This window comes from Metabacillus sp. KJ11-3, assembly GCF_055808295.1.
In genome coordinates this window covers 2133841-2191511 of sequence record NZ_CM147865.1, presented here as the reverse complement: position 1 = coordinate 2191511, position 57671 = coordinate 2133841, and the positions used below count along the sequence as shown (strand labels likewise).

Here is a 57671-nt window from a genome sequence, read left to right as displayed (position 1 = left end):
AATCCTGATTATCATAATCATTTGCATAGTCTATTGCTGACAAGCCATCTGTATCTTGTAATGTTGGATCAGCACCAGATTCAAGCAGTAATTTTCCTGATTCAATGTCATCCGCAACAACGGCTGACATTAACGGCGTCCATCCGTAATCATCTTGATGATTCGGATCTGCCCCATATTCAAGAAGCATTGGAACAAAATTCAGTTTCTCATTCATAATGGCAATCATTAGTGCACTTTCGCCAAATTCATTAATCGTATTAGGATCTGCCCCATCCTCTAATAATTGTTCAACAGTTTCCTGATCATCATCAACAATAGATTGCATTAAAGGTTCGTCTTCATAATTATATTCATCTTCGTAGCTATATGGATCTGCAATTCCACTTAAGAAATCAAGCTTGGAGATTACGAATGCAGTTCCTACGGTTAACCCTATAAATAACCCTGGCAACAGGAAGAAAACCAGTACAATGATAAAGACAACTTGTTTTGTTTTACTTACTAATGTTACGGTTGGTTGGTTATCATCATTCATAAATGTTTCAATTTCATGTATTCTTTTTGGAATTGGCGGATGAGTTGACAATAATTCTGTTAATGTTGCAAAAAAACCTTTTTTCTCATTATATTGCTCTAAAAATTCATTTAAGTTGACTTTGTTATATAATCGTCTCCCTGCTGCTAATATTAATAATCCATTGATTGCATTTTGAGGTTTTTCTGTATAATAAGCAGCCATTCGATCACAAGTATATTCAGCCATTCGCAGATAACTAGTCCCCAAGAATGGAATCCACATAGCTAACGATACAAAGATACTTTTTGAGATATGATTTCGTTTCAAATGGGCAAGTTCGTGTGCAATAATATAATCAATATCAAAATCCGGGGATTCATCAGCGATATCAACAAAATCAGAATATAAAACAACCATATTTTTTCCCGAGATAGCAAGTACTTTTGTCGCAAACGCATTTAATAATCCACCAGATTCAAGAATATAGACCTCCGGAATATTTCTTAATTCCATTTTCGTTGAAAGGTGTACAACTTTTTCATATAAATCTGGAAACTGTGTTTCACGAAGTCTAACACCATTTAACTGAATATGTGACATTGAAATAATGTGTGAAAAAAGCGAAAGAAGAGCAAATGCTAAAAAAATAAAAACACCAACAATAGATATTAATAAATATAAAGCAGCTAAACATGTTGTGATCACACAGATAATAAAAAGGGTTTCCTCATGCTTATGTACTAATTGATTTTCTTTCATCTAAAAAATGACTCCTTCATAACAATAATTTCTGTGAATTTTCTCTAAAAAAGATACACATAAAAAATGACAGGTCATGTGTATCATAGGGTTTGTTTACTTCTCTGGTCCCTCCCATTTATTTTTAGAGATTAAGTTTTGTAAATCCTTTCTCTTTTCCCATTTTGACGATTCCAAGATGGGTGCCTTTGGATAAACATCTGTATACCCCAATGAAATGAGAGCAACCGGATCGATATGTGGAGGTATTTCTAAAATTTCACGGATATCTGCTTTTTTATAAAAACTAACCCAGCCCATTGCTATGCCTTCTACACATGAAGCTAACCACATATTTTGAATAGCACAAGCTGTTGACATCATATCAGTTTCGGGAATTGAATTTCTCCCAAGCACATGGGCTCCTCCTCTGGTTGGATCACATGTAACACAGACCGTAATAGGAGCTTCCTTAATTCCTTCAATTTTTAATTTAAGAAATGCTGATGCCCTTTCGTCCCCTTCATAGTGAATAGCAAGTGCTCTCCGTTCTTTATCAGCAGCCCAAGCTAGCTTTTCTTTCAATTCGTTGGAATCAATTAAAATAAAATTCCAAGGCTGCATAAATCCTACTGAAGGTGCTTGATGTGCTGCTTTCAATATTCGCTCTACAGCATCGGCAGGTACCGGTTTATTATTAAAACTCCGCACATCTCTTCTTGTTTCAATTACTTTGTATAATGCATCTTTCTCTTCTTGGGAAAACATGTTCATTACACCTCAAATCGATGAATTTAAGACTAACAAGCTAGGTCACTCTTAATCTAGTATACGTGCGTTTATACAAAAGTAGACAAAATGAAAAATGAAAATCCGCCCAGTATAACTGAGCGGGGATTTTTTAAAATTACAGAGAAATTTAACCCAATAGATATCATCATATAAGAATCGATAGGAAATATCAACATAATTTTGGATAATTTTACAAAAAATATATAAAGTTTATTCTTCCCCTTTTTCATCATAAGCAATTAAAACGATGTTCTCATTTGTTTCATTACGAAGTTCAGTTTCAAGTGCAAGGATTTTTTGTAGTTGATCAGAATCTAAATGTGCAACAGGGAATCTTTCAAACGTATCCATCGACCGGTTTCCTCCTTTATAACAGTACGCAATTAATGCCTTTACATATAAGTTTCCCTTTCATAAAAAAGGTTATACGGAGCTCTGAAAGCTCAATGATATTATTTAGCATTTTGGATAAAATAAAATTGAGCATCTGATATCAGTGCTTAAAGTTCCTAAACCATTCAAAGGGGTGTTGTACAATGGCAAGAAATAAATTGGTCGTGCCAGGTGCAGAAAATGCTCTAAATTCCATGAAAGAGGAAATAGCGAATGAATTTGGGGTACAACTTGGAGCTGATACAACCGCTCGTGCAAATGGTTCAGTTGGTGGAGAAATGACAAAGCGTTTAGTCGCTATGGCTGAAAATCAACTTCGAAACCAATAATGTGATGGACCTTTTAAGGGGCCCGGAATTATTTGGGTCCCTTTTTCATTTTATTCAAAAAATAACCAGCATTATTAATAAGTAATATAGTAAAAAACCTGAACCCACTAAATGTGAATTCAGGTTATGGTTGTTTAATTTGACATTTTTAATGTATTTTCCTTATCTCGTTTCCAAAAGATTTGGAGTGCAAGTAATGCAACGAAGGTAATGATTCCGGTTATATCGGAGACACCTTCAGGATAGATTAAAAGCAATCCTGTAATGATCGCGATAATTCGTTCAGCCCAGTGTAACTTTCTAAACCAATATCCGATGATACCTGCACCAATCGCAATCATTCCTGAGAATGCTGTGATAATTACCCATACTAACTCAAACCAAGTTGTGTCGATCATGAGTAACTGTGGAGAAAGGACAAAGATATACGGGATTATGAAAGCAGCTATGGCTAGTTTTGCAGAATTTACTCCCGTACGTAATGGTTCTCCCCCTGCCACACCAGCGGCTGCGAATGCAGCTAATGCAACAGGTGGTGTAATATCTGCAATGATTCCAAAATAAAACACGAATAAGTGAGCTGATAAATCGGGAACACCTAATAAAATAATAGCTGGTGCAGCAATTGTTGATGTAATAACATAGTTTGCTGTAGTCGGTGATCCCATTCCTAATACTAATGCTGCCAACATTGTAAGCATTAATGTTGGAATTAAGTATCCCCCGGCAAGATCAATTAATCCATTCGCCATTTTTAAACCAAGTCCTGTTTTCGTTACAATACCTACGATGATACCTGCTGCGGCTGTTGCTGCAGCAACTCCTAACGCTGAACGGGCACCATCAACAAGTGCTAATACAAATTCTTTAGGTCCCATTCTTGTTTCTTTATTAATTAGTCCAACAATAATCGCAATTAAGATGGAATAAAGTGCTGCATGTGTAACGATCACACCTGACATTAATAAAACAATGACGGCAATAATAGGTAGTAATAAGTAAATTTTCTTAATTACTTCTTTCCGATCGGGCATTTCTTCTTTCGTTAAACCACGTAAGCCAATTCTTTTCGCTTCAAAATGTGTCATGATCCATATACCGGCAAAGTAAAGAACTGCAGGTATTGCAGCAGCTTTGGCAATTTCCCAATACGTGATGCCTCCACCAATAAACTCTACCATCAGGAAAGCGGCAGCACCCATGATTGGCGGCATTAGCTGTCCACCTGTTGAAGCTGCTGCTTCTACTGCTCCGGCGAACTCTTTCTTATATCCAAGTTTCTTCATCATCGGTATTGTAAAAGATCCTGATGTAACAACATTTGCGACAGAGCTTCCACTAATTGTACCTTGAAGTGCACTGGAGAAAATAGCTACTTTTGCAGGTCCCCCAATTCTTCGACCCGCAATCGAAACAGCTAAATCATTAAAATATTGACCTACTCCTGTTTTAACAAGGAATGCACCAAATAAAAGGAATAAGAAAATGAAAGTTGAAGAGACAGCAAGTGGTGTACCTAAAATACCCTCAGTTGTAAAGAACATCGTTTGAACTAGTCGCTCTAAGGATAATCCTCTATGCGCCAGGAACCCCGGCATAAACTGACCGTACAATCCATATAACAAAAATAGAACGGCAATAATCGTAATAGGAAGACCGACTGCTCTTCTTGTTGCTTCAAGAACCAACAATATTGCAATAATCCCAACAACAAAATCCATTGTTGATAAACGCCCAACACTCATAACCAAGTCATTAAAAAATAATGGCCAGTAAGCACCAACTGCAACACTTAGTAAAGCAAGTATCCCGTCGTACCATGCAATCTGAAGTTTCCCCTTCTGACGTTTCTTCCGATTAGCAGGAAATAGTAAAAAGATTAAGGATAAGGCAAAGCCTAAGTGAACAGTTCTTTGTATTTGTGCTGTAAACACACCAAAAATGGCCGTATACAATTGGAATAGGGAGAATGCTAATAAACCTAAAAATGCTATCCAACCAATAATTCCAGTAAGCTTTCTTGTTCCAGCCTCAGGATCATATTTCTCTAAAAGTGCCTGTTGCTCTTCTTCGGTTAAAGTCTTTATTTCTTCTTTATTGCTCACTGATGTTCACTCCTTTCAATTGCTCCCAATATGAAATTTTTTGTGGTGATATTCTTATCCAGGTTCCTGGTGTTATAAAATTAGATAATGTATATGTGTGGTCCTTATAAATCATTCGATGATCCGCTCTCACTTGTCCGAGTCTTAAATCAATATATGGAAAATGACGATTCATATTTGTAATATAGTATGTACCATTTTTTACCTCAAATACCTCGTCACCTTCAGCATTAGAAGGCATTCCAACCGCAAAATCCTTGTAAGAAAGCTCTTTTAGCGTAATCTCTTTTTCAGAGGTGGAATATGTTTCAACAACATCTGAGAGGTGAATGGAATGGGTGTATTTAATTTGAAAGGTATCTTCATTTTTATTTATAGGTAAAAAAGCGAGAATTTCGTCTTTATCTTCATAGGTAAAGGCAATAATTGATTTATAAGGAAAGAAAATTAAAAATGCGATAAGCGATAGTAGAGGTATGATCATTAATACTAATTTTAGTTTCATAATACCCATCCCTTACATACATAAAACATATGAAATCGATAGACCGCTCATGCGATCTATCGACATGTAAAAGCTTTTATTTTGAAATGCCTTTTTCTTCAAAATATTTGGCAGCTCCAGGATGTAGCTCCATTTCACCTAAACCTTCTAGTGCTGTTTCAGCTTTAATAAGCTCTCCTTTTGCATGAGTGATTTGGTCAGTGTTTTCAAACATTGCTTTTGTCATCTCATAAACCAAATTCTCGTCAAGATCTTTAGAAGCGACTAACATTGCTTTAACAGCAACCGTCTTCACTTCAGAATCAATCTTGTATGTCCCACTTGGTACTGTATCTTCTGAGTAATATGGATATTTTTCCACTAATTCAGCAATTTTATCATCTGCTAGCGGAACAATTACAACATCTGCTTGTGCAGATAATGCTTCAACTGCACCTGTTGGAGTTCCGGCTGTAACGAATGCTGCGTCAATATTACCTGATTGGATTCCATCAGTAGACTCATCAAACGATAAGTTTTGAGCTTTAATATCATCAGTTGTTAGACCGTGGATTTCAAGAATTTGCATCGCATTGATGTAAACACCTGATCCAGGAGCACCGATTGATACTGATTTTCCTTTTAAATCCTCAACTGATTTAATGCCGCTATCAGCCGTTGTAACGAGTTGAATCGTTTCAGGGTAAAGAGATGCAATTGCTTGAATGTTATCGATAGCAGCGCCATCAAACATTTCTTTTCCTTCAATAGCATAAGAAGCAATGTCTGTTTGAGAGAAAGCAATTTCTGCTTCACCATTTCTCAAAGTTTCCATGTTCTCTGCAGAAGCACCTGATGTTTGAGGTGTAATATTTGCATCTGTGTTATCAGAAATAATATTTCCGATTTGTCCACCAAGTGGATAATATGTACCACCAGTACCACCAGTTAATAGGCTAAGGTTTTGTTTCCCGCCATCAGTGCCGCCTTCTTCACCAGCACCGCTTGTCCCACCTTCATTACCACCGCCACAAGCAGTAATAATCATTGCAAGTGTAAGAACCATGATGAATAAAAAACTACTACGAAGTTTTTTCAAAGTGTAGCCCCCTTTTTTTGGTAAATTTGTGTATAAAAAGCACATCATTATACTACCATAGGTTATATTAAGCTTGTCAAATGAAATGTTAGATATTTCGACATAGTGTATTTGAATATCACTACTAGAGTGATAGTTATTGAGGTGTTATCCTATCATCTTTACAAACAGGAACACATCCTCAAACCGTGCAAGAGGATGTGTTTGATCATTCTATTTATTCATCAGATTCTTCATTAGAACGATTTGTTTGTGTTGGTAAAGTGTCCCAAAAACTCGTATCTGCGGTATCAATTGAACCATCTGCAATGGCTCTGACAGTAGTATCTAATGTTGAAATTGTTTGTTTAATTAAATATCCATTGCTTTTTTGGCCAAGAGCGTAAGATTCGATATAATGATCTGACATTCCACGCATTTCAAATAATAGTGTAGAGATATCATATCGAACGGCTGCACCATTACGCCCTATATTTTCACCATTTCCCCCATTGTATTTTCCAATATGACCCCATCCGGTATTTTCAAGGGCATGATAGACAACTGACCCTAGTTTTTTTGAACGATCTAGGATTTCAGGTTTTACGTTTGCATTTGTAGGATACAAAATCGAGCCGGATACAAGCTCACCCTCTGTTTCACTTCGAGTACCTTGATGGTGAAGATCGATCATATAGTCGATGTTGTATTTTGCAAAAACATTTTCATGAAGAACTCTTGCCTCTGGTTCCATTTCACTTGGAGCTTTATCATGCTCACGGTTTAAATCAACATTATTGGCATTATAACGAGTTAAGTGACGATCTCCATCAGCTAAGTAATTGTCCAATGAAAAGTTAACATCACCCATTGCTCCATCTGCATTAAGCATCGGAATGATAAGGATATTCACATGATCTAATACACCCTTGGTTTTATTTGTTCCTAAGTGTTTAATAAATTCAAGTGCTCCCTCTGTTGTCAACTGCTCATTTCCATGTTGCTGTGTTAAGAATAATATGGTTGGATTTTGTGGATTTGATATGTATTTCGCCATGTAGATATCTCTGCCTTTGACCGTTTGTCCAATGATTTCAAGATCCATTTTATCCTGCTTGTTTTCCTGCGTTTTTAAATACTCCACTAAACTATCATATGTATGAAGAATGGAAGTTTGGATGGACCCATTACCGGTGTTTGGCCCGTTACCGACTGCATCGACTGGTAAAGAAACAACTGTCATTGCGCCAAAAGCTAATAGACTTGATAGTGACACAGATACTACTTTCCTTTTTAGATTCATTATTACATACCTCCCATATTTTATAGAATGATATTGTTATTGTACTGTTATATTAATTTTGTTTTAATAGCAGAGAAATCCTATCATTTTGACATATTTAGCAGATTGTATTGAATTAAAAGATGGTTCTTTCTATCTTTAATATTATATTTTTATAGTAAGTAAGGATGTGGCAAGAGATGGGAAACAGGTATTTTGACTGAAATACTAGTGTTTTATTTTTATTTTTGGTTCTAAAGTATCTAGTTGATCATGATCCTGTATATTTTTTGTCGAAGGAAAATTGGGGAAGGAGCTTATTTTCGATTTTGCTTGGATATTTTCGATTATGAGTAGATATTCTCTATTCTGAAGGTTTATTTACTATTTTCCATGCTTTATTTTCGATTTGTCAAAAAACGACACAAACCCTCAAAAAAAGAACAACCATTACTGGAAGTTCTTAGACTAAAAATTTATGTTACATTGTTTATACAAGTTACATGAAATTGCTCCACATTATAAGGGTACTGAAAACATATATCAAGGTATCTTTCTTAACACACAGCCTGTAACAAACTGCATCCAGGCATACCCTCCTATCTTAACTGTTTCATTTACGGGCGTGTCTTTACTAGGATCTAGACAAACAAAATCGATATGCTGAACAGCAATATGACTTCCAATTTCGAGTAGGCTATCAAAAAGCTCTTCTGTTGTCATTCCACCTGGAGTTGATGCGGGAACACCTGGAGCGAAGGAGATGTCCAGGACATCAAGGTCTACCGTTACATAAATGCGATCTACTTTTTCGTTTAATGTTTTAAGGGCGTGAAGGACAGTTTGGATAACTCCTGCTTTTCGCGCTGTTTTTAACATGATGATCTTAATATGGTGTTTATTGGCGAAATCTACTAATGGTTTGGCATTATAATAACCATGTGGCCCAATATTAACGATATTTTCTCCCTTTACAATGTTCTCTTCAATTAATTGCCTAATTGGTGTTCCATTTGAAGGTCCCATTATTTTCGGATCTCTTACATCAAGGTGTGTATCAAACTGCAAAATACCAATTGTTTCATTAGGGAATGCCTGTTGAATACCTTTTATTGCACAAGCGGTTGTGGAATGATCTCCACCGATCATACATGTTCGTGAGTATGGATATTTTGAACAAAGATATGCTGTAGATTGTTTGATTCGATCGTGTGACATAGAAATATCAGTCGTATGCATAGAGATATCACCTGCATCTCCGACAAGAAACGAGCTAAGATCTATGTTTTTTTCTATGTTATAAGTAGCAAAACCTTTCCAAATACGACGAAATTCCATCGGGTAAAGAGATGCTCCTGAGACACTGATGGAAGAGCGTGATAATGGTGCACCATAAATGAGCAGTTCAGGTGGGGTGTTCATCGTGTGAATGGATTGTACCCATTCATAAACATAAGTTGGATTATGTTTATTCGGTTGATTCCATGACCATTCTGGTTGTACTAACCAATGCTCTCTCATCGGTTTACCACCTTGATTCCTTTTTTCCAGACTGTTTTCACATGATTGACACCGAATCGATATTGCAGTTCTTGATAATTTTTTACGTTCCACAACACGATATCTGCTTGCTTTCCTATTTCGATGCTTCCAACGGTATGTTCACGTTTTATCGCACAGGCTGCATTGTATGTGGCTGCTGTTAATGCTTCAGCCGGAGTTAATTTCATGGTTAAACATGCTAAGTTCATCACTAAAGGCATAGAAGTAGTTGGTGATGAACCAGGGTTACAGTCTGTAGAGATGGCTACAGCTACTCCTTCATCAATCATTTTTCTTCCGTTAGCTGCTTCTTCTCTTAAGTATAGAGCGGTGGCTGGAAGTAAACATCCAATTGTTCCCTTTAGAGCCAAGGCTTTCATTCCTTGCTCAGTTGTTTTAAGTAAGTGCTCAGCTGATATGGCTCCAACTTCAGCAGCTAATTCTGCACCACCTAAGCAAACAATTTCATCAGCATGAATTTTTGGAATCAGGTTATAAAGCTTCCCTGCATTTAAAATGTTTTTTGATTGCTCAACGGTAAACACATCTTTTTCACAAAATACATCGATGAACTCAGCTAAGTTTTCATTTCCTATTATCGGTAACATTTCGTTAATAATCATATTTACGTAGAGGTCTTCTTTCCCTTTATACTCCACAGGTACAGCGTGTGCACCCATAAAAGTTGGAACAAGGTCGATAGGGTGTAGCTGCTGTAGTTTTTTAATCACATTCAATTGTTTTCGTTCTGTTTCTAAGTTAAGTCCATATCCACTCTTAGCCTCAATCGTTGTAACACCATGTTCTAAAAAGGAATCGAGCCTTTTTATTGTTTGCTCTATCAAATCTTCCTCTGTTGCTTCTCTTGTCATATTTGTAGTGGCATGAATTCCACCACCTGCATTCATGATGTCCATATAAGAAGCTCCATTTAATCTTAATTCGAATTCTTTCTCACGGCTTCCACCGTACACAACATGTGTATGTGGATCGACAAGGCCGGGTGTGACTAAATGGTCTGTTGCATCAATAATATCGGCATTGTGAAGATTGTTTCGGCAGAGTTGTTCTAAGTGATCTGTTGTTCCAACTGCTTGGATGAGACCGTCTTCGATCCATATACTTCCATCCATAATAATTCCTAAATCTGACATTGAAGCTTTTGTTCGAGGACCAAGTGGGCTTGATTTTAAAGTGGCCAATTGATTTATGTGTTTAATCCATAATGACTTTTTCATCATTCATCTCCTCCTTGGTTTAACATTGGCATGTTTAATCCATGCTGTTTGGCTGTTTCAATGGCAAGGGCATATCCTGCATCTGCGTGACGGACAACTCCCATTCCGGGATCAGTTGTTAACACACGTTCAATTCTTCGTTCAGCTTCTTTTGTGCCATCAGCAACAATCACCATCCCGGCATGCAGTGAGTAGCCCATACCTACACCTCCTCCATGATGAACAGACACCCATGTTGCTCCTCCTACCGCATTAATCATCGCATTTAAGATTGGCCAATCTGCAACAACATCTGATCCATCCTTCATTGCTTCTGTTTCCCGATTAGGAGAAGCAACGGAACCAGCGTCTAAATGGTCACGGCCAATTACTATAGGTGCTTTGAGCTCACCGTTTGCAACCATGTCATTTATCATTTTTCCAAACTGCGCACGTTCACCATATCCTAACCAGCAGATGCGTGATGGAAGGCCTTGAAATTGAATCTTTTCTTGCGCCATTTTAATCCAATTACAAAGTGGCTTGTTTTCACTAAACGTTTTTAAGATTGCTTGATCCGTTTTTAAAATATCTTCCGGATCTCCTGATAATGCCACCCATCGGAATGGTCCTTTGCCAACACAAAATTGAGGACGGATGTAGGCCGGAACAAAACCCGGAAAATCAAATGCTTGATGTATACCCTCATCTTTGGCTATTTGACGGATATTATTACCATAATCAAATGTAATGGCTCCTTTATTTTGGATTGCAAGCATTGTTTCAACATGTTTGGCAATTGAGGCTTTGGCATATTTTATATATAGATTCTTATCAGATGTTCTCAGGTGTTCTGCTTGTTCTAATGTCATATTTGAAGGAATATACCCATTTAAAGGGTCATGTGCTGAAGTTTGATCTGTTAGAATATCAGGAATGAAATGAATCTTCATTAACTCAGGTAATAGATCTGAAGCATTTCCTAATAGACCGATGGATAACGGTTTTCGTGATTTCTTTGCATTTGTGGCCAGCTGAATCGCTTCTTCTAAACTAGTAGTTTTCATATCTAAATACCGAGTTTGTATTCTACGATCAATTTTCTTTTCATCAACCTCAATTGCTATACAAACGCCACCGTTCATTGTTACTGCTAATGGTTGGGCACCACCCATTCCACCAAGTCCTGCTGTTAAAGTAATCGTACCTTTTAATGATGAATTGAAATGTTGTTTTGCTACTTCTGCGAATGTTTCATAAGTACCTTGAACAATGCCTTGTGAACCGATATATATCCAGCTTCCAGCCGTCATTTGTCCATACATCATGAGCCCTTTTTGATCAAGCTCATGAAACGTCTCCCAATTAGCATAGGCAGGCACAATATTTGAATTAGCTAATATAACACGTGGGGCATCTTCATGTGTTTGAAAGACTGCGACCGGCTTTCCGGATTGAATAAGTAATGTTTCATTGTTATTTAATTGTTTAAGAGAATGGACGATCATATCAAAACAATCCCAATTACGTGCTGCTTTTCCAATACCTCCATATACGACTAATTCTGATGGGTTTTCGGCCACTTCAGGATCAAGATTATTCATGAGCATTCGAAGAGCAGCTTCTTGCTGCCATCCTTTTGTATGCAAGGTGTTTCCTCTGTATTTCGATACTTTATTGTTATTCATATAGCTTTCCCTCCAATACAGTTTTAAAGTAAGGTTTCTCTGCTTTTAACCAATTTGTCATTGCTTCGATGTCAGTTGAAAAAATACGGTCATGTGTTATCGATGGAACTATTTTTCTTGCTTCCTTATAAAATGTTCCAGTAATAGATGCCATTTTATGAGAACCTCGAATTTCTGCCGCTTGAATACTGCAAATGGCTTCAATAGCAAGAACTCGTCGGGCATTTGTTATAATTTGATACGCATGCCTCGCTGCAATGGTCCCCATACTTACATGGTCTTCCTGATTTGCTGATGATGGAATGGAATCTACACTTGCCGGATGTGCTAATGTTTTGTTTTCTGATACGAGTGATGCGGCGACATATTGCATGATCATGGCACCAGATTGAAGACCCGGCTCCGGACTTAAAAAAGCAGGTAAATCATTTAACTGAGGATTAACAAGTCGTTCAATTCTTCGCTCGGATATATTGGCAAGCTCTGACAAGGCAATTTTTAAGAAATCCATCGCAAACGCAATGGGCTGACCGTGAAAATTCCCACCTGAAATGATTTTTGATCCATTATGAAAGATAAGGGGGTTATCTGTTGCTGCATTCATTTCGATCTCAAGCTTTTCTTTTGTGTAGTCCAATGTTTGCCATATCGCTCCGTGTACTTGGGGAATACATCTTATTGAGTAAGCATCTTGTACTCGTCGTTCGCCTTGTTTTGTAACTAGTAAACTATCTTTTAAATAGTCTCGAATTCTTGTTGCAACATCTATTTGTTGCTTAAACCCTCTTGCTACATGTATTTCATGATTAAAGGCATCAACAATTCCTTCCAACGCTTCAATCGTAACACCAGCAATTAACTCACTTTGAAATACTAGTTTTTCTGCTTCCAAATAGGTTATAGCACCCATAGCAGTCATCGCTTGTGTCCCATTAATTAAGGCCAATCCTTCTTTTGCGGTAAGCGTAACCGGTAAAATGGACTCTTTTGATAATGCATCGATTGAAGGCATTCGTTTTCCTTTATAAAAAACCTCTCCCTCCCCTAGTAAGCAAAGAGCTAAATGTGACAACGGGGCTAAATCACCACTAGCACCAAGAGAGCCTTGTTGTGGGATTACAGGATGTATTTCTGCATTAACTAAGTCAAGTAATCTTTCAATAATAACTGGTCGAACACCGGAAAATCCCTTTAGTAAGGCATTTGCTCTTAGTAGTATCATTGCTCGTGATACTTCTTCCGGAAAAGGGTCACCAACTCCGCACGCATGTGATCGAATTAAATTGAGTTGAAGGTTCTCAACATTATCATTATCTATAAAAACATCACTGAACTTTCCAAAACCAGTTGTAATTCCATATACAATGTTTCCCTTAGAAACAATATGTTCGACAGCTTTTCTACTTTCTTTCACTTTTTTCATGCTTCCTTCTGTATAACTAACCTTCTCTCGATCAAAAATTATTTTTTGCAAAGATTGAAACGTTAGGTTTTGTCCATTTAACATAATCACCTATTACTTCCTCCTTCTTACAAATAGAAAAGGGGACTATATCTATGAAATCAATGGATTCCAAGATATAGCCCCCTACTCACTATTTTCACTTTGGGCTTTTTTCATATGTGGTTAATTCCAAGACCTATGGTTTCATGTTCTGATCCTTTGACAGGTGCGCCTATTGTTCCATAAAGAGAGACAGCAATCCAGTCACCCTCTTGTTCTTGATCATAAGGATTTCCTCGCAGAACAGCAAATGACAGTCCAACCGTTCTAAGAACTGATCCTAATTGAACCTGGCCACGGGTAACGCCGTGTAAGGCTTCCATTATTGCATGATATAAGGCGTGTGATTCACGGTAGATAGTAGATTCAATAATACCGTTCTTTTTAGCCGCTGTTTCGATCGCTGCCACTACTTTATGTGCATCCATTGAACCGACTTTACCAATACAGCCCTTCCAATTGTTTTCTTTGAGTTGATTTAACTGCACGTCGGGGTCTTCTGATAATAATAGGAGTATAGCTTTCCTCCCAATAAGGCGATCTTTACTTAATGCCATACAAACAACTCTTTCATCTGGATTCTTACCTGATAACTAATGTCTAACACCATTGTATGCCGTGAAAAAATGAATGATCACAATTATTTCGCTAAATGTTTAAGGGATGCTGCATATTGTCAATACTGTTTGCATGATTCTTAAAAAATGATTCAAGAGGTGGATAAAGATGGCGATGCAACGAACGTTTATTATGGTGAAACCAGATGGTGTCAAACGCGGGTTAATTGGGGAAATTGTGAAACGCTTTGAGCAAAAAGGATTTGTCTTACTTAATGCCGAGTTAATGACAATTGATCAATCAAAGGCAGAATATCATTATGAAGAGCACAAGGAAAAGCCATTCTTCGGAGAATTGGTTGATTTCATTACATCTTCCCCAGTCTTTGCTATGGTATGGGAAGGTGAAAATATAATTGATGTTTCCCGTACGATGATAGGTAAAACCAGTCCAACTGAAGCCCAACCTGGTACCATTCGCGGTGATTTTGCATTCAAAAAAGAGGAAAATGTGATTCATGGCTCGGATTCAATAGAAAGTGCAGAAAGAGAGATTGCAAACTTCTTTGATCCATTGCAACTTCGTTCTTCTGACCAAATGTTTAAAAATCGAAAATCAAGTTAATTAGAAATGTCTTTTGACTGCATGGACATGATTCCAGCAGCGAAAGACATTTTTACATTGAAGGTGATAATAAATGCTATGTCGGACAAGTGATGAATTACAACGGTATGTAGAAACATCAAAGGAATGGACAAAAAAAGGAAAAGTTGCAGATTATATTCCTGCGCTAGGTAAAGAAGATCCGGATGATCTATCTATAGCGATTCACTATCCAAGCGGAGAATGTGTGTCAGCGGGAGATATCAAAAAGAAATTCACTCTTCAAAGTATTTCAAAGGTGATAAGCCTTGCTTTTGTGTTAATGGACAAAGGAAAAGATTTTGTGTTTGATCGAGTAGGAATGGAACCGACAGGAGATCCATTTAATTCCATTGCGAAATTAGAAACGATGGCACCTGCAAAACCATTAAATCCGATGATAAATGCCGGTGCACTTGTTGTGACACATATGATCAATGGAGATTCTATTGAAGAAAGATTACAACGATTATTGTCATTTGTTCAGGATCTGACAAATGATCAATCGGTTACTTATAATAAAGAAGTGGCTCAATCAGAGTATGAAACAGCTGATTTAAATCGCTCCTTAATTTATTTCCTAAAGCAACATGGGATGATAGACGAAGATGTTGAACAATTAATTGACTTGTATTCCAAACAGTGTTCGATTGAAATGAATTGCTTGGACTTAGCGAGGATTGGGGCTGTTTTTGCTATGGATGGAGCTGATCCGCAGACGGGTAAGCAACTCATTCCCTCTGATGTTTCAAGAATATGTAAAACCTTCATGGTCACATGTGGAATGTACAATGCTTCAGGAGAATTTGCTATAAAAATTGGAATTCCTGCTAAAAGCGGAGTGTCCGGCGGTATCATGGGATCTGTTCCTGGAAGGTTCGGAATTGGAATATTTGGTCCTTCATTAGATGAAAAAGGAAATAGTATTGCGGGTATACGGTTATTGGAATTGTTATCTAAAGATTATCAACTAAGTATGTTTTGACAAAAATAGTGCCCTCCGTTTTCAGGAAGGGCTTTTTCTGCATATTTACATAGAATGACTGGATTTAGTTGAAATAAATGTTGTGGTTAATCCAACGGCAAGTATCGTTATACAGGATAATAGGAACGTTTCTCTTGAGATTAACAAGCCCCCAAGTAATATGACGATGCTATCAATAAAAAATATCAGGATTCCGACATTAATCCCTGTTTTTTCAAATAAAAATTGAGCAAGTAAATCTGTTCCCCCTGTACTTGTACCAATCCGAAGCATTAAACCGATTCCAAGACCTACAAATATCCCTCCAATTAGCGAGCTGATATAAGGAGCTAAATGAATAACACCTGAGAGCGGCTTCAACAAATCGATAAAAAAAGAAGATACAAGCATTCCATGTAAACTATTATAAAAATATTGACGATAATAAATCCATGCGATAAGAAATACAGGAATACTTAGGAAAATGACCATTAAACCTGCTTTTAGTCCTAATAAATAATGCAAAATTAACCCTATCCCTATAATTCCCCCATCTAATACTTTATACGGAGTTAAGAATAAGTTAATCCCTAATGACAGAAGGATACTGCCAAGAATGATCATGATACCGATTCTCACATACTTCATGTCTCTCCTCCGAAAATTGGACATGTTTTAGTTTATGAGATGATTCGGAATATTATTTAACTTGAATAGCAAGGTTTATTCTTTTTTAATTAAGTATCCCCTAAGAAATCAGTTATGTAGATGATCCCATATTTCCTTACTAAATAATTACTAAGGACACCTTGTGTTTGCTTTTCAACTGGAGGGTCTGTTAATGTATACGCTTTTGCATTTAATTTTTTATACTCTTTTTTATCCATTTCATTGTGGTATTTATCATCAACGATATCAGATGTGATAGCTTGAATTGGATAACCAATAAAAAAGACATATGTTCTTAAGGACATATGAGGAGTGGAATGAAGGATATAAATAATTATAATTAGAACGGTTAAGGGTATCCATGTTCTTTGTTTTTTCATGATTTGTTCCTCCTTCTACTTATTAATTATTTTACTAGACTTCCATTATTTAATTTGTGAACTTGTGCGAATCTTGATAATCCGTTGATGAATTTTTGTTTAAATAATTTGATTTATCGTTATCTTGTAAAGGCTCTTTGAATGATTCCTATAATCCCGCTTATAAGAAGAAAAACCCCAAAACATGTAAGAAAAGCAACTGGTGAGAGGATTTTTATAAAGGATAGCCCAATCATACATACACCAACTAGTAGGTAATGGTGAACAGCATGCAATTTGTAAGAAGTTTGTTCAACATGCCATGCACGGAAATATCCTTGTAAAAAACCTAATAGAACCTGAATCATCAGAGCAAAATAAGGGAGAACCTCCATTTGTACGTTTATAAAATAAATAGACACATAAATGATTCCCATCGCAAAATAGATAAATGATATTCCTAATAAGTGAAGATTCTTCTTAGAATGATAGACTCTGTATCCCCATGCAGCTGAAAAAGAGAACCCGGCAAAAAGCCATGCAAATAAAGTATAGGTGTAAGAAACTTCCTTCAACCAAATAATATAATAAGGGAAAATTACAACTTGTCCAACCGTTATAACGAGCGGAAAGTTTTCTGTTATCCTTCTTTTCAATTGAGCTCCCCTCATTTGAGATAGTGCTCATAAAACATATTTTGAAAAACACTATTAGGATCTCTGCGTCTTTTTTCTTCCTGGAAGTTCCTCCAGTTGGGATAGGCTGTCTGAAACTGTTCTTCTGTTTGATAAGGATAGTATGGAAGATAATACGTGCCACCATGTTTTATCGTTAGATCTGTCCATTTACGGATCATTTCTTTCGCCTCTTCTATGTCTTTATTCTCGACTCCATGTTGAATTAAGACAACAAATCCTAACATATCCTTAGTAGCATAGTGTAAACTTGTCACCTCTTCTTGAGCCGCATAACGGACAGTTATATTATGGATCTTAAAGTCTTCCTCGTGATCATCACTTGTAAGTAATGGCTTTAGTTCGGATATATATTCTTCGAAATTTTCCACTGGGATAAAGAACTCTTGAAGGACTTCAACTTGACCAGGCTTGGTAAACTCCATAAATGTTGATTCAGATCTCATAGCATTATTTCGGGTGATTGTATCATGATCAAGAGACTGAATAAACTGTTTTTGCATTTTCCAGAAAAGGTCTTCAAGCCATCCGCCCTGCCGGCCCATGTCTAAGGCTAATTTACTTAATTTTATCCCTGTTTCTTTTTTTAACGGTGTTTTATAATCTGTTTTCCCTGTATTTTTGTAATCAATCACATACATTTCATCTAAAAATGATGTTGGAGCAACACTAATTCTTGCATAATGCATAGCCGTTTCTCTTCCTTTAAGTATTGAGGTAAGATACGATTCATATTTGTCTGTTTTCATTTGTTTCGTATGAATCGTATAAATGTTATTGTCTGTTAATTCTAATGTTACATCAAGAATGATTCCGAATAGTCCATACCCACCGAAGACATATTTCATCCATTGCTCTTCATCACCACGAGATACAGTCTTGATTTCACCCGTAGGAGTAAGTAATGTCATTTCCTTAACGGTATCAGCCATTGACCCGAAGCGAATATCCCTTCCATGCGCATTAACAGACAAAGAGCCGCCGATTGTAAATATAGATTGAGATTGAGTTACTTTTAATGCTAATCCATAACGATTTACGGCTTCCTGAACATCTGCCCAAGTTGCACCTGCTTCAACCTTTACTGTTTTTTTCTTTTCGTTAATGTCCAAAATGGTATTCAGAGACTTCATGTCGATTAAAACACCATCTTTATAGTATGTATGACCACCTTGGGAGTGCTGCAAACCGGCAATTGAAACTTTTTCGCCCGTTACATTTGCTTGTTTAACGATTTTTTGCAGCTCATAACGAGTATCGTGTTTTTCTACTTTTGCTATTTTTTCAGGTAGTAAACCAGTATAGTCAGTAGTTAATAAATGTTGTTCAACACCATATTTTCGTTTCTCTACCGGGATGAACCACAGCATAATGATAATAAATATAATGACAATCATTCCTAGAAACCACGGTTTTTTGGACATTTCTTTAACTTGCGTTCGCATAGACTCTCCCTATAAGATGTGATAAAGAAGTTAAATCTTTTTTAAAAAACATCAGGATGTCTCTAAAGACAGTCATACTTCTTACTCTTTATAATGCAACCAAATACACCTTGAAGCAAGTAGAAATTTTCTGAATAAAAAACGACCTTAATACAATTATTAAGGTCAAAAATAACAAATTCTTTATTAGTAGTAAGGATAATAAGGATAGTATGGATAAGGATATCCATAATAAGGATAGGCTAAAGAACCAGCTAATAAGCCTCCTAATACTCCTCCTAAAAATGGAGCTCCCCAAAATGGTCGATAAAACCCGAAAGGTCTTCCGAAACCAAATCCAAAAGGTCTGCCAAATCCAAATCCGAAAGGTCTTCCGAAACCAAAACCAAATCTTCCAAACGGTCTACCAAAAATTCGTGTGTCATTTGGATCAATGATTTCATACTGATTTACTGTAGGTAGTTGATATTCATTTTGCATAGATGCATTCCTCCCTTATTTCATTATAAACTTATGCAAATTGGGTAGGAAATTCTTGGGTGAATACCTATATTGAAGAAAAAGACCTCGTTATAAAAACTCATTTTATAAATAAAACCATTAATTCATCATCAAAATAAGTGTCTTCTACTTTAAGCGCCCTTTTTTCAACTCCATACGTTACAAATCCTATTGACTGATAAAGCTGTTTGGCCGGAAGATTGCTTGCAGTTACCGTTAAGTAAATCTGTTCTATCCTCAACATTGATTTTGCCTTTTCAATAAGTTCCGTTACTATTTTTTTGCCGATACCAGCATTACGATAATCTTGATGAACATACACTGCAACGATCGTGGCTCGGTGAAGTATTTTCTTTTTGGTTTCAACGACTAAAGTGGCAATCCCAATAAGATCTTCTTCTATAAACGCACCGATTGTATGAGTGTATTCGGTATTTAGCTTTAATTTCGTTTGTTGAATCGGCATTTTTTCCTCTTCTTCATAACTTGAGCTAAAAGCTTCAGGATTATTTTGCAGTGCTTCCAATCTCAAGGATTTATATTTAGCTGAATCTAATCCAGTTAAGTATCTTATTTTCATAAAAGCTTTACCTCCTATGTTTTGGGACAGCTAATGTGATCATTCCTCATAATTTTTAAGAAATTACACATGATAACAATTATAAACCTTGAATAGTTGGTGATTTGATGCACTTCCAGGGTCGATTAAATAAAAGATCTGTTCCCTTTTTGCTTTTGGCATTGTTTCAAACTCTCTTTATATGCTTATTAAAAAAACGTAGATCTTCAAACACATGGATATTATTTTTTTTAAATATTGGAATGGCTTTTATTTTTGAATACATTGTTTTAAATGTGTTCAAAGCGTATACGTATAAACCAACATTGGTAAAAAAGAAGTATTTTGACAATGTTTTTGGAGCTATACTTTCTCAGGGGTTATACATACCGGTATCAGCTACATTTATTACTGTTTTTGGTAAGAAACTTAAATGGAAACTTGGCTTTACATTTTTCTATTATTGTATTGAACGGTTATTTATCTTTTTAAAGATATATAAAATAAACTGGTGGAAACCGATTTACACGGTCATTTTGTTACCTGTCTATTATTTGTTAAGTGACTTTTTTTATAAAGGGCTAGAACAACTAAAAATAATGGCAAAAAAACTTGCTCATTATTTAACAATTATGGTAATTGAAACAATTTTTATGTATGTATTGGCCTATAATGGACAAATACGTTTTGGAATAAAGCATTTATATTCAATACGTTTACACTTTATGATTGCTCCGGTATATTGTATATTTATGTCATTTATATCTACATCACTAGCAAAAGAAAAAGGGTTTTTTTTCCGAATTGTTCATCTTTTCAGTTACAAAGTAATAGATGTGATTTTAATTAAGACGGGTATCATGGCTTTGAATCGTCATTATTTCAAGTGGAGAATATTCTTCCAATCTTTCATGGTAGTTACTGCAAGGATTATTTATCTAAGAATATTTCGAAACGATAATCGATAACATAAACTGATGCCCTAGCAGTTTATTTAGCGATAAAATAACGTATATTGTATGACTTGTTGGAAAGATGGAAACCATTTTTCCATCTTCCGAATCTTGTAGTTCATTTTCTAAAGCTCCAGTCGTAAGATGATCATATCTCTACATTGAATGCCGTTTTCGATAATGATGTCAGAGTACTGTCGAATGAAAAAATCCTGATCGATTTCAATCATTCGAAAACCACATTTTTGATAAAAGGCCAATTGCCCTAGACTAGAGTTACCTGTGCCTACTTCTATTGCCTTGTATCCTTTGTTTCTGGCATGTTCAATTGAGTGAAAAAGAAGTATTTTACCTAAGCCCTGACCTTGAAAATCTTCTTTTATCACAATATTTTTTAATTCAATTGTATCTATCTTCTTTTCACATAACACATAGGATCCTATTACTTGATCTTTCATTTGTGCAATAAAGCACTCACCATTTTGTATATACTCCATAATTAATTGCTCTGATGGATCTGCTTGAAGTAATAAATTTATTGGTATTTGCTCGTCATTTTCTAATCGTCTAATTTTCATCTTTTCTCCCACTTTTATGTAATCTCTTTATTTGTTAAAACTAGATGCTTGGTACAATTAAACAAAGAACAGTTCCATCCAATCGTGTCCCTTTTTAACAAAGTAATGGAAGTATTTAATAAGGATTCTTCAAATGGTTCATTTGGAATAAGTTTTTTAATTATCTTTTTTAAAAAAGAACCGTGACTAACAATTAATATGTTTTCGTTTGGATGCTTTTCACAAATTTCATTAATGAATGCAATACCACGGGAAAGAACGCGATCATCTGATTCAATTTTTAAATCTAACTCTCGCCACCCACTTCCCCACTTTAAGATCCTTTCCTCTTCAGTGGTTCCTTCAATAAGTCCTCCAGCAATCTCACGAAGTCTTGAATCTAAGTGTACGGGTTTCATCATCTTTTCTGCAATGATGTTTGCGGTATGATGTGCCCTAAGAAGATCACTGGAATAGATGATATCCCAGTCTTCTGAAAGTAAGCGTTGTGCCAAACGTTTTGCATCTACAATTCCATCATTATTCAAAGGAATATCACACCAGCCTTGTGCTTTTCCTTCTTTATTCCATGGTGTACTCCCATGCCGTATAAAACCTATTTTCGTCATCTGCTATCAACGCCTTTCTACAAAATTGATCGCTTTCTACCAATATATTTTTCTACCAATATATTACTCACTTAAATGTATAGTTCATTTCTTTATTTAGCTGAAATGTGGAAAATTTCACCTGTTTTTCCAATATTTTTAAAGTATACGTTCGGAAACGTTCAAGTTATGATGTAATAGGTTTTATTACATGTCTTCAGACGATCAGGAGTGTGTTATATTGAAAAAGCAATTCATCATGGCGTTATCCTCCATAGGCATTTTAAGTGTTGGAATCTCAAACCAAGCCTCCGCACATGAACAAACTTATAAAGTTCAAGCTGGTGACTCATTATGGAAAATTTCCTCTTCTCATCATTTAACGGTCGAGCAAATCATACAGTATAATCATTTAACTTCTTCATCTATTTATATAGGACAGGAATTATCGTTGCTTGAACCCCATTCCCACGGTGGAAAACAAACAATAGATTCATATACAGTAAAATCAGGTGATTCATTATCATTAATTGCTAAAATCTACAGTACAACTGTTACAGAACTGAAATCTATTAATCACTTGAATTCTGACACTATTTATATTGGTCAAACATTAAAAGTTCCAAGTTCTTTTAAAATAGATTCAGTAGCTACACCTACTACTACTTCAACTCAAAGTTATACAGTCAGAGCTGGAGATACTTTATGGAAGATAGCTCTTTCGACTGGAGTATCAGTTACGCAATTAAAGGCATTAAATCATTTAACTAGTAATACAATTAAAGTCGGACAAGTTCTCAATTTAACGGAAAAACAAAGTCTACAACCTACTCTGAATGTAGATAAACTCATTACTGAAGCAAAGAAATACATTGGGGTTCCGTATGTATGGGCTGGTAATACTCCAAGCGGTTTTGATTGCTCAGGTTATTTAAAGTATATCTTTAATACACAAGGAGTTACAATTCCTCGTACTGTAGCGACAATTTGGGAAGCAACAACACCTGTTACTTCACCTAAAAAAGGTGATCTTGTGTTCTTCGCAACAACATCGCAAGGTCCAAGCCATGCCGGGATTTATTTAGGAGATTATAAATTTATCCATGCCGGCTCGTCAACAGGTGTTACAATCACAGATATGAATAATACCTATTGGAAACCCCGTTATTTAGGTGCTAGAAAAGTAAATATGTAGATTGCACGTAAAAATCATGAGAAACATTCCTTTCTCATGATTTTTAAATAACATTAATTTTTCAGAATACCCAAATATTCCTGCCATGGACCAACATCTTCTCTATATCTATTCGCCATTACTCTAACAACTTGTGATAAATGGGTTAGGTCGTGAACAGCCCAGGTTGAAATTAGTTCTCTAATCTTTACTTTTCCAAATGCAGGGTGATAACCAGTTTGCTCCAATTGTTTCTCTGTTGTTACTAAGCTCATTAACTTTTTTATGTTTTTATTCCGTATCACAATAAATTCATTTAATAGTTCGTCTATTTGTGGTTTGGTTGAGTTTTTTAAATGGGAATATCGATCAAATACTGGGAACGGTTGTTGTTCACCTTCCTGAAGAATAAATTCCAACCGTGGAATCCAATTGTGTTTTTCTGCTTCGATTAAGTGTTCAATTACTTCCTTTACATTCCATGTTCCTTCTCCTTCATTACATAGAACCCAACCATGTGATAAACCCTTAAGTAAACCAGATAATGTTACAGGTGTTCGTTCGAGAATATCGATCGCTTCATTCATCTTAAAGTTCATGCTATCACTCCTGTCGTCATTATTATTTACCTAGTTTTTTTAAATCTTTGTAAAAGGTGTGCATTGATAACCTGAAGGTATACATAAAGTTTTCACCTATTAAATATTTCTCTTTTTTATAAAATAATCGAAAGGTTAAGAAGGAATGAGCTTGTGAGCCAATTTATGTCCTAACAAAACAATCACTATGGTTATAACACCATAAGGGAAGGCGGCGACGAGCGTTGTTATTTCAACTATCTCCTCATCTAACAACCTATAAAATAAGTAAATGGAATAAGGAAAAGTGATCGTCACAGCTGTCCCGAGTCCAAGTGTATATACACCTAACAGAAATGATTGACCAATATGCATAAACACATGAAGAAGTAGGAAAAGGTTAAAACCAAGGAACAGTATATAATATTGATATTCTACAGCTAAATATGTCGATATGATGTAGAGTAAGAATTGGAATACAACAGGTAGAGTAAATTGTGCTGCAGTGATTTTTGACATATTTTGAAATGTTTTTTTGAAAAATCCCGGTACTTTTTGGGAAGCTTTCCTATAGTTCTTTTTAAACCATAATTCAACAAAAAGTATTTCTTCAAAGTCATGTAGGAGGAACATGATAGGGAATAACCACAAAAGTGTTTCCAGACTTATATGAGTATTTAGCCAGTCATACATTTTTTTGATATCCTTTTCTATAATATAAAATGATGATCATATTAAATTTTAATATGAATGGATTAAATTTACAATATTGATAGAAACTAGTTCTATTTAAATATTGAATTTTTACTAGAACTTGCTTAAAGTATAGGTGGTTATATTTGTCAAAAAGAACCAAGTGAGGAGAATGTCGGTGAGAAATGTTCTATGGGGCTTTTTATTATGGATAGCAGCGATTTTTCGGTTTTTTAGACATCACTTTTTGATACAGGGGCATAAACAAAGAGGAGCCTTTCTATTTAAAAGGCCCTCCTTTTGATCAAAATTTAGTAATAGGAAGAACAATCACGGTTCGGGTCACTTTTTTCTGCACAAGTAAAGCAATAAACTACTGAATTTTTTACAACTCCATTTAAAAAACCGTTTGTGCAGTAAATAATTTTTTTACATGTTAAACATTCACCGACTTTTTCAACCATAGACAGGCCTCCCTATTTTTGGTTAAACACTTCGTAATGGACGATGTCTTCTTTCGGAATTACCTTCTTTTTCGCGGGCTGATCACCTATATAACCTAGGCCTAAAATAGCAACGATTTTTCGATCACTAGGAATGGATAGAGCATTTTTTACGTAATCTTCTCTTTGTAAAGTCTCAGTTTCATCTTCGATATTAAAAACAGCACCGAATGCACATCCTAAGCCTTCATTAACAGCAGCTAACCATATATAGCTACTGGCGATTGAAGCATCCTGAAGCCAATACTTACTTATGTTAGGACATCCTGTGATAACAATGGCACCTTGAGCTTCCTTTAACCATTTCATATACGGAGTAGTTTCAGATAAGTAGTCTAATGTTTTCCGGTTTTTAACGATAATAAATTCTCTCGAAGGTAAATTATTTCCTGTTGGAGATAAAGAAACTTGTTGGATGATTTCCTCGATTGTTTTCACAGGAATAGCTTTGTTTGTAAACTTTGTAATTTCCCGTCTGTTTTTGACCACGTCTTTAAAATCCATAAAAACTCCTTTCTTGAAACTAAACATATATTTCATCTATATCTTTAGTTTACAGGTAAGAGGTCTAATTGTTAAAGGTTTTTCGCTACTAATTTATTAACTACAGCTTATAAAGGCAGTTTCACATCAATGACTGTCCCTTTATTAACTTCACTTGATATCTCAACTGTTCCCTGGTGATTCTCGATAATCCTTTTGCTTACCATAAATCCTAATCCAGTTCCTTTTTCTTTTGTTGTGTAAAAAGGCTGCCCTAATTTAGATAATAAATGATTAGGTATTCCAGAACCCTCATCAATGAAACGAATCAGTAATTCATTATCATTAGTTATGAGTTTAATGATTAGATTTCCACCATTTGGCATAGCTTCAAGGGCATTTTTAATAAAATTAATAAAGACTTGTTTTAGTTGGTTTTCTTCACACATGACGCTTACATCTTCATGTACAAAATCAGTACTAATTTGGACATTATTCATGATAGCTTGTGGATTTAACAGAGTAATCATATCTTTTACAAGTGCCTTAATATCCTTTTGAGCAAAATGAACAGCCTGCGGTTTTGCAAGCATAAGAAGTTCACTGAGTATGAGCTCAATTCTCTCAATTTCAGACTTCATAATATCGTAATAAGTTTGTTTTTCGTATCCATTTGCTTGTAACAGCTGAAGAAATCCCTTGATTGTGGTAATTGGATTCCGTATTTCATGAGCAATTCCGGCAGCAAGTTCTCCGGCTATAGATAATTTTTCAGATTTGATTAATAGTTCTTGTGCTTCTTTTTTCTCGGTTATATCTTTATAAATCACGGCCCATCCATTTAGAGTGGAATCTTCATTTAATAACGGGAAGCTGGATAATATTATGAATAGGGTTCTGCCGTCTTTCGTTTTTCTAATGGTTTCATACCCTTTTATTTTTTCTCCTAAGATTGCATAGCTTTTGCTTAAATTTGCTTCAAAGATTCTTTCAACTGGTATGATAGGTAGTTCAGTCACATTTAATCCGATTACTTCATTTGAAGTGAAGCCAAATGTTGACACAAATGCATCATTAATTGAAATTACTCGATCATGAAGATCATAAATAACAATCGGGTCTGAATTTTCTTTAATAAACGATCTTAATTGATGTTTTGTAGCTTGTAATTGACCTTTCAATTTAGAGTGTTTCTTTTGTTCATATATAGAAGGGAAAATAACCGATCTTTTGTCATATAAGCTTGACTTGACTAATTCTCTATCTGTCATAAAGTATTCATGACTTTTCAACATACTATTTTGAAGAGCAGCAGAAATTTTATGACCGTTATAAGCACAAACTGAAATCAGATTTGAAGATTGTACACTATGATCGGCTAATTTTTCGAAGGTTGTGAGCTTTGAAATTAAATGATCTTGATCTTTCCAATCTACATTAGCCCAGGTTCTAACAATTGGGCTTTTATCCTTAAGTTGCTCGATAATTTTTGAAAAATGCTGAACAATTAAATCATAATTAAAATCACCATATAGACGATAGAAATCATAGTTATCAAAAAAGTGAACATTCCTTAATTGATCAAGTGATAAAGTCTCCTGAAACTTGAGACTAATCCTATCAAAGATTTCTTTATTTTCAATGATTAGTATATGATGACCTTGTTCAATGCCGGTAAAAATATATGAATATGCGTTTTCAATATAGTCTTCTATCGATTCATAAATGTATAATATATGTCCATGGTTGGTCATGTTCATCATTTGGGATAATTGCACAATGTTTTCTTTCATCGCTACCTCTTCAATTACCTAAGTAAAATTTTTATGAATATTATATCTTATTGTATAGGAAATCGTCATATAATTAAAAAATAAAATAAAAACCGCACTATAATAAGTGCGGAATAACTAAAGAAACTTTATTAAGAATTTTCATCTTTGTCATTTTCAACTAGATGTCTTAGCATAGATAGTTTATTATCCCAAAATTGTTCGTAAAATGAAAGCCAATCTTTTAATTCGATAAGTGGCTCAGGATGAAGTTGATAGATTTTTTCCCTTCCAACTTTCTTCCCACTCACTAATTCTGCCTCTGAAAGAATAGTGAGATGTTTGGTGATTGCTGTCCGGCTTATTGGAAAATGAGCCGTTATTTCTGTAATAGGTAAATCTCTTTTTGCTAGTAAACGAAGAACCTCTCTTCTGGTCGGGTCAGCAATAGCTTGAAACACATCATGCTTTGCTTGTGCCACTTATCCTTCAACAGCCTTTCGAAGTTTTTCATTTACAATATTCTCCCAACCACCATTCATTCTATCGCGAACAACAGAAGCTTTTTCATTTGCTTTTTGTTGAATTTCATCAGCGTCTTTCCAGCCGCTATGAATTAATGTGAACTCTGTTTTATCCCCTAAATCTTTCAAAAGAAAAGAGACAATCCAGCCGTCAGTGTCCCAGGAGAAAACAATTTTTCTTGGTTCTTCAATTTCTAAAACTTTACAAGGTGAAGGACCAAATGGAGATTGAATGTGAAATTCGTGTCCAACCTTTGCTACGAAATCATTTGGCATAAACCATTCTGAAATTCCTTCTGAAGTTGAGACTACCTTCCATACTTTGTTGATGGGTGCTTGAAAGATAGTGGTTTTTTTTATGTCCTGTATTGTTGGCATATAATTCACTCCTATGAATATAATCAAAAATGAAACCAATTGGTTTCATTTTTGATTATAACACCTTTTGGTGTCATGTCTATACTTTATTTTTACCAACTTATATTATTCTTTTATTTTTTGGAAAAGATAAAGGTAAATAATACAAAATGTGGTGCTATGATTGGAAATGATCTTAGATTTATTACCCTTTCAATATTTACATTCGATATCATTAGAACAACTTCTTAAAGAGGAAAAGTTATTTTACCAAACACTTCACTCTTACTGGCAAGATCATAATTATTTGACTATAAAATGGTGGGTTTTGGTTTCATTAAGTATTATGTCTCCATTTGTATGGTTTATTTTCGTTGATAAAAAAAGAATTACAGAAATAACAGCCTTTGGAATGTTTTTTGGTATTATCGCTATTTTCTTAGATTCCATTGGAAGCAATGCTATGGTTTGGACATATCCCGTTCGTTTAACACCCTATTTATATCCTCAAATGTACCCATATGATGTTGGAATTATTATTATTCCTTTTATGCTTGTTTACCAAAGAACAGGAAAGAAATTTAAAACGTTCTTTTTTTCGACAGGTGTACTAGCGTTGCTTATTGCATTTGTAGCAGAAACAACAATGGAGCGGTTGGATATGTATATGGAAATAACATGGGAAAATATATATTCCTTTCCGATTTATTGGTTAATTGGATTAATTTGCTGGAGCATTTTAAATTTATTTAAAAGAATAGAAAGAAAACATAACAAACCTTAAAGCTCAAAAAAGCCTGTGAAGATACTTTTATCAAGTAAGTTTTATGAAGATGTAACAAAAAAGGCCGTATAATACGGCCTCATTAATAAATGTTATATCCATTGTTTTGGGTATTGTCTATTTTTAAATAAATTATTATAAAGTAATGAGATCAAAATAAGGAGAACAGATGATAAGACGATAGATAATAAAAAGCCCCATCCTGCTTCTGTGTTGATGGCCACCATTGCGCTTGCAGCTGCAGGTGGGTGAATAAATTTTAGTGTAATCATAAGAAATAGCACAATGGCAAGTGTAAGACCAATGGATAGATGGGATTTTCCAAATACATTCCAGATTGATAAAGCTGTAAAGGTTGAAATGAGATGACCACCAACTATTTGCCTTGGTTGTGAAAAAGGTAAAGAATGAGCAGCAAATACTAATAAACAACTTGCACCCATCGGACCTAAAATCATAGGATACCCTAACAATACTGCAACAAAGCTAATGAGTGTAATAGCAATCAATCCGCCGCTCGCAGATATAATTGTGTCTCCAAGCTTCACATTCGTTTGTATTTTCTGGTTTCCTCTCATTTTCCTCAAGTAAGAATAAAAAAATATATTAATGTTTTGATCATTTTTTTGAAGTGTTTTCTCAACATTCATAAAACGTTCCCCTTACAGTGAGTTTTTCAAGAAGTATGTAAGATAATCTTCCGTAAAATTTATTGTAAAGGAAATGTCAAAAAATTTAAAGATATTTTTGATAGTTTATTATTGTAAACCCTTTCAAAGTGTGTTATGAGATTTAAAAAGTTTGACTGAAAATGTCGGAGGATTAGTAGTGCAAACGTTGTTAATTTGTTGTTAAAATAATAAATGTGTCGAGTTGAGTTGGCTAGGAAATGCAATGAAAGTTGATATAGAACGTTATTATAATAGTTTGTTAATGATAGGGATCCTGCTTGTCTAGCTAACCGTCATTTATCTTAAAGCATGCTTTTCATTTGCATGGTTAAGTTTTGACGGTTTTTCATTTTTTATCAAGATGAATAACCTAAAAAAATAATATGAATTTTATTCAAATAGAGGAGGAGTTTTTATGTCTAACGAAACGAGTACAATTGGTCAGCAAATAGTGGTTTATAAAGGCATAAAGTGTGAAGTCATCTATAATTATGGAAATGGTAATTATGAAATTGTTTTCGGAGAGCAAATTTTATTAGTACAGGAATCAGAAATACAACTCTTAAATTAACGAGTTTTTAAACATCATTCGTTATAAGTTACGAATTTCTTCAAAAGATGTAGGCATCGGTCCATGTTTTATTCTATTTCTAATGAGATTCGCACATTCCTCGGAGGATAAAATAGATGTATTTACTTCAAGATCATATATACCAGGCTCATGGACGAGCTTTTGCCATAGCTGTACCGGCTTTGGAATATTGCCTTCAGGTGTGTAACCAATATTCCATGTAGTAAGTCTTCTTTTCATAATTACTTCAATGGGACAGTATACACCTATAAAGTAAGCTGGGTAACCTTCTAAGATCATTGCACATTTTTTGAGAATATCTAATGAAGTCGAATAGCCGTCATGGTGGCCTACATCTACTACTACATTTATCCCAGCTCGACTAAAAGAAGCAATTGACTCATACATGGCAATATATAAACGCTCAATAACAGGTTCCAGATCAGGTCTCTCACCTCCAGGACGCAATCCAATGCCTGGTTGATACGCGTCCGGAGTCATTTTCATCAAATGATCAACACCTAGATTCATCCATACACCTTCAAAGTTGTCTTGAATGAATTTGGCAATACTTGATTTTCCGGATCTTGGAGTACCGTTTAAGATGATAATAATCCCTGTTTTCTCCATTTTTCCCCTCCAGGTTTGGTGTCAATTGTACCTTTATTTAAACGCCTGCATTAAAGTCCGGGAGACATTTTAATACAGGTCACTTACACTAATTCATTACGGTTACGAAAAATACGATATAGAACATAACAACATCCAGAACATAATAATGCAAGCAATGCAATGAATCCATATCCTGCCTGTAAGCCAATCAATTCATTTTGCCCGTTACTGAATACATTTGTGACAAAATCAATAATAAATCCGATTAGAAAGTTTCCGATTACACTTGCAATACCCATTAAAGTAACGGTAAACGTGATAGCAGTTCCTGTACCATTTGGATATCTTTTTGCAAGAAGTGCCATAACTGTTGGATAAATTAAAGCAATCCCTGCTCCTGAGACTGCGAATAAAAAGGCTCCTTTCTCTCCAATTATAATAGCTGCAAAGTTGCAAATTCCAGAAAAAGCGGAAAATATCATAATGGATTTTGTGAATCCTACCTTGTCGGTTAAAGGTCCAAGCAATAATCTTGAAAGCATGAAAAATAAAAAAAATAAAGACAACATATGTGAAGCATCTGTTATTTCCCATTGATAAGCTTTGACTAAATAATTAATTAACCATCCTCCAACAGCAAGCTCTGATACGACTCCAAACGATAGAATCGCTACGATTAACCAAGCAATCGGATCTCTAGAAAGAGATTTAAAAGATAGAACAGTACCTTCTTCAATCTTTTCCGTTGGAAAATTTCCTAGTAATGAAGGAATAATTGGTAGTAATGAAAAACAAAGGATGAAAAGATACATCCCCCTCCAACCAAATTCTTCCCCACCTAATCCATTCCAACCCATAATGGAAGCAGCCATTATAGGAGCAACTGTTGAGCTCAGGCCATAAAAAAAGTGTGATAAGTTCATCATCATTCCGGTATTTTTCGTAAAAATCCTGGCAGCCATTATTCCCAGCCCAATTTCCAACATACCATTACCTATGTATAAAAAGAAAAAAGAAGCTGAAAGAGTTGTAAAAGTTGTTGAAAAAAAATGATAAATCCAGCTGCAGTCATCGATAAAAATGCAGTGATCCCTGTCCACTTAATACCAATTTTGTTCGCAAGGATGGAGGTAAATGAACATGCAAGTAAATATCCGAGAGAGTTTAAAGCTAACAAGGCACCGAGATGTGTCTGAGTCAATTGGAAGTCATTTTGAATAACAGGTATAGCAGGTCCTCTAACATTTTCAGATAACCCGAAAATAAGAAATCCTCCAAAAACGATCAAAAGCATTAAAAATATAATTATATTTGGCTTTATTAAAAAACACTTTACGTGAAATTTGCTTGTATTCAAGGTTACTCATTTGCTGTCCTTCTTTCTATTTTGTGACTCTGTTCTCTGTAAATATAACAGTCTGTAATAAATAAATCGCACTTACCTCATCATCAATTTGCACATAAATATCATAGTGACTTTTTCTTGGAGTGGGAGGTTGAACTTTATAGCGGATATTTGCTGATGATAAAATGTCGAGGACCTGAAAAAATTCATCTTTCGTTAAGCTTGAATTAATAAGCTTCCATTTTGCATTTTGATGTGAACGATAAAGTGAATAGATAACAAAAAACAAACAAAGTACAGCAATTAGCACGTACAAAGATCTCACTCCTCATTTGTCATATGTTATTCACTATATTAGCGGACTGTTTCAATCATGTATGCTTCTTAAGTTCCACAAAAAAATGTGAAATCCTTCTGCTTTTACAATGGGTTACAAACTATTTTGTGCAGATAAAAGAAGCTGAACACCCTTAGATGATGGGACCAGCTTCTTTGTTTTTAGATGAGAATTTCAATTTTGATAACTTTTTTAAGGAGAGAGATAAAAACAAGGATCTGCCTAAGGTAAATAAATGAAAAGAAAACCATAATTTATGGGGAGTTATGGTTGAGTTAAATAGCCAAATAGAGACAATAAACAGTATTAATGCATAAAAAATTGAAGTCCGTATAAATTTAGCTTCTGTAGCACCGGAAAACACTCCTTCCAATTGAAGACCCCAAAAAGCTACAATTGGGTAAACGGCCATCCATATAAATAGTTCTACAGCAAGATTCTTCACTTCTTCAATAGAAGTAAAGGCCATTATGATAACATTACCGAATAACACCATTAAAAGGGATAGACAAATGGCAGAACTTAATCCCCATCTAAGCGATAAGGTAAGGGTTCTATTATATAAAGATTGATTATTGCTACCTATTGATCTTCCAACTAAAATACTAGAAGCATTGGCGAAACCGGACAGTAAATATGCCATGATATAGTGTACTTGCAATAAAATTGCATTCGCAGCTAACTCAATTTCGCCCATTCTTGCTCCTATAGTGGTGAAAATGCAAGTCATTAAGAGCAAACACACGGCTCTTAAAAAAAGATCCCGATTCATAATGAGCATCCTGGTTATAGGTTCTTTTTGGAAAATTGAGTATAAATTAAGAGAAAAAGATGTTAATTGTTTTGACTTCACAGCAAAATATAACCCTATTATAACAGTGCTGGTTTCAGCTATTACAGTTGCCAGGGCTACTCCTGCTACCCCCCATCCGAAAACTAGTACAAATAGAAGATCTAAAACAATATTTACTAAATTCATCGAGATTTGAGTGGCAAGTGAGAGTCTAACTTTCCCAATTCCCATGAGCCATCCTATTAATACATAATTTATTAATGCAAAAGGTGCTCCCCATATTCTAATAGAGAAATAGGTTGATGTAAGCTCTTCCAGTGTTTGGCTTGCTCCAAATAAATAAAGAGATCCTTTTAAAATTGGAATTTGTAGCAAAATAAACAAACATCCAATTAATATTGCGACAAATAATGGTCTTATGAAGGAATATACAATCTCTTTTTCGTTATTTGCTCCACTTGCTTGTGATGTTAAACCTGTTGTACCAACTCTTAAAAATCCAAGGAGCCAGTACATGGTATTAAAGATTACTGCACTAACTGATACTGCTCCGATTGCAGTGGGTTCAGGCAATCTCCCCACAACTGCTGTGTCGACTGCACCTAATAATGGGGTAGAAATCCCCGCTATTATAAGAGGGATAGCCAAAAGTAAATAATTCCGATGAGTAATTTCCTTTGTTGATTCTAATTGAACTGATGTTGCTTTACTGTTCATTTCATTCTCCTTCTGTTAAATCCTGAATAATGGAATTTTACTAATTTCTGTGTATTTGTGTGCTGGTGCCTTTGGATTAATGTTTCGCTAATACCTGCATAAAGCAATTAATATAATTAAGGAAGGTTTTACAAAAATATCCCTCCCAAAATAAACTATAAAGCAGAATTATTACGATTTAAAAGATAATAGGATGTATAAAGATTTGAATGGTATAGAAGTAATCGTAACAATCCCGATTTATGGTAAAGTTTTATAGAAAAATTGTCAAGTAGTTATTGAAATTAGAAAAGTGATTTTTTGACTTCATAGTATTATTAAAGACTTTGGAGAGATATTCCTGATTTTGGAACTTTAGTAACGATTCCCTAGATATATTCACAATTTTAAATCATTTATTTTCAAAAAACCGACAAACATTCACAAAAAAGAACTGCTTTATTTAGCAGTCCAAACATTCTCCTATATTAAATAAAAGACAGACAAGTCGCATTAGCCATTCTATTTTAGCTCCTGTCTTTTTAAAATATCAGAAGATTAATCATCATCTTCATCCACTTCTTTCTTTTCAACATGGCCTCTTCCTTTGTCTTCCCTACCCTTGCCCTTCTCTTTTTCCTTCTCTTTATTCTTTTTTCCCTTCCCTTTGTTTTCCTTTTCATCCTCCTCACCTTCGTCCTTTTCCTTTCTTTCTCTTGCTTTCTCAGCCTGTTCTTTTGCTTTTTCTTCCTCTTCTTCTCTAAGTTCAAGTGTTTTTTTTATGTTTCCTGCAATTAGTGATAAATCAAACGAAGTTTCTGTCAGTTCTGTTTTTGATTGGGAGATGATCTCCTTAAATATAAATGTTGCTGTTTGACTGCTAGATGATAATAAATAATGCTGTTCATCTGTTTTGTCATAACCTAACCAAACAGCACCTACTAACTCCGGTGTATAGCCAACAAACCAGTGATCATTTGATCCACCGTTCATTTCAAAAGGTAATTGGGTAGTACCCGTTTTTCCCGCTACATCAATCCCGGAAATCTTAGCATTTTTACCAGTTCCTTTTTCCACCACACCATTTAGTAAATATGTTATTTTCTGAGCAACCTCGGGCTCTGTTACCCGTGTTGCTTTACTCTGCCATTCGGCGATAACTTCTCCATTTGCATCTTCAATTTTTTGAATAGAGTGGGCTTCAACCATCACACCATTATTTGGGAAAGTAGCAAATGCCTGTGCCATTAATAACGGTGAAGTTCCTTTTGACATTCCACCAAGAGCTAGTGGCAGGCTGTGATCTTCTTTCGCTAATGGAATGCCAAAACGTTCAGCAGCTTGAATTCCTTTCTCTAAACCTATTTCATTTAATAACCAAACAGCTGGAATATTGTAAGAGTGAATAACAGCATCAAATAGTGTCGTTTGGCCTCGATATTGATGGTCGGAGTTTTTCGGCTGGTAACCTCCCTCAAAAATTAGAGGCTGATCTAATAAAAGATCAAATGGTTCATAGCCTTGCTCCAGTGCGGGTGTGTATACTGCTAAAGGTTTCATTGTTGATCCCGGCTGCCTTATTAATTGGCTTGCATGATTAAATCCTCGGAATGTATGCTCTCCTCTTCCTCCAACTAAAGCCTGAATTCCACCGGTTGATGGATGAATAAAGACACTGCCACTTTGAATGAGTTGATCTGAACTGTTTTCTGGAAAAAGTGCATCAGAATTGTATACTTCCTCAGCGGCAGTTTGAATGACTTGATTTAATTCTGTATAGATATGAAGTCCACCAGAAAGAATTTCATTTTCAGTAAGATCATATTTCTTAATTGCTTCTTCTATTAAATAATCAATATAATATGGATAATTGCCCTTATATTCATCTTCGGTTTTTCGTCTATCTAAAACAATTTGATCAGCTTTCGCACTTTTTAATTCTTCTTCCGTGATAAACCCTTCTTTTTCCATCAAAGTTAAAACGATATTTCTTCGTTTGACAGATTGGTCGAAATGTTTGATAGGTGATAGTGAAGAAGGAGCTTTTATAAGTCCAGCTAACAAAGCAGATTCACTTAAGGTTAAGTCTGAGGCATTTTTTCCGAAATAGGTTTGGGCTGCACGTTGGATTCCCCATGCACCTTCACCAAAATAAATTTGGTTTAAGTACCGTTCTAAAATTTCATCTTTTGTATAAGAACGTTCAATCTTTTTTGTTAGAATCAATTCCTTCATTTTTCTTGTATAAGTACGCTCATGTGACAAAAACACATTTTTTGCGAGCTGCTGTGTAATGGTACTTCCACCTGCAACGACATCACCTTTAAACAAATTCGTTACAAACGCTTTAGTTATAGCGAAATAATTCACACCATGATGATGATAAAAACGTTGGTCTTCTGTAGCGATTACAGCATGGATCATATCCTCTGATATATCCTCTAATGAAACACCTTCAATCCTTGAATTGGAAAGCTTACTAGCTATTTCTCCTTGTTGGTCATAAATAATCGTTGGCTGAGGTGCAGGTTTTTCTAACTTGCTCACATCACTTGTCCAAATCTGAATATTGATGACTAAGAGGCCGCAGATTAAAGTTAACAAAAGTACTGTACTTATTTTGACCACCATTTTTTTAGCGAAAAGTGATTTTCTCATTAAAGATCTTTGTTTTTTCCTTTTTTCCATTCTTTCCAAGACTTGTCCCACCTTCTAAGTTGCAAACTCTAGCTTGTTATATACTGATTAATTCTTAATCAGTATATATTTTTCGTCAACATGTCTTAAGTCTTAACCTTTCACTAAGAAATTAGCCTTATTTTTAAAAACAGAAAATGTCCAGAGAGATTCACCCCTCTGGACTATCTATCTTTAAAGGAAACGCATTCACTTTTTATTAGAAAATTGTTCTTTTATAAGCTTCAATGACTCAACTAAACCTGGTAATTTATCGAAATTTTCTGCTTCATTATTTAGTAGGATTTCGTTAATTCGAGACTGTAACAGCTCTTCAACCAACTCAATTGTTTGTTGATGAATCATATTTCACACCCCTACTTGAAGATCCTGTATTATATTCCACACTCCTTGTTTTGATTCCGTTTTTTTACTAAACTCTCTGTAAAATAATATTGTTGATAAATGGCCATAAAGCAAGGACCCGATTGGCGTCCTTGTTTTAGATCCTTATTGAAGCATCCTTTAGTCGAAAAAGGAATTTATTATCTCATGGACACTATAAGCTAAAATAGTGGCCATCATTATCTATGTTAAATTTAGTTTTATGAAAAATCAGTATTTCCATCTATAATGACCAGCAATAGGTTGTTTATAAGAGGTAAGTTTAATTTCCGATGCAAGGGGAGGGGTGTTATGAATTAAATAAGGTATTCCATCTTTTGTCCGTCTATCAGAAATGATGCCTACGTGGTCAGTACCCTTCAAATAAATAACAATATCCCCCGGTTGCCACTCCGCTAAATTCTCAGGATCTTTTGGGATTAATTCGGTCGTCAGGGATTCAGTGAAACGTTGAAAAAAGACAGACTGATTGGGAACCCGTCTGAAATCAATATGGGGATCAGGATCTCCATCCACCCGTGGATATAAAGATGTATTATTATTAATATCCTGGTCCATCAAATCTTTTAAATTGATGCCTGCTCCGTCCAATCCTCTCCAAATAACATCCGTACATACACCCTCGCTGTCTGGAGGATAACCTCCTTCATAATAAGCACTCTTGTAAAGTGTTCGATTCTCCACTTCTTTCCTGGCAGCATTCACTATGTCTAGGGGATCAGCCACATTATTCTGATTTTTATCAACTCTTATGTAGTTTTCCTCCACTGTCACTTGTTCAGATAAGGGACTATCAAGATGAATACCTGCCATATCCAAAATCAGACCATCCCTAAAAAATATAGTAAACAATGGAACCGCCACTACCAATATCACACAAACAATCAATAATATTTTTTTCCATTTCATTTATTCTACCTCAATTCATTAATCGCAAACCATTATCAATTTTAAAAGAAACCGATCCTTCACGGTAATGATTAGTATATAAATTCTACTTTGTAAAATAAAATCCTTCTTTCCACAAACCTCCTTTAGTACAATAAAGAATAAAAGTGAGCTACCTGTTCATGATCGCATCACAGTTGATCTGCTGAGTTAAGATTCTTAAATCCCTATGTAATATCCCTCAGTGCCATTACCGAACGCTTTTGACCTTATTATTCTTTAGGTTCAGTATAGAAAGAAAGTTCTCAGATGCTCAACATAACTGTTTAACAGAGATATTCGAAATAATATAGTAAGGACAAATAAAAAAGATAACTAAATCTCCTTTATTTGTCCTTTGATTATAGTTTCACTCTTTGTAATCGAAGTGCGTTTAAGACAACGGAGACTGAACTAAAGGCCATGGCTGCACCTGCTAACCAAGGTGCTAAGAATCCCATGGCTGCAATTGGTATTCCTAATGAATTATAGGCAAAGGCCCAAAAGAGATTTTGTTTAATATTTCGAATCGTTTTTTGACTCATAAGGATGGCATCAGCAATACTGTTAAGATCTCCCCGAATAAGAGTAATATCTGCAGCTTCCATGGCAACATCAGTTCCTGTTCCGATTGCCATTCCAATATCAGCCATTGCTAAAGCCGGTGCATCATTAATTCCATCTCCAACCATAGCAACAACGTTTCCTTGCTGTTGAAGTTTTTTTACTTCTTCTGCTTTTCCTTCTGGTAAAACCTCTGATACAACACGTTCAATTCCTGCTGAATTGGCAATTGCTTTTGCTGTTCGCTCATTGTCTCCAGTAATCATAACAACTTCTAATCCCATATTCTTTAAGCGTTGGACGGCTTCTTTTGATGTATCTTTAATCGTATCTGCAACAGCTATCATACCCGCAAATTGATCATCAATCGCGATTAACATGGCTGTTTTTCCTGAACTCTCAAGTGTTTCCATTGTTTGATGAGCCGTTGATATAGAAATATTGTGTTTTATCATTAATTTTCTTGTACCAGCAATGATCAATTTTCCTTGCACTTTTGCGATTATGCCATATCCCGGTATTGATTCAAACTCCTCAACATCAACCAGGTCAATATTTTTATTCTGAATACCTGAAACAATTGCCTGTGCTAGAGGGTGTTCAGATTGCTTTTCGGCTGAACCAACCAGTTGTAAAAATTCACTTTCATTAAACCCAACCTCAACAAAAATATCTGTTAGGATTGGCGTGCCATTTGTAATGGTTCCTGTTTTATCTAAAAGAACTGTCGTTAAGCGATGTGTTCGTTCAAGATGTTCTCCACCTTTAAAGAGGATACCGAATTCTGCAGCTCTTCCTGACCCCGCCATAATAGAAGTTGGTGTTGCAAGTCCTAATGCACAAGGACAAGCGATGACTAGGATTGCAATCATCTTCTCAAGTGCTTCTGAAACATCACCAGGTGTTATCCAAACGAACCAAATGATAAATGTAACGATGGCAATTCCAACAACGATTGGAACAAAAATACCGGAAATTTGATCAGCTATGCGTTGGATGGGTGCTTTTGAACCTTGTGCTTCTTCTACAACTTTAATAATTTGTGAAAGAGCTGTATCGCGACCTACTTTAGTTGCTTTTATTTTTAACACACCATTTTTATTTAAAGTTGCTCCTATTACACTGTCCCCTGCATTTTTATCAATTGGTACACTTTCCCCTGTTAACATGGACTCATCTAAAGCAGAACGACCCTCGATAATTTTTCCATCAACGGGTATCTTTTCCCCGGGTTTAACAATTACGATGTCACCAACCTGTACTTCTTCAAGTGGTATTTCTTGTTCTGTCCCGCTACGGATAACAATTGCGGTTTTCGCCTGTAATCCCATCAGTTTTTTTATTGCTTCAGAGGAACGTCCTTTTGCACGAACTTCAAATAATTTTCCCAAGACAATTAAAGTAATAAGCACTGCACTTGTTTCATAATACAGCTCTACCATATGGTGATTAGAACCTATTGATGCAATCGTTAAAAATAAACTGTAGAAATATGCTGCAGATGTTCCTAATGCAACAAGTACATCCATATTGGCACTTCTATTTCGGAGTGCCTTATAAGCTCCTATATAAAATTGTTTTCCGACAATAAATTGTACTGGTGTAGCAAAGGCTAATTGTACCCATGGATTCATAAGCATCTCAGGTAAATAAATAAAAGATGTGAAACTAAAGTGACTAACCATTGACCAAAGTAAAGGAATGGATAAGATTAAGGAAAAAAGAAACTTTCTTTTCTGTGTCTGTAATTCCTTAGCTCTTTGATCGGCGATATTTTTTTCTCTTCATCTTTCAAGCTGGCTTGATAACCTAATTTTTCTACTTGTTTAATTAAATCTGTAGTGTTAACTTGTGATGCATTAAACTCAACAGTTGCTCTTTCTAATGCTAAGTTGACTGCTGCATTTGTGACACCATCCAGCTTGTGTAAACCTTTTTCTATACGATTCGCACACGCGGCACAAGTCATACCACTAAGATTTAGTTCAACCTTTTCCAATGCTATATCATAACCTAGATCATTTATTTTCTTTGTGAACGTATCTATGTTTGTAACACTTGGATCATATTTAATGGATGTTCTTTCTAAAGCAAAATTAACAGTTGCCTCTTCCACCCCATCTATTTTATTAAGTCCTTTTTCAATTCGAACAGCACAAGCAGCACAAGTCATTCCTGTGATAGGTAACACTGCTTCTTTCCTTTGTTCTGACATTTCCTATGCCTCCCTATACCCCATAGTGGTATAATAATATTCAAAATAAAACGTGCTAACAAAATAAGCACGTTTTGTTTACGGAATGACGTTAAACTATATCATATCCTTGTTCATCAATTATTTCCTTTATTTTATCCAATGAAACAACAGCTGGATCAAAATCGATATCCACTTTTCCTTCAGATAAATGAACTTTTACGTTTTCTACCCCATTTTGTTTTCCTACATTTCCTTCAATTGCACTAACACAGTGACCACAGGACATACCTTGAACTGTTAACGTTGTTTTCTCCATTATTTTAACACTCCTTATTTTTTCATTAATCTTTGGATGGTAACAAGCAATTCATCAACAACTTCTAAGTCACCATCTTGTATTCTTTCTGTTACACAGCTTTTTAAATGAGCTTCTAATAAGACTTTTGAGAAGCTATTAAGGGCAGATTGAACGGCGGAAATTTGGGTAATGATATCATCACAATACGTATCTTTTTCAATTAACCCTTTAATACCGCGAACTTGACCTTCCACTCTATTTAACCGGGTAATTAAGGATTTTTTTACTTTATCAGAATGGTGGCTTTGTCTTTCAGAATGATTCATATTACATTGTTCAAATGTCAAGGTCTCTTCTTCTTCATACATATTCAAAACCTCCTCTTAAATATAATCTACCATACCCCCTAACCTATGTAAAGTGTTTTAATTTAATAAAACTTATTGTTTTTTCTTCTATTTGAAACGGTATAAGAACTAAAACACTTTTTAGATGACTTCTTCATATAATATCAAATCTTTACCTAGGGGTGATAGAATGAAACGATGGTTAAAAACCGTGATTTTACTTTATCTTTCCCTTTTGTTTTTTGGAAGCTTTTTAGCTGTCGGAGCATTATGGACTGGAGTGTTAGAAAACCTGTTTCCGTTTATTTCTTCTATTGAGATTTTTCTTTATTATTTCTTTGCCGGAGCAATCGGTGGATCCCTTCGACATCTTTACATGTTTTGTTCTCACTATATGAAGGGCGAGCTAACAGACTATAGAGAGTGGATTATGTATATCTTTTATCCGATATTTGCTACAGGTACGGCTGTTATAGCTGTTACATTGATACAAAGTGGAATCTTTTTAATTGATTTTATTGATTACAATGAAACTCCGTTAGCACAAATCAGTATTGCGTTTTTTGTAGGATTTGGCTTTAATCGGTTTTTAAATAAGTTAAATGCTTTTTCTAAAAAAATGTTTAAACCAAATAATGACGATGATAATAAATAAAAAAGATGACTCCTTTTTGAATAAAAGGAGTCATCTTTTTTGTTCATATGTAAAACCGTGCACCTCTTATTGATATGGTCACATAAGTGTTACTTAAGTAGCCAGCTCAGTCAGGGCTACCCTGCGGCACACAGACGGATCTACTTATGGCTGCTCCCTTCCAGGCCTGACCAGTTTCATAGATGTCTGTTGCGCGGACCCCAATCGTCATCACCGCTTGCAAAAGGCAAACCTTACATGAACCATACCGCTAAAGAGGAATTCAACCCCGCTAAGGCGGATTGCAGGTTACAGGGCACCGCCATCTCCCCATCTAGCACGGTATGTATAAATGACATGTATGTGTATGGTATGAACAATACGTGTTACGTATCGTATATATCTAATTTAACATAGATGGATATTGTAGTGAAGTTGTATTTAATGGTAAAAATGGTACTTGGAATTCAGAACATAATTATTCGTGCCGTTAAAAGTTAAGAATAATAAAAAGCGTACAGCATTTCAGACTGCACGCTTTTTTCTATATAGCAAATGCATGATTACCAATTGTTTTAACCACTTCACGAGTTTGAATCCAATCACTTGTTGCTGTGTCCGGATTATAGAAATAAAGAAGTTCATCATTCTCATCGTTTTCTGTCAATGCATCTTGAACTGCCTTATAAGCTTCCTTATCAGCCGGTTGGTCAATTGAGTTATTTGAGACAGGTTCAAAAGCATTTTCTTGGTAAATAACTTGCTTTATAGTATCCGGGAATTGATCATGATCAACACGGTTTAGTACAACTTCAGCAACTGCCACCTTCCCAACATATGGCTCACCTTTTGCCTCTGCATGGACCAGTTGGGCAAGCAATTTTTTTTCATCCTTTGAAATCGTAGCAGACACTTCATTGTCAGCCTTTATAATTGTCTCATCATTCTTGGCAACTTCTTTTTGTTGAAATCGTAAATCAATAGAATTCAAATTGTTTTCTTCAGTTTCAATTCCGTGCTTATTTAAGAGTAAATGTAATGAAGTTTCAGTTTCAGTCGTATCATGTTCTTCAGCATTAGTTTTAGAAATAGTAAAAGAGAAAAAGATCATATTTAGAGTTATGAATAAACATAGAATTTTTTTCATCATGTATACCTCCTGTTTATTTATTGGTCCGGAAACAGGTCATATACAAGGCTAACAGGTTTGCAAGTGTTTCTCATTAGTATATTATTGGAAAATGTAATTCTAAAATGAAAAAAGTTAATTTTAACGCTACTCTCCTTCAAAAATTCCCTATATAAAGAGTGACCGAACTTTTATCACTAGGGGGGATATTAATCATGCAAAAGTTAAACTATGACACAATGAAATCTTATCAATCTTTTTTCAACAATTGAAGAAATGGATCACTCTGTTCGCGGCTTTTTGTATACATACAAATCATCATTATCTGAAGGAACCTTAAAGGTATTAACTTTTATCTGGAGACATTCTGTTAAAGTAGTTGGTGTGTCATTTGCTATATACGATAGCAGCTGGGGGTAAAATTGAACCGAAGAACTGTTATTCGAGTAGTTAAAACTTTAGAAAGCCTACATTCTAAAGAAAGTGACAACAGCCAGAATGAATGGAAAGCAAGAGGTGAATTTACTAATCATACAACCATTTCAATCAATCGATGAATTACTTACTAATAACACCCCACCCCATGATGTCACCCATGATGTCACTCCTAATAAAACAGAGAATAAGCAAAGTTCACTCTGTGAGAATAAACCTAAAAAAACGAACTAACGTTACAGAAACAAATCATATGACACCCGGTGAACAACAGATAGATAATGGGTTCGATCAATGATTATAAAATACAGGCAAGCTTTGTACCTGAAATAGTTCATGAAAAGTTTATCCAAGCAGCAAAACCCTTTTTCCATGCTTTTGATATCTACCGTCTATGGACACGTGTGTTAATTGCCTATAACAAACTCAACTTTAAAAGGTGTATAGAAGATGTCATAGATATTATTGTTTATGCTTTTAAGCAAACCGTATTTATGAAACGAATAAGAAAAATACATACAAGTTTTGAAGGGTATTTTTATCGAACTCTATATTCAATGCTCAACGTGGAAAAACGTCGTGAGAATCGTCATTTGATGTATGACTTCAGTGGCAGTGAGAACAATTGGATAGAACGAGGATAATTCCTTTTACACAATAAATTGCTTCCGTTAATAATTCTTTTGTACTGAAAGAACATTTGTTCTATAATGAGTAGATAAGGATAAAAGGAGGATAAGTAATGAGACCGAAATTAACGAAACATACCAGCATTCAAAGTTTTAAAAATTACTATTGGTTGAAAACGGAACTACAAACATTTTGCAGGGAAAACGGGATAAGCGTTACTGGATCAAAACAGGAAATCGCAGATAGAATTGAGGTATTTTTAAAAACAGGAGAGATAAAATCTCCTATTAGAAAACAAAATGTAAAAAGAAATATTCAGTTGCTCGAAGAATTAAGCCTTGATACTGTTATTACAGAAAACCATCGTTGCAGTCAGAGTGTAAGAGCATTTTTTAAGACAGTTATCCCTAATTTTCATTTTTCTACTTATATCCAGAACTACTTTAAAAATAACACCGGAAAAACATACCGTGATGTTGTTGATGCTTGGTATGAAGAAGAAGAACGAAAGAAAGCCCCAACTTATACGAAAAAAATCGCCCCACAATTTGAATATAATCAATTCACTCGTGATTTCTTTGCTGATCCTAAGAATCGGGGAAAAAGTCGAACAAATGCAATTGAAGCCTGGAATAAGATAAAAAAACTTCCTGGGAGCAACAGATATGTACCTGATAATGAATGTTGATGAGCATTTAGTAATGCTTCATCTTCTTCCTTTTTCTTTTATTACATTTGTTCACCTGTCAACTTTTACATAGATTTCTTAGTAAGTTTCCTCCCGCTTTTTTCTTGGTCTACTTTTCGTATAAGCAACAGAAAATCTCTCTATCATTAAGATGTCGAAGGAACTATTTATTTACATTTTCTACCATACTTAATTGTGATAAATATGAATAAAGATTCATTTTCACCTACTTCTCCAATTACTTAGTTTATTCGGTATACAAACTAATTGTTTGTTGGTATAATCATTTCGAGCATAAGAGGAATCAAATGAACATGCATATGTAAACCCTTACTTCCTTCCTCTTCTTTACTATTATTAAGGAGGTTATGCTGGAAAACTGTTTTGTAAGCACTTACTTTATGTTCTTGAAAAAGGAGACGATACAATGCTAAAAGTTTTAAGAAAACCACTTATTTCTGGATTAGCTTTAGCTTTACTTTTACCAGTAGGTGGAAATGCTGCGTCAGCAAACGAAACAAGAAGTGCTCTTGAGGTCCCTTCAATTAGTGAGAGATATGAAAATTCTTTTACAATCGGAGCAGCAGTTGAACCTAGTCAACTAGAAGGAATTAATGGGGAAGTTTTAAAACGTCATTATACCAGTATTGTTGCAGAGAATGTAATGAAGCCTATTAATATTCAGCCAGAAGAAGGAAAATTTAATTTTAAAGAAGCTGATAAAATTGTGAAATTTGCAAAAGAAAATAATATGGACTTACGCTTTCATACATTAATTTGGCATAGTCAAGTTCCTGAATGGTTCTTTTTAGACAAAAATGGAAATCCAATGATTGAAGAAACAGATCCAAAGCAAAGGGAGAAAAACAAAAAGCTCCTTCTTAAACGTGTGGAAAAACATGTAAAGACAATTGTAAAGCGTTATAAAAACGATGTCGATGCATGGGATGTTGTGAATGAAGTAATTGATGAATATGCATCAAATGATAAAGGTCTACGTGAATCTCCATGGTATCAAATAACTGGAACAGATTATATCAAAGTTGCGTTTGAAACAGCTAGAAAATTCGGCGGGAAAGATACTAAATTATACATTAATGATTACAATACAGAAGTACAACCCAAGAGAGATCTTTTATACAATTTAGTGAAGGATTTATTGGACCAAGGTGTACCGATTGATGGAGTTGGACATCAGGCACATATTCAAATCGGATGGCCTTCCATTCAAGAAATTGAGGATTCCATTCGTCTATTTGCAAGCTTAGGCCTAGATAACCAAATAACCGAGTTAGATGTGAGTTTATATGGATGGCCGCCACGACCTGCTTATCCAACTTATGAAGACATACCTGAGTCTGAGTTTGAAAGACAGGCAGTACGATATAATGCACTATTTGAGCTATATGAAAGATTAGGCAGCAACATTAGCAATGTTACTTTCTGGGGAATTGCTGATAATCATACATGGTTAAACGATCGTGCGGAGCAATATAATGATGGTGTTGGCGTAGACGCGCCATTTGTTTTTGATACTGAGTATCAAGTCAAGCCAGCTTATGATGTAATTATGGATTAAATTTTTAAAAAAACTCAGCCTTATTGGGGCTGAGTTTTTATTTCGGTATTTATTTCGTCGCAGGAGCAACTGATGCTTCAGGAGAAGTGACTTTATCATAAAACTCAACAAACTTATCCCGATCCTCACTATCACGGTAAGCCATTGCTACACGTGGATGTTCATTCAATGTTCCAGAGATCATATAAGGAATGATATACCCCCACTCCCACTTTTGTCTCATGTCCAACATATGCTTTTCAATGATACCCAGAACGGGTTTAAGCTCATAGCTTGCTTTTTGGATATGTGTAACAAGGAGCTCTGTATGGCAATTCCCTGCCGCTCTACCCATTCCATAAACAGATGAATCAAGAAAACTAACTCCATTACGCAATGCTGCTAATGTATTGGCAAAAGCAAGCTGCATATTATTGTGTGTATGAATACCAAATTTTTTGTTAGGAAGCATACCTTTAAATTTCTTTACTTGGTGTTCAATGTCAGAAGGATCTAAACTTCCAAACGAATCAACAATATACACAACATCTACAGGGCTTTCCTTAACCATGTCAAAAGCTTCTATTAATTGGTTCTCTGGAACGCTGGAAAGTGCCATGATGTTAAGAGCTGTTTCATAGCCAAGATCGTGGAACATTTGGACGAGCTCTAGACCCTTGTCTACCTCACGGATATAACATGCCACTCGAATCATATCTAATACACTCTGTTCGCGTGGTAAAACATCATCTGGATCAACACGGCCAATATCAACAAGAGCAGATAGTTTTGTGTTTTTTTTCTCAGGAATCACTTCTTTAAGAAACTGATCATCAAGAAATCTCCATGGATTTGGTTCGCTAGCCTTTAAAAGCTTAGGTGAATTTTTATAGCCGATTTCCATATACTCAACACCAGCCTCATTTAGGCCATGATACAAGTCTTGAACAAATTCTACGCTGAAATCCCAATTATTTACTAGCCCGCCATCACGAATGGTACAATCGATTATATTCGTGCGATTTTCCATAGTCATCATTTCCTCCTGAATTATGTAAATATATCTTTTAAATTTGCCATAAGGATTTACAACTGTCAACAGATTTTGTGAAAGTATTAGGAATTATGAAAAAATTTGTGTGTTCTGCAGTCATTTCTGTTTCAAATTTTACTATGGTACTATGTGTTATAATATATAAAGGCTGTTTTCGCAAACCTTGTTGCTTTGTAATAAGTGTAGAGGTTGTTGATTTGAGCTCCAGGCTGCTCGCTTTCCGTGGGGTGGGCGGTGAGCCTTCTCAACGCTTTGCGTCTGCCGGGACTCACCTGTCCCACAGCTCCCACAGGAGTCTCGCATATCCGTTCAAAAACCCTATTTAGTTTTTTAAAGTACTTTTTTAAAACAACAATCTTTTAGAAAAGAGCCTATATAAATAATACATATATAGTTATGATCTTCTTTTTAATGGCTACAATTCCTTTTTAACGATTTCTGAACTCTAAAACCCAGGAGGTGTTTATTATTCGTCCTTTTACAGAAAGAGTTATACATCTTATCCTGCATATACCACAAGGTCATGTTATGACATATGGCCAGATTGCCTGGTTGGCAGGCAGTCCTAGAGGTGCCAGACAAGTTGTACGCATCCTTCATTCTATGAGTGCGAAATACCAACTTCCATGGCATCGGGTTGTGAATGCCAAAGGTGAGATTGGTTTTAAAGAAGAATCCTCCTTTCAACTACAGAAGCAACTCCTTTAAAATGAAGGCGTAAAATTGACTGAGCATCATTCAATTGATTTATCTAACTATCAATATTACCCATGTGTTGATTATGAAGAGGAATATTCATAATCAACTTTATTTTATAAGTTTACATAATAGTATTACCGACGACTAATAGGCAGAAGGTGGTGTAAAACGAATCCTCCAATTTCTTTTATTGTATTGAACCTATTAATCTATAATATTTACGCGATATGGATGATAATGGTAATATAGTAGAAGACTACCTGAGGAGTTGAAAGATGATGAAATATGTAGTTGATTTTATGCTGGCAATTATTCTTACAGCCATCTCATATGACGTAGGAAGTTTACTCATAAGTGATGGAATTGCCTTTTGGCAAGCAATATTGATAGGATTCTCTGTGGTATCACTAGGTGCTATAACAGAGGCAGTTGGTGCACCAATTTGGTTAATCGTATTAGTTCCCTTTCCAGTTGGTATGATTTTATTATTTTTCTTTTTAGGTGATTCAGTTGGTCAATGGTTTCTTACCTATCTGACTACACTTGCGATTTACACTGTGATACATATGGTTATGAGCTATTTTTTCTATTTTCATTCTCTAATCCCGGCATGGAAGCTTTCTAAAAAGTAAGAATGGAACAAAAGAGCAATCGCCCAGCCTAGGGCAAATAAGCCACAAATGAATAAAAGACGTATCTTCATTCATTTGTGGCTAGACGCTGGTTGTAGAAGCGATTTCTCACAGTTCAAGAATTTTATCATTTTTTAAACCACAAGAAAGACTGCTCCAACATTGGAAGCAGTCTTTCTTGTCATTATCTTACATTCATTTCATTTGGGTGTGGACCTTTACGACGGTTGCGGTTGAGTTCATTGATTGCATTCATTTCATGTGATGTTAGTTCAAAGTCGAAAACATTGAAGTTTTCTTCAATTCTAGATGGAGTTACTGATTTTGGTATTACAATGGTATTATTTTGTAAATGCCAGCGCAAAATGACTTGAGCTGTTGATTTGTTATGTGAGTTTGCAATTTTTTGAATAACTTCATCCTTTAATGCCTCTCCACCTTGGTCCAGTGGGCTCCATGCTTCAACAAAAATATTATGTTTAGCACAGAATTCTTTTAATTCATTTTGTGCAAGGTATGGGTGACACTCAACTTGGTTTAGAACCGGTACTACTTCACATTCGTTTAATAAACGCTCTAAATGCTCAATTTCAAAATTACATACACCAATTGCTTTAACTTTTCCATCTTTATATAGTTTTTCAAGTGCTTTATATGTATCAACATATTGATCAAACTCTGGTGTTGGCCAATGAATAAGGTATAGATCAACATAATCCAGACCTAATCTTTCCAAGCTTGCTTCAAATGCTTTTATTGTATTTTCATATCCTTGATCAGTATTCCATACCTTTGTCGTGATAAATAGCTCTTCACGTGGGACAGATGCTTCCTTGATTGCTTTCCCTACACCGACTTCATTTTGATAAATCATAGCAGTGTCGATCGAAGTGTAACCAACCTCAATGGCCTTTGCAACAGCAGTTGTTGCTTGTTCATCCTCAACTTGCCATACTCCAAAGCCAAGTTGAGGCATTTTTAATCCATTGTTTAATGTAACAAAATTCATTTTACACTCTCTCCTTTATTAAAAAGTCCATGTTCATTAATACTATACTAGAATTCCAACTAAATGAAAAAGAATACGTATTATTTGGCAGTTTGAATGCTACCAGAAGATTTACGAACTAAGCCATAATATGATAAAAATGCTAAAAAACTAGCTGAGAAGATCACGACACCCATCGGAATCGCATTATATTCGCCAGCAATACCTACAAGAGGTGCTGTTAAAGAGCCTAAAACAAATGGTAATAAGCCCAATAATGCAGATGCACTTCCGGCAATATGACCTTGAGTTTCAATGGCTAGTGCAAAGGAAGTCGTTGAGATAATTCCGATCGACGCTACTAAAAAGAAGATTGGAATGGCGACCAATAAAAGTGGCGCTTTTAATAGAAGTGCAATAAGTAAAAGTGCACCAGCAGTGTTAGAAAGGATTAAACCTATTTTTAAAAATGTTTTCTCAGAAATATAATCTGTTAACCGACCAACAGATTGAGTTCCAATGATTAAAGCAATCCCATTTACTCCGAATAATAAACTAAATACTTGTGGAGATACGCCGTAGATATTTTGATAGACAAATGGAATACCTGATACATAGGCAAATATCCCAGCAATTATAAAGCCTTGTGTAAGCGCATAGCCTGTAAACTGTCGATCCTTTAATAACGAACCAAAATTGCTGACTACTTGTTTAAAATTGCTTGGTACACGATTTTCTTTTGGTAACGTTTCTTCCATTTTAAATGAAACAACTAGAAATAAGATTAATCCAACACCTGCTAAAACAACGAAAACTCCTGACCAATTTGTAAACGCAAGAACACCGCCTCCTACGATCGGTGCTACAATTGGACCCAAATTCCCAACCAACATTAATAATGAAAAGAACTTAGTTAATTCTTTACCACTATATACGTCCCGAACTACAGCCCTGGAAATAACAAGTCCGCCTGCTGCAGCGAAGCCCTGTACGAAACGTGATGCAATAAAGGTATAAATATTGGGTGCAAAGGAACAAGTTAATGATGCTAATAAATATAAAACCAAGAAAATAAGTAATGGCTTACGCCGACCTTGAACATCACTCATTGGACCAATAATTAATTGACCTAATCCAAGTCCTAATAAACAGGTCGTTAAACTAATTTGTACTAAAGATGCTTCTGTTTGATAATCTTCTACAATTGTAGGAAATGAAGGCAGATACATATCAATCGTAAAGGGTCCTAATAGTCCAAGTGATCCTAAAAGCAAAGCAAGCTGTAATCGTTTTGTTCCGGATAATTTATTCAAAATGTTCTCGCCTTTCTATAAAGAAAAATAATAAATTTATATTTGAGCAATAAAACTAGAATTTCCATAAATCCTAGTTTTATTGCTCTATCTAACATATTCTTTAACCGGTTAACTTTTCCTTTTAATTTCTTGGAAAGCCAGCTATATATTGTTGAGGTACATCAATTTCTTTGCGTAAAAAAGTTGCTGCTTCTAAAGTCCAGTAAGGATTTCTTAGCATGCCGCGCCCAACTGCTACAAGATCAGCTTCTTCGTTTCCAATTACAGAGTTTGCTAAAGCCGGTTCATCTAATCTTCCTACAGCTATAACTGGTACTTGTAATGCCTCTTTAATTGCTCTGGCCATAGGTACTTGGTATGCAACATGTGTACCTGGTCTTCCTGCTGCAGCAATTGGACCTTCTCCACCTGCACTAATATGGAACATATCAACACCAGCGCGTTGATATTCACGTGAAAACTCAATGCTCTCGTTTAATCCATACCCCCCTCTACATATTCTCTTGCTGATATTCTCATGATGAGAGGCATACTCTCTGGCATTTCTTCTCTTGCCGCTTCAATGACCTCTCTTCCAAACTTGGTCAAATCCCGGCCATACTCATCTGTTCGTTTATTTGTGTAACTAGAGTGAAATTGATGTATTAAATATCCGTGTGCACCATGAAGTTCAATTACGTCAACCCCTGCTTGAACCGCACGACCTACTGCAAGCCGAAATTTTTCAACCATGTCTTTTACTTCAGCTGTTGATAGCTCTCTTGGAGTTTTTGAATTTTCATCAAAAGCAATGGCAGATGGAGCTACTGGTTCGGCAGCATCTTCTGCTTTTCTGCCAGCATGTGCAATTTGGATACCAACCTTTGCACCATATTGGTGACAAGCATCTACAATACGTTTTAATGGCAGGATTTGTTCATCTGACCATAATCCCAAATCAAAATCTGTAATGCGACCATTTGGTTCAACGTCTGTCATTTCAATAATAATTAATCCGGCTCCACCAATCGCACGACTTACATAGTGCATATAATGCCAATCGGTTGCGATCCCGTCTTTGTTTGTTACAGAATATTGACACATTGGTGGCATAACTACACGATTTTTTAATGAAAGATCTTTTATCTCGTATGGACTGAATAAATGTTTCAACATAAAAACTCCTTCTATGAAAATCTAATAAAAATGTATGTGCATGCATACAAAATTAGCACATGAGAAAATATTTCGTCAAGCGAAATGATTTCTTACTAAAAAAATACGATTAGCTGATTTGTTACCAAAATAAACTATTTCTATTCCTTCTAAAATTGAGAAAGCAGTCTTTTTAGTTCAGCTTGTATTTCGTTATCAGCAAAAGAATGTTGTAATGTTTGATGAACTGTTTGAATGGCTTCTTCCAGTTTTTTTCTCCTGACTCTGTTAGAGCTGTAAAGATTGCGCGACGATCCTCAACACAAACATGCCTTCTTAATGTTCCACAGCCTTTAGCCTCAAATCTGCTGACTAAGCGTGACATTGCACTCTGGCTTAATCCAACCATATTTTGTAATTGCTGTAATTTTAATTTTTTATTAGGTGCTTGTGAAAGAAATAATAGCACATAAAATTCTTTTAATGTTAATTGATGGGTTTCTTGAAGAATCGATTCTAGTTCATGTTCCACGCGAATTTGAATGTTTGCTAAAGACATCCAATCGGAGATCAATTGATTTGGTTCATTTGATTTCATTTGCAACCACCTTATCTCAGTGCCTTGTTAAATCATTGTTTTTCTTTTAATACTATCAAGTAAGTATTTTAATAGTCAAATTCTCTTTCTGATATTAAGCACGGAAATGAAGATAAGGATGATGGATTCAATCCTTATCCAAATATTCAGCCTACACCTCAATTGAAGGATGTAAAATTCTTTGTAAGAATCTTTTGGTTCTTTCTTCTTTCGGTGACTTAAGTACCTCATCTGGTGTGCCTTGTTCTATGATGTATCCACCATCCATAAATAACACTTTATCTGATACTTCACCAGCAAATTGAATTTCATGGGTGACGATAATCATCGTCCAATTTTCTTTGACTAAGTCTTTTATTACAGTTAAAACTTCTCCAATTAATTCAGGGTCTAAAGCAGATGTTGGTTCATCAAATAACATCAATTCCGGCTTTAATGCCAATGCCCTGGCAATACCTACTCTCTGCTGCTGTCCTCCTGATAATTGATGGGGATAAAAATTCATTTTATCTTTTAACCCTACTTTTTCAAGGAGTGTTTCTGCTTCCTGTCTGACTTCAGCTTTATTTCGCTTTTGAACAATAATAGGGCCTTCCATTACATTTTCCAATGCAGTTTTATGAGGGAATAGGTGATAAGCTTGAAAAACCATCCCTGATCTTCTGCTGAATTGTACGATATCTCGTTTATTCATTTTTTCTTCAAAATTTAAAATTTGCCCATCATGAAAGGTGAAAACCCCCTTATCAGGATCTTCCAGCCCATTAAAACAACGAAGTAAGGTTGTTTTACCTGATCCGGAAGGACCGATAATCGATACTACTTCACCTTTTTGAATGTCAACATTCACATCTTTTAATACTTCATTTTCCCCAAATGATTTTGCCAACCCTTTTATTGATAAATACAAGCTTTACACCTCCCTTATTTTGCTACATAACGATCCAGACGTTTTTCTATTGCGATTTGAACGAGTGATAAAAGTAAGCAAATAACCCAATAAATAAGTGCTGCTTCGACATACAAAAGCAAAAAGTCATATGTCCTTGCTGCAATTTCCTGTGCTTTTCGAAATAATTCAGCTACTAATACAAGTGAAGCTAGTGACGTATCTTTTACTAAACTAATAAATGAATTAGATAGTGGCGGTACAGAAACTCTAGCTGCTTGCGGAAGAATGATACGATATAGAGCCTGCCATCTCGTCATTCCTATCGTATAAGCGGCCTCCCACTGCCCTTTTTGAATAGATAAAATAGAAGCCCGTAAGATTTCGGATCCATAGGCACCTACATTTAATATAAAAGCAATAGTGGCACTAATAAACGGATCAAGATTAACGCCCAAGTTAGGCAAGCCGTAAAAAATAATGAATAATTGCACAAGCAATGGTGTTCCACGGATTGCTGAAACATACACTGCTGCAGGTATCTGTAAAATACGGGATTTTGATATCCGCATCATCGCAGTGATTAGCGCTAAAATCATACCACCGGTAAATGAAATTAATGTAAGTGGGATCGTGTATTGAATGGCTCCTGTAATCATAGGGAGAAGAGAGTTGAAAAATAACTCCCAACCTCCCATATCAGCTGTTATTGTATTACTTTGCAGAAACATCTTCGCCAAACCATTCCTCGGAAATTTTTGTTAACGTGCCATCTTCTTTCATTGCTTCTAATTGTTTATTAACCTTTTCTATCAGCTCTTCATTTCCTTTATTAAATGTGAATGCCATTTCGGATACATCATCAGACTCTGCTACAATTTTTACATTCTTATCGTTTTGTGTTTTGATATAATCTAAAACAGCTAATTTATCATTTACTGTTACCTCAGCACGCCCCTGTTTAATTAATTCAATTGATTGTGCAAGGCCTTCTACTCCTACAATCTCTGCTCCATTTTCTTCAGCAATTGCGCCATAATTACTAGTTAACGATTGTGCTGATTTCTTCCCTTTTAATTCCTCAAACGTGTTAATATCATTGTTATCGGCCTTTGTAACAATAACAGATGAAGAATAAGTATAAGGATTCGAAAAGTCATAATTGGCTAAGCGTTCTTCATTAATTCCGACCTGATTCGCGATTAAATCAAAACGGTTTGAGTTTAAACCAGCAAACATTGAATCCCATTGTGTCTCCATAAATTCCACTTCAACACCCATTCGCTTGGCAACTTCTTTGATCACTTCAACGTCATATCCGGTTAGTTCTCCTTCTTCATTATGGAATGTAAATGGAGCATATGTTCCTTCAGTACCAACTTTAAGAACTTCCTTCTCAGCGGCATCTTGTGAATCTGTTTTCCCGTTTGCATTATCCTGATTTCCTCCACAAGCAGCTAAAAGGAAAAGTAAAGTTGCAGCCAAAAGACTCAAATATAACTTTTTCATGTTGTGTACCTCCCAGTAGTATTTGGTTTGTTAGTAAAGAGTAAGACACGTATTAGTTTGGTTTAATAGCAGAGGGATTATCCTACAATGCCACAGCAAGTTTTACATATCAACAAAAAAACCTTGGAACAATATAAGTTGAAATGTTTAGACTCTTCTTACTTTTTACACTTTCTTTTTTTCTTGATTTTGAACAGGAAATATAAAATCTTGTTTTGCACGAAAAAAAGAATCTGTACTAAGACGGATTCTTTTTCTACATAGGTTTATTAAAATGTACCTGTTTCTTTCTTTATTAAGTCCAACTTATCATGATAGATTTTGCTGATTGTTTTTCTTTCTTCAAAACTTAAAACCTTAGACGTTTCTTTCTCTCCTAGTAATTTTTCCTTAAGGGAATGTTCTGCTTCTATAAAAGCTTTTTTTAATTCACTTTTTGAACTATTTCCAAGATTATAATGTTTTACATGAATGGTCATTTTTCTAATAAGATGGCTTCCTTTGCTATGTAAAGCATCTATCTCAATGACTTTCTTTCTTGAAAAGTCATCAACAAACTCCAAACAACTGTTTACTACTTCAACTTTCTTGTCCTGCTTTTCTCTTAGTTGAGGAGTAATCTTACGTTCTTCCACTACCAACTTTGATAATGTATGTAAAAACCCCAATTTATTCCTCTCCCTTATATTTTCCAAGTAACTTTTTCTATCATTATATTCCAAATCATGCATTGATGCATATAAAATTTTATTTTTTTGGAATATTCAAATGATTTCCTGTTCTCTTGATCAAAATAAAGGGACTCAACGAATTGGTGTGCCTTCATTCGATCATATATGAAACGTTTTGACCATTTTTTGTAATTCTTCTGAAAGCTGTTCAAGAGAATTAGCATTTCTTGAGAGAAGTTCTATAGAGCAGTTCGTTTGTTGAACAGTTGCACTAGTTTCTTCAATACTTGCTGCGGATTCTTGCGATATCGAAGCAATATTGTCGATGGATTGATTTATATGTTGACTATGATATGTTATATCTGAAAGCTGTGTCGTTATATTTTTCACTTTATTAGCCATACTTAACACAGATTCATTTATTTCATAAAAAGTTTTTCCTGTTTGCTGTAGTTGATTTGATCCTATCTCAACTTGTTTATAACCATTGGTCAGCGCTTCAATCACACTGGTGGATTCAGATTGAATATTCGAGACGATTGTCGTTATACCTAAAATTGAGTTTGATACTTGTTCTGCCAGATTCCGTACTTCATTTGCAACAACAGCAAATCCTTTACCGTCTTCTCCTGCCCTTGCAGCCTCAATTGCAGCATTTAATGCTAATAGATTTGTTTGATTTGAGATTGCTTGAATAACAGTGACTATTTTCGCAATTTCTATAGATTGCTGTTCAAGTCTATCGACTTTTTGAACTGCTTGGTTCATCATCTGAAATAATGCGTCCATTTGCTGAATAGATTCTTTCATTAGGCGTTCACCCTGTTTTGTGATGTTTAGGACATTAGATGATGATGTTTGTACCATGGAACCATCTTCATTTGCTTGCTTAATGCCATTCACAAAAATATCCATTTGTTGAGATAATTTTGAGGAACTACTTGCTTGTTCTTCGGACCCCATTGCAATTTCCTGCATAGTTGTGGCTATTTGATCACTCCCCTCATTTAGTTCTATGCATGCCTCTTTCATTGCAGTAGATTGCTGTAAAACTGTTGTAGATAGGGTAGAAATCTTTTGTAACATCTCCCTCATACTAGACTGTGTCACAACAACTGAGTGGGAAAGTTGTCCAATTTCATCTGTTCTCTTTTTATTTTTTAATGTACTATTCAGGTTACCTTTGGCAAGCTCACCCATAAAGTTCGTTATATCTTTAATTGGTTCAGAAAAGTTTCGACTCAATAACATTGCTATGAATATCACAATAATAAGAGTAGTTATCACAGTAATGACAAGGAATAATAAAGCTTGATTATTCATCTGATGGATCATACCTGTGTCTTGGACGATTTGGATAATCCCGATTACTTCCGTTTTTGTAGGGTCAAAAAGCGGTATATAGTATTCTAAGCTTTCTTTAGCATCTCTTGAAACTTGCTCGCCATTCAAAACTTTATTAAGGATGGAAGAATCATCTATCTTTCCACCTACATATTTTTTATGAGAGGCTACTAAAATCTCACCTTCAATATTTGAAATGGATAATCTAATACCCTTCATGGAGTGTGTGATTTCTTCGATTACTTTTTCATCTAATCCTGTTTGCAATGTACCT

General features: G+C 35.3%; 60 protein-coding genes, 1 other RNA gene and 3 pseudogenes (2 of these 64 only partly in view). 14 read left to right on the top strand and 50 right to left on the bottom strand.

Annotation, left to right across the window (positions count from 1 at the left end; genetic code table 11):
- The 3 genes from AC0L8O_RS11140 to AC0L8O_RS11130 all read right to left on the bottom strand — a co-directional run.
- Positions 1-1279, bottom strand: partial view of a M48 family metallopeptidase gene (locus AC0L8O_RS11140; protein WP_026562560.1) — the 5' portion only. The gene continues 47 nt to the left of window position 1, outside the view; the window shows 1279 of its 1326 coding nt (coding positions 1-1279); its start codon is at positions 1277-1279; its stop codon lies beyond the left edge, outside the window.
- A gap of 96 nt (positions 1280-1375) precedes the next feature.
- Complete coding sequence (gene bluB, locus AC0L8O_RS11135; RefSeq protein ID WP_473448119.1) at positions 1376-2026, bottom strand: 5,6-dimethylbenzimidazole synthase; 651 nt, start codon at positions 2024-2026, stop codon at positions 1376-1378.
- A 234-nt stretch (positions 2027-2260) separates the two neighbouring features.
- The gene (locus AC0L8O_RS11130) at positions 2261-2401 is read right to left on the bottom strand and encodes a hypothetical protein (protein ID WP_473448117.1); all 141 of its coding nucleotides are present in this window, start codon (positions 2399-2401) and stop codon (positions 2261-2263) included.
- A 185-nt stretch (positions 2402-2586) separates the two neighbouring features.
- Between AC0L8O_RS11130 and AC0L8O_RS11125 the strand changes: the two genes are divergently transcribed.
- Positions 2587-2772 (top strand): alpha/beta-type small acid-soluble spore protein, encoded by a 186-nt coding sequence (locus AC0L8O_RS11125; protein ID WP_026562562.1) that lies wholly within the window; start codon positions 2587-2589, stop codon positions 2770-2772.
- Positions 2773-2906: 134 nt separating this feature from the next.
- On the opposite strand, the gene AC0L8O_RS11120 is transcribed toward AC0L8O_RS11125, so the two are convergent.
- From AC0L8O_RS11120 to hutP, 9 genes are all read right to left on the bottom strand, one after another.
- Positions 2907-4877, bottom strand: coding sequence for a TRAP transporter permease (locus AC0L8O_RS11120; protein WP_026562563.1), 1971 nt, complete (start codon positions 4875-4877; stop codon positions 2907-2909).
- Entirely contained in the window at positions 4867-5382 is a 516-nt protein-coding gene (locus AC0L8O_RS11115; RefSeq protein WP_473448115.1) for a DUF1850 domain-containing protein, read from the bottom strand. Before AC0L8O_RS11115 ends, AC0L8O_RS11120 begins: the two co-directional genes overlap by 11 nt.
- Before the next feature lie 76 nt (positions 5383-5458).
- Positions 5459-6460 carry a TAXI family TRAP transporter solute-binding subunit gene (locus AC0L8O_RS11110; RefSeq protein ID WP_026562565.1) on the bottom strand — a complete coding sequence of 334 codons (1002 nt, stop codon included), beginning with the start codon at positions 6458-6460 and terminating at the stop codon, positions 5459-5461.
- A gap of 217 nt (positions 6461-6677) precedes the next feature.
- Entirely contained in the window at positions 6678-7742 is a 1065-nt protein-coding gene (locus tag AC0L8O_RS11105) for a M14 family zinc carboxypeptidase (protein ID WP_473448113.1), read from the bottom strand.
- 522 nt (positions 7743-8264) lie between these two features.
- Entirely contained in the window at positions 8265-9242 is a 978-nt protein-coding gene (locus AC0L8O_RS11100) for an agmatinase family protein (protein ID WP_473448111.1), read from the bottom strand.
- A complete protein-coding gene (gene hutI, locus AC0L8O_RS11095) occupies positions 9239-10501 on the bottom strand; it encodes an imidazolonepropionase (protein ID WP_473448838.1) in 1263 nt (420 codons plus the stop codon). The genes AC0L8O_RS11100 and hutI overlap by 4 nt, the downstream gene beginning before the upstream one ends.
- On the bottom strand, positions 10501-12168 hold the full coding sequence (gene hutU / locus AC0L8O_RS11090) for a urocanate hydratase (RefSeq protein WP_473448109.1): 1668 nt from the start codon (positions 12166-12168) through the stop codon (positions 10501-10503). The genes hutI and hutU overlap by 1 nt, the downstream gene beginning before the upstream one ends.
- Complete coding sequence (gene hutH, locus AC0L8O_RS11085; RefSeq protein WP_473448107.1) at positions 12161-13681, bottom strand: histidine ammonia-lyase; 1521 nt, start codon at positions 13679-13681, stop codon at positions 12161-12163. Before hutH ends, hutU begins: the two co-directional genes overlap by 8 nt.
- Positions 13682-13785: 104 nt before the next feature.
- The gene (gene hutP, locus AC0L8O_RS11080; RefSeq protein WP_473448105.1) at positions 13786-14229 is read right to left on the bottom strand and encodes a hut operon transcriptional regulator HutP; all 444 of its coding nucleotides are present in this window, start codon (positions 14227-14229) and stop codon (positions 13786-13788) included.
- A gap of 175 nt (positions 14230-14404) precedes the next feature.
- Between hutP and ndk the strand changes: the two genes are divergently transcribed.
- Entirely contained in the window at positions 14405-14854 is a 450-nt protein-coding gene (gene ndk, locus AC0L8O_RS11075) for a nucleoside-diphosphate kinase (protein ID WP_026562318.1), read from the top strand.
- A 73-nt stretch (positions 14855-14927) separates the two neighbouring features.
- Positions 14928-15857 (top strand): glutaminase A, encoded by a 930-nt coding sequence (gene glsA / locus AC0L8O_RS11070; protein WP_473448104.1) that lies wholly within the window; start codon positions 14928-14930, stop codon positions 15855-15857.
- A gap of 45 nt (positions 15858-15902) precedes the next feature.
- Here the strand turns inward: glsA and AC0L8O_RS11065 are convergent, their stop codons facing one another.
- The 6 genes from AC0L8O_RS11065 to AC0L8O_RS11040 all read right to left on the bottom strand — a co-directional run bounded on the left by AC0L8O_RS11065 (position 15903) and on the right by AC0L8O_RS11040 (position 20085).
- Positions 15903-16484, bottom strand: a complete 582-nt coding sequence (locus tag AC0L8O_RS11065) for a YitT family protein (RefSeq protein ID WP_473448102.1) — start codon at positions 16482-16484, stop codon at positions 15903-15905.
- An 89-nt stretch (positions 16485-16573) separates the two neighbouring features.
- A complete protein-coding gene (locus AC0L8O_RS11060; protein ID WP_473448100.1) occupies positions 16574-16885 on the bottom strand; it encodes a hypothetical protein in 312 nt (103 codons plus the stop codon).
- Between the two features lie 119 nt (positions 16886-17004).
- Positions 17005-17520, bottom strand: a complete 516-nt coding sequence (locus AC0L8O_RS11055) for a hypothetical protein (RefSeq protein WP_473448098.1) — start codon at positions 17518-17520, stop codon at positions 17005-17007.
- An 11-nt stretch (positions 17521-17531) separates the two neighbouring features.
- Positions 17532-19004, bottom strand: coding sequence for an FAD-binding oxidoreductase (locus AC0L8O_RS11050; protein WP_473448096.1), 1473 nt, complete (start codon positions 19002-19004; stop codon positions 17532-17534).
- A 186-nt stretch (positions 19005-19190) separates the two neighbouring features.
- Positions 19191-19484: a hypothetical protein gene (locus AC0L8O_RS11045; protein WP_034333151.1), complete on the bottom strand. Its 294-nt coding sequence runs from the start codon at positions 19482-19484 to the stop codon at positions 19191-19193.
- Between the two features lie 100 nt (positions 19485-19584).
- Positions 19585-20085, bottom strand: coding sequence for a GNAT family N-acetyltransferase (locus tag AC0L8O_RS11040; protein WP_473448094.1), 501 nt, complete (start codon positions 20083-20085; stop codon positions 19585-19587).
- 107 nt (positions 20086-20192) lie between these two features.
- Between AC0L8O_RS11040 and AC0L8O_RS11035 the strand changes: the two genes are divergently transcribed.
- Positions 20193-21032, top strand: coding sequence for a hypothetical protein (locus AC0L8O_RS11035; protein ID WP_473448091.1), 840 nt, complete (start codon positions 20193-20195; stop codon positions 21030-21032).
- A gap of 110 nt (positions 21033-21142) precedes the next feature.
- On the opposite strand, the gene AC0L8O_RS11030 is transcribed toward AC0L8O_RS11035, so the two are convergent.
- Together AC0L8O_RS11030 and AC0L8O_RS11025 are read right to left on the bottom strand one after the other, a co-directional pair.
- The gene (locus AC0L8O_RS11030) at positions 21143-21595 is read right to left on the bottom strand and encodes a GNAT family N-acetyltransferase (RefSeq protein ID WP_473448089.1); all 453 of its coding nucleotides are present in this window, start codon (positions 21593-21595) and stop codon (positions 21143-21145) included.
- 14 nt (positions 21596-21609) lie between these two features.
- Positions 21610-22203 carry a histidine phosphatase family protein gene (locus tag AC0L8O_RS11025; RefSeq protein ID WP_473448087.1) on the bottom strand — a complete coding sequence of 198 codons (594 nt, stop codon included), beginning with the start codon at positions 22201-22203 and terminating at the stop codon, positions 21610-21612.
- Between the two features lie 220 nt (positions 22204-22423).
- Here AC0L8O_RS11025 and AC0L8O_RS11020 point away from each other — a divergent pair, with 220 nt between their 5' ends.
- A complete protein-coding gene (locus AC0L8O_RS11020) occupies positions 22424-23377 on the top strand; it encodes a C40 family peptidase (protein ID WP_473448086.1) in 954 nt (317 codons plus the stop codon).
- Between the two features lie 53 nt (positions 23378-23430).
- Here the strand turns inward: AC0L8O_RS11020 and AC0L8O_RS11015 are convergent, their stop codons facing one another.
- From AC0L8O_RS11015 to AC0L8O_RS10990, 6 genes are all read right to left on the bottom strand, one after another.
- Complete coding sequence (locus AC0L8O_RS11015; protein WP_473448084.1) at positions 23431-23955, bottom strand: DinB family protein; 525 nt, start codon at positions 23953-23955, stop codon at positions 23431-23433.
- A 135-nt stretch (positions 23956-24090) separates the two neighbouring features.
- Complete coding sequence (locus AC0L8O_RS11010; protein ID WP_473448081.1) at positions 24091-24627, bottom strand: HXXEE domain-containing protein; 537 nt, start codon at positions 24625-24627, stop codon at positions 24091-24093.
- Positions 24628-25103: 476 nt separating this feature from the next.
- Positions 25104-25634 (bottom strand): nitroreductase family protein, encoded by a 531-nt coding sequence (locus AC0L8O_RS11005; RefSeq protein ID WP_473448079.1) that lies wholly within the window; start codon positions 25632-25634, stop codon positions 25104-25106.
- A 107-nt stretch (positions 25635-25741) separates the two neighbouring features.
- Positions 25742-27406: an ATP-binding protein gene (locus AC0L8O_RS11000; protein WP_473448077.1), complete on the bottom strand. Its 1665-nt coding sequence runs from the start codon at positions 27404-27406 to the stop codon at positions 25742-25744.
- Between the two features lie 131 nt (positions 27407-27537).
- Positions 27538-27867, bottom strand: coding sequence for an ArsR/SmtB family transcription factor (locus tag AC0L8O_RS10995; protein ID WP_026562303.1), 330 nt, complete (start codon positions 27865-27867; stop codon positions 27538-27540).
- Positions 27868-28287 (bottom strand): SRPBCC family protein, encoded by a 420-nt coding sequence (locus tag AC0L8O_RS10990; protein ID WP_473448074.1) that lies wholly within the window; start codon positions 28285-28287, stop codon positions 27868-27870.
- Between the two features lie 169 nt (positions 28288-28456).
- Here AC0L8O_RS10990 and AC0L8O_RS10985 point away from each other — a divergent pair, with 169 nt between their 5' ends.
- A complete protein-coding gene (locus tag AC0L8O_RS10985) occupies positions 28457-29050 on the top strand; it encodes a CBO0543 family protein (RefSeq protein ID WP_473448836.1) in 594 nt (197 codons plus the stop codon).
- Positions 29051-29142: 92 nt separating this feature from the next.
- Here AC0L8O_RS10985 and AC0L8O_RS10980 read toward each other — a convergent pair whose 3' ends face one another.
- Positions 29143-29700 (bottom strand): HPP family protein, encoded by a 558-nt coding sequence (locus AC0L8O_RS10980; RefSeq protein ID WP_473448072.1) that lies wholly within the window; start codon positions 29698-29700, stop codon positions 29143-29145.
- A 436-nt stretch (positions 29701-30136) separates the two neighbouring features.
- Here AC0L8O_RS10980 and AC0L8O_RS10975 point away from each other — a divergent pair, with 436 nt between their 5' ends.
- Positions 30137-30292 carry a hypothetical protein gene (locus AC0L8O_RS10975; protein WP_156932044.1) on the top strand — a complete coding sequence of 52 codons (156 nt, stop codon included), beginning with the start codon at positions 30137-30139 and terminating at the stop codon, positions 30290-30292.
- Positions 30293-30313: 21 nt separating this feature from the next.
- Here AC0L8O_RS10975 and AC0L8O_RS10970 read toward each other — a convergent pair whose 3' ends face one another.
- From AC0L8O_RS10970 to AC0L8O_RS10920, 11 genes and pseudogenes are all read right to left on the bottom strand, one after another.
- Positions 30314-30922 carry a chloramphenicol phosphotransferase CPT family protein gene (locus AC0L8O_RS10970; RefSeq protein WP_026562300.1) on the bottom strand — a complete coding sequence of 203 codons (609 nt, stop codon included), beginning with the start codon at positions 30920-30922 and terminating at the stop codon, positions 30314-30316.
- A gap of 83 nt (positions 30923-31005) precedes the next feature.
- Positions 31006-32004 carry an MFS transporter gene (locus tag AC0L8O_RS10965; protein WP_473448070.1) on the bottom strand — a complete coding sequence of 333 codons (999 nt, stop codon included), beginning with the start codon at positions 32002-32004 and terminating at the stop codon, positions 31006-31008.
- Complete coding sequence (locus AC0L8O_RS10960) at positions 31899-32198, bottom strand: MFS transporter (RefSeq protein ID WP_473449157.1); 300 nt, start codon at positions 32196-32198, stop codon at positions 31899-31901. The genes AC0L8O_RS10965 and AC0L8O_RS10960 overlap by 106 nt, the downstream gene beginning before the upstream one ends.
- A gap of 88 nt (positions 32199-32286) precedes the next feature.
- The gene (locus AC0L8O_RS10955) at positions 32287-32565 is read right to left on the bottom strand and encodes a hypothetical protein (RefSeq protein WP_026562298.1); all 279 of its coding nucleotides are present in this window, start codon (positions 32563-32565) and stop codon (positions 32287-32289) included.
- 154 nt (positions 32566-32719) lie between these two features.
- Positions 32720-34096: an MATE family efflux transporter gene (locus tag AC0L8O_RS10950; protein ID WP_473448068.1), complete on the bottom strand. Its 1377-nt coding sequence runs from the start codon at positions 34094-34096 to the stop codon at positions 32720-32722.
- A gap of 537 nt (positions 34097-34633) precedes the next feature.
- Positions 34634-36763, bottom strand: a complete 2130-nt coding sequence (locus AC0L8O_RS10945; protein WP_473448834.1) for a transglycosylase domain-containing protein — start codon at positions 36761-36763, stop codon at positions 34634-34636.
- 198 nt (positions 36764-36961) lie between these two features.
- Positions 36962-37117, bottom strand: a complete 156-nt coding sequence (locus tag AC0L8O_RS10940) for a hypothetical protein (protein WP_156932043.1) — start codon at positions 37115-37117, stop codon at positions 36962-36964.
- A gap of 249 nt (positions 37118-37366) precedes the next feature.
- Entirely contained in the window at positions 37367-38065 is a 699-nt protein-coding gene (locus tag AC0L8O_RS10935) for a DUF1287 domain-containing protein (RefSeq protein WP_473448066.1), read from the bottom strand.
- A gap of 380 nt (positions 38066-38445) precedes the next feature.
- Positions 38446-40862 (bottom strand): annotated as a pseudogene (locus AC0L8O_RS10930) (heavy metal translocating P-type ATPase).
- Positions 40863-40953: 91 nt separating this feature from the next.
- Positions 40954-41160, bottom strand: a complete 207-nt coding sequence (copZ, locus tag AC0L8O_RS10925; protein ID WP_473448064.1) for a copper chaperone CopZ — start codon at positions 41158-41160, stop codon at positions 40954-40956.
- 14 nt (positions 41161-41174) lie between these two features.
- Positions 41175-41510: a metal-sensitive transcriptional regulator gene (locus AC0L8O_RS10920; protein ID WP_473448062.1), complete on the bottom strand. Its 336-nt coding sequence runs from the start codon at positions 41508-41510 to the stop codon at positions 41175-41177.
- Positions 41511-41679: 169 nt separating this feature from the next.
- On the opposite strand from AC0L8O_RS10920, the gene AC0L8O_RS10915 reads away from it, so the two are divergent.
- Positions 41680-42144, top strand: coding sequence for a hypothetical protein (locus tag AC0L8O_RS10915; protein WP_473448060.1), 465 nt, complete (start codon positions 41680-41682; stop codon positions 42142-42144).
- Positions 42145-42199: 55 nt separating this feature from the next.
- Here the strand turns inward: AC0L8O_RS10915 and ffs are convergent.
- Positions 42200-42466: signal recognition particle sRNA large type (gene ffs / locus AC0L8O_RS10910), an RNA gene on the bottom strand.
- Positions 42467-42667: 201 nt separating this feature from the next.
- On the bottom strand, positions 42668-43273 hold the full coding sequence (locus AC0L8O_RS10905; protein ID WP_473448058.1) for a cell wall hydrolase: 606 nt from the start codon (positions 43271-43273) through the stop codon (positions 42668-42670).
- Between the two features lie 401 nt (positions 43274-43674).
- Here AC0L8O_RS10905 and AC0L8O_RS10900 point away from each other — a divergent pair, with 401 nt between their 5' ends.
- The 4 genes from AC0L8O_RS10900 to AC0L8O_RS10885 all read left to right on the top strand — a co-directional run bounded on the left by AC0L8O_RS10900 (position 43675) and on the right by AC0L8O_RS10885 (position 46584).
- A complete protein-coding gene (locus tag AC0L8O_RS10900) occupies positions 43675-43809 on the top strand; it encodes a hypothetical protein (RefSeq protein ID WP_473448056.1) in 135 nt (44 codons plus the stop codon).
- 159 nt (positions 43810-43968) lie between these two features.
- Positions 43969-44331 carry a hypothetical protein gene (locus AC0L8O_RS10895; RefSeq protein WP_473448054.1) on the top strand — a complete coding sequence of 121 codons (363 nt, stop codon included), beginning with the start codon at positions 43969-43971 and terminating at the stop codon, positions 44329-44331.
- 98 nt (positions 44332-44429) lie between these two features.
- Positions 44430-45005, top strand: coding sequence for a DUF6434 domain-containing protein (locus AC0L8O_RS10890; protein WP_473448052.1), 576 nt, complete (start codon positions 44430-44432; stop codon positions 45003-45005).
- Between the two features lie 427 nt (positions 45006-45432).
- Positions 45433-46584 (top strand): endo-1,4-beta-xylanase, encoded by a 1152-nt coding sequence (locus AC0L8O_RS10885; RefSeq protein WP_026562290.1) that lies wholly within the window; start codon positions 45433-45435, stop codon positions 46582-46584.
- Positions 46585-46633: 49 nt separating this feature from the next.
- On the opposite strand, the gene AC0L8O_RS10880 is transcribed toward AC0L8O_RS10885, so the two are convergent.
- Positions 46634-47593, bottom strand: a complete 960-nt coding sequence (locus tag AC0L8O_RS10880; RefSeq protein ID WP_473448050.1) for an aldolase catalytic domain-containing protein — start codon at positions 47591-47593, stop codon at positions 46634-46636.
- A gap of 552 nt (positions 47594-48145) precedes the next feature.
- On the opposite strand from AC0L8O_RS10880, the pseudogene AC0L8O_RS10875 reads away from it, so the two are divergent.
- Positions 48146-48418: pseudogene (locus AC0L8O_RS10875) on the top strand (MGMT family protein).
- 173 nt (positions 48419-48591) lie between these two features.
- Positions 48592-48948 (top strand): hypothetical protein, encoded by a 357-nt coding sequence (locus AC0L8O_RS10870; RefSeq protein ID WP_473448048.1) that lies wholly within the window; start codon positions 48592-48594, stop codon positions 48946-48948.
- Between the two features lie 184 nt (positions 48949-49132).
- Here the strand turns inward: AC0L8O_RS10870 and AC0L8O_RS10865 are convergent, their stop codons facing one another.
- The 9 genes and pseudogenes from AC0L8O_RS10865 to AC0L8O_RS10825 form a co-directional block, all read right to left on the bottom strand.
- Complete coding sequence (locus tag AC0L8O_RS10865; protein ID WP_473448046.1) at positions 49133-49957, bottom strand: aldo/keto reductase; 825 nt, start codon at positions 49955-49957, stop codon at positions 49133-49135.
- 80 nt (positions 49958-50037) lie between these two features.
- On the bottom strand, positions 50038-51249 hold the full coding sequence (locus tag AC0L8O_RS10860) for a Bcr/CflA family multidrug efflux MFS transporter (protein ID WP_473448043.1): 1212 nt from the start codon (positions 51247-51249) through the stop codon (positions 50038-50040).
- A gap of 124 nt (positions 51250-51373) precedes the next feature.
- A pseudogene (locus AC0L8O_RS10855) lies at positions 51374-52404 on the bottom strand (NADH:flavin oxidoreductase/NADH oxidase).
- A gap of 175 nt (positions 52405-52579) precedes the next feature.
- Positions 52580-52984, bottom strand: a complete 405-nt coding sequence (locus AC0L8O_RS10850) for a MarR family winged helix-turn-helix transcriptional regulator (protein ID WP_473448040.1) — start codon at positions 52982-52984, stop codon at positions 52580-52582.
- Between the two features lie 151 nt (positions 52985-53135).
- Entirely contained in the window at positions 53136-53894 is a 759-nt protein-coding gene (locus tag AC0L8O_RS10845; protein WP_473448038.1) for an amino acid ABC transporter ATP-binding protein, read from the bottom strand.
- Between the two features lie 14 nt (positions 53895-53908).
- Entirely contained in the window at positions 53909-54604 is a 696-nt protein-coding gene (locus AC0L8O_RS10840; RefSeq protein ID WP_318841557.1) for an amino acid ABC transporter permease, read from the bottom strand.
- Positions 54588-55382 carry an amino acid ABC transporter substrate-binding protein gene (locus AC0L8O_RS10835; protein ID WP_473448036.1) on the bottom strand — a complete coding sequence of 265 codons (795 nt, stop codon included), beginning with the start codon at positions 55380-55382 and terminating at the stop codon, positions 54588-54590. Before AC0L8O_RS10835 ends, AC0L8O_RS10840 begins: the two co-directional genes overlap by 17 nt.
- Before the next feature lie 269 nt (positions 55383-55651).
- Positions 55652-56050: a hypothetical protein gene (locus AC0L8O_RS10830; protein ID WP_264142383.1), complete on the bottom strand. Its 399-nt coding sequence runs from the start codon at positions 56048-56050 to the stop codon at positions 55652-55654.
- 162 nt (positions 56051-56212) lie between these two features.
- Positions 56213-57671: the 3' portion of a methyl-accepting chemotaxis protein gene (locus AC0L8O_RS10825; RefSeq protein ID WP_473448034.1), read on the bottom strand. It continues 509 nt past the right edge of the window; only the last 1459 of its 1968 coding nucleotides appear in the window; its start codon lies off the right edge, out of view — the gene reads right to left on this strand; its stop codon occupies positions 56213-56215.

Coding starts and splice junctions, on each gene's coding strand:
- bluB (WP_473448119.1), bottom strand. CDS start 2,026: ATGTTTTCCCAAGAAGAGAAAGATGCATTATACAAAGTAATTGAAACA.
- AC0L8O_RS11130 (WP_473448117.1), bottom strand. CDS start 2,401: ATGGATACGTTTGAAAGATTCCCTGTTGCACATTTAGATTCTGATCAA.
- AC0L8O_RS11125 (WP_026562562.1), top strand. CDS start 2,587: ATGGCAAGAAATAAATTGGTCGTGCCAGGTGCAGAAAATGCTCTAAAT.
- AC0L8O_RS11115 (WP_473448115.1), bottom strand. CDS start 5,382: ATGAAACTAAAATTAGTATTAATGATCATACCTCTACTATCGCTTATC.
- AC0L8O_RS11105 (WP_473448113.1), bottom strand. CDS start 7,742: ATGAATCTAAAAAGGAAAGTAGTATCTGTGTCACTATCAAGTCTATTA.
- AC0L8O_RS11100 (WP_473448111.1), bottom strand. CDS start 9,242: ATGAGAGAGCATTGGTTAGTACAACCAGAATGGTCATGGAATCAACCG.
- hutI (WP_473448838.1), bottom strand. CDS start 10,501: ATGAAAAAGTCATTATGGATTAAACACATAAATCAATTGGCCACTTTA.
- hutU (WP_473448109.1), bottom strand. CDS start 12,168: ATGAATAACAATAAAGTATCGAAATACAGAGGAAACACCTTGCATACA.
- hutP (WP_473448105.1), bottom strand. CDS start 14,229: ATGGCATTAAGTAAAGATCGCCTTATTGGGAGGAAAGCTATACTCCTA.
- ndk (WP_026562318.1), top strand. CDS start 14,405: ATGCAACGAACGTTTATTATGGTGAAACCAGATGGTGTCAAACGCGGG.
- glsA (WP_473448104.1), top strand. CDS start 14,928: ATGCTATGTCGGACAAGTGATGAATTACAACGGTATGTAGAAACATCA.
- AC0L8O_RS11065 (WP_473448102.1), bottom strand. CDS start 16,484: ATGAAGTATGTGAGAATCGGTATCATGATCATTCTTGGCAGTATCCTT.
- AC0L8O_RS11060 (WP_473448100.1), bottom strand. CDS start 16,885: ATGAAAAAACAAAGAACATGGATACCCTTAACCGTTCTAATTATAATT.
- AC0L8O_RS11050 (WP_473448096.1), bottom strand. CDS start 19,004: ATGCGAACGCAAGTTAAAGAAATGTCCAAAAAACCGTGGTTTCTAGGA.
- AC0L8O_RS11045 (WP_034333151.1), bottom strand. CDS start 19,484: ATGCAAAATGAATATCAACTACCTACAGTAAATCAGTATGAAATCATT.
- AC0L8O_RS11040 (WP_473448094.1), bottom strand. CDS start 20,085: ATGAAAATAAGATACTTAACTGGATTAGATTCAGCTAAATATAAATCC.
- AC0L8O_RS11035 (WP_473448091.1), top strand. CDS start 20,193: ATGCACTTCCAGGGTCGATTAAATAAAAGATCTGTTCCCTTTTTGCTT.
- AC0L8O_RS11030 (WP_473448089.1), bottom strand. CDS start 21,595: ATGAAAATTAGACGATTAGAAAATGACGAGCAAATACCAATAAATTTA.
- AC0L8O_RS11025 (WP_473448087.1), bottom strand. CDS start 22,203: ATGACGAAAATAGGTTTTATACGGCATGGGAGTACACCATGGAATAAA.
- AC0L8O_RS11015 (WP_473448084.1), bottom strand. CDS start 23,955: ATGAACTTTAAGATGAATGAAGCGATCGATATTCTCGAACGAACACCT.
- AC0L8O_RS11010 (WP_473448081.1), bottom strand. CDS start 24,627: ATGTATGACTGGCTAAATACTCATATAAGTCTGGAAACACTTTTGTGG.
- AC0L8O_RS11005 (WP_473448079.1), bottom strand. CDS start 25,634: ATGGATTTTAAAGACGTGGTCAAAAACAGACGGGAAATTACAAAGTTT.
- AC0L8O_RS11000 (WP_473448077.1), bottom strand. CDS start 27,406: ATGAAAGAAAACATTGTGCAATTATCCCAAATGATGAACATGACCAAC.
- AC0L8O_RS10990 (WP_473448074.1), bottom strand. CDS start 28,287: ATGCCAACAATACAGGACATAAAAAAAACCACTATCTTTCAAGCACCC.
- AC0L8O_RS10985 (WP_473448836.1), top strand. CDS start 28,457: ATGATCTTAGATTTATTACCCTTTCAATATTTACATTCGATATCATTA.
- AC0L8O_RS10980 (WP_473448072.1), bottom strand. CDS start 29,700: ATGAATGTTGAGAAAACACTTCAAAAAAATGATCAAAACATTAATATA.
- AC0L8O_RS10975 (WP_156932044.1), top strand. CDS start 30,137: ATGTCTAACGAAACGAGTACAATTGGTCAGCAAATAGTGGTTTATAAA.
- AC0L8O_RS10970 (WP_026562300.1), bottom strand. CDS start 30,922: ATGGAGAAAACAGGGATTATTATCATCTTAAACGGTACTCCAAGATCC.
- AC0L8O_RS10960 (WP_473449157.1), bottom strand. CDS start 32,198: ATGCTTTTGATCGTTTTTGGAGGATTTCTTATTTTCGGGTTATCTGAA.
- AC0L8O_RS10950 (WP_473448068.1), bottom strand. CDS start 34,096: ATGAACAGTAAAGCAACATCAGTTCAATTAGAATCAACAAAGGAAATT.
- AC0L8O_RS10945 (WP_473448834.1), bottom strand. CDS start 36,763: ATGGAAAAAAGGAAAAAACAAAGATCTTTAATGAGAAAATCACTTTTC.
- AC0L8O_RS10940 (WP_156932043.1), bottom strand. CDS start 37,117: ATGATTCATCAACAAACAATTGAGTTGGTTGAAGAGCTGTTACAGTCT.
- AC0L8O_RS10935 (WP_473448066.1), bottom strand. CDS start 38,065: ATGAAATGGAAAAAAATATTATTGATTGTTTGTGTGATATTGGTAGTG.
- copZ (WP_473448064.1), bottom strand. CDS start 41,160: ATGGAGAAAACAACGTTAACAGTTCAAGGTATGTCCTGTGGTCACTGT.
- AC0L8O_RS10920 (WP_473448062.1), bottom strand. CDS start 41,510: ATGTATGAAGAAGAAGAGACCTTGACATTTGAACAATGTAATATGAAT.
- AC0L8O_RS10915 (WP_473448060.1), top strand. CDS start 41,680: ATGAAACGATGGTTAAAAACCGTGATTTTACTTTATCTTTCCCTTTTG.
- AC0L8O_RS10905 (WP_473448058.1), bottom strand. CDS start 43,273: ATGATGAAAAAAATTCTATGTTTATTCATAACTCTAAATATGATCTTT.
- AC0L8O_RS10895 (WP_473448054.1), top strand. CDS start 43,969: ATGGGTTCGATCAATGATTATAAAATACAGGCAAGCTTTGTACCTGAA.
- AC0L8O_RS10890 (WP_473448052.1), top strand. CDS start 44,430: ATGAGACCGAAATTAACGAAACATACCAGCATTCAAAGTTTTAAAAAT.
- AC0L8O_RS10885 (WP_026562290.1), top strand. CDS start 45,433: ATGCTAAAAGTTTTAAGAAAACCACTTATTTCTGGATTAGCTTTAGCT.
- AC0L8O_RS10880 (WP_473448050.1), bottom strand. CDS start 47,593: ATGGAAAATCGCACGAATATAATCGATTGTACCATTCGTGATGGCGGG.
- AC0L8O_RS10870 (WP_473448048.1), top strand. CDS start 48,592: ATGATGAAATATGTAGTTGATTTTATGCTGGCAATTATTCTTACAGCC.
- AC0L8O_RS10865 (WP_473448046.1), bottom strand. CDS start 49,957: ATGAATTTTGTTACATTAAACAATGGATTAAAAATGCCTCAACTTGGC.
- AC0L8O_RS10850 (WP_473448040.1), bottom strand. CDS start 52,984: ATGAAATCAAATGAACCAAATCAATTGATCTCCGATTGGATGTCTTTA.
- AC0L8O_RS10840 (WP_318841557.1), bottom strand. CDS start 54,604: ATGTTTCTGCAAAGTAATACAATAACAGCTGATATGGGAGGTTGGGAG.
- AC0L8O_RS10835 (WP_473448036.1), bottom strand. CDS start 55,382: ATGAAAAAGTTATATTTGAGTCTTTTGGCTGCAACTTTACTTTTCCTT.